The following is a 50424-nucleotide window of genomic DNA, read 5'->3' on the forward strand; positions in this document are numbered from 1 at the left end:
CGACGACCCGACAGGCCACGACTCCCACGGAATCACCACTGCTATCCCCGACCAGCGGAAACGCACCGATCACGCCCGAAAAGACAACAGCTTCTCAGCGCCATCTCAGGGCCTAGGTGTATTGACCCGCAGCATTGTTCACAAGTCGACGACGTGGTTCATCGGCGGCATGTGGTGCAACGGCCTCATCGACCCGACCGAACTCGCCATCGAGATGCACCCCGAGACCGAGCGCGAGCATGCCCGGTACATCCCCGGTGTACCCGCGCCCAGCATGCTGCCCTTGAACACACTCGCCGCTCGCGGCGAAGCGCCAACTGCCGCAGCACGGCTCGGCCGTCATCCTGATCCCACAGAATCTCGGTGCCAACTATCCTCGGTATGTGACAACTAAGATCTGTAGTCACAAGGTTTCAGCGCCGCACCCGCGGCATCCCCAGCCCGATCCACGAGATGATCTCCCGCTGGATCTCGTTGTTGCCACCGCCGAAGGTGAAGATCACCGCTGAGCGGTAGCCGCGTTCCAGCTCGCCGTGGAGCACCGCGCCCGCCGAGCCCTCCTTCAGCGGGCCCGCGGCGCCGACGATCTCCATCAGCCAGGCGTACGCGTCCCGCCGGGCCTCGGAGCCGTACACCTTGACCGCGGAGGCGTCCTGCGGGGTGAGGGTGCCGTCCTGCACGGCACCCACCATCCGCCAGTTGAGGAGCTTCAGCGCGTCCAGGCGGGTGTGGGTGCGGGCGAGCAGGCGGCGCACCCACGGGAGGTCGACGACGCGGCGGCCGTCGGCGAGTTTGGTCTCCATGGCCCAGCGCTGCACGTCGTGCAGGGCGCGGATCGCCATGGTGCCGTGGGCGGCGAGGGTGACGCGTTCGTGGTTGAGCTGGTTGGTGATCAGCCGCCAGCCCTTGTTCTCCTCGCCGACCCGCCGGGAGACCGGGACGCGGACGTTCTCGTAGTAGCTGGCCGTGGTGTCGTGCGAGGCGAGGGTGTTGATGAGGGTGCAGGAGTAGCCGGGGTCGGTCGTCGGCATCAGCAGCATGGTGATGCCCTTGTGCGGCGGGGCGTCCGGGTTCGTGCGCACGGCCAGCCAGACCCAGTCGGCCGTGTCGCCGTTGGTGGTCCAGATCTTCTGGCCGTTGACGACGTACTCGTCGCCCTCCCGCACCGCGCGAGTCTTGAGGGAGGCCAGGTCGGTGCCGGCGTCGGGCTCGCTGTAGCCGATGGCGAAGTCGATCTCGCCGGAGAGGATCCTCGGCAGGAAGCACGCCTTCTGCTCGTCCGTGCCGTACCGCATGATCGTCGGGCCCACGGTGTTCAGGGCCATCAGCGGCAGGGGGACGCCGGCCTGGGCGGCCTCGTCGAAGAAGATGAACTGCTCCATCGCCGTCAGGCCCCGGCCGCCGTACTCCTTCGGCCAGCCCACACCGAGCCAACCGTCCGTGCCGAGCCGCCGGATCGTGTCGCGGTAGAAGCGCTTCTGGGCAGCCCGGTCGGTGAAGCGTGCGTGGGCGTTGTCCGGCACCAGGTCGGCGAAGTAGGCGCGCAGTTCGGTGCGCAGCCGCTGCTGCTCGGGCGTGTGGTCGAGATGCACGGCGCCTCCAGGCTCCCAAGGCCGGTCCTGACGGCGCACACCGTAGAACGTGTTTCAGAAATTGGGAATGGGCATGCGAAAGCCCTCCGCGACGCCTATGGGAGTCAGGCGAGCGTCGCCATGAAGTCCGTGCAGGCCTGCGCGCACTCCCGGCACGCCTTCGCGCTCTCCTCGGCGTCCGGTTGCCGGTCGAATACGTGGGCGCACTCCAGGCACACGGACCGGCACCACTCCAGTTGCACACGGATGGCCGCCTCGTCCAGGTGGTTCTGCTCGGACAGGACTCGGCAGGTCGCGTCGCAGACCTCCGCGCACATGATCCCCTTGCGTCGTACGAGTTCCTGCTCCTCGGTCCCGTCCGGATCCACCAGGCTGGCGCGCAGGGCACACGCCCGTGCGCACTCGGTGCAGGCCTGCGCGCACGCGAAACGGTCCTCCAGGAACCGGAAGAGCTCCTGCTGGGATGTCGTCGATGTCACACCGCTCGGGTAGCCGGAGCCGGACGTGCCAAACCCGGTGCTCCCAAGGCTTTGCGCCGGTTTTCCACAGCCCGGGCCGGGCACTCGGGCAGCGTCCGCCCACCAGGGCGGACCACTACGGACGGAGGTGGACCCGTGCCCGGACGACAGGAGCTGCCGTCGACCCTGGAGCGCTCCGCCAAGGACGCCCAGCGCACCTGGATCAAGGCGCACGACTCGGCGGTGGAGCAGTACGGCGAGGGCGAACGCGCCCACCGGGTGGCCTACGGCGCGCTGAAGCACAAGTACGAGAAGGTCGGCGACCACTGGGAACGCAAGGAAGGCGGCCGCAAGGGCCCCTCGGACCCGCAGTCGGCCCGGCCCCGGGGCCGCGGCGGGCGCAGTGGCGAGGGCGTCGACGAGAGCGCCTCGAAGGAACACCTGTACGACGTCGCGAAGCGCCTGGGCATCGACGGCCGGTCGCGGATGACCAAGGGAGAGCTGCTCGACTCGATCCGCAAGGCCAACCGGTCGAAGACGCGGGCGTCGCGCTAGGCCCTGTTCGTCACGTTCCCGTCGTCCGCCCGAAGGGCTGGCCCCGCGCCCGCCGCGACAGCGGCTGATGTCCGCGTAGGTGCGTGCTCTCGGCGTGCCGGGCGCAGGCCCTCGTACTGGTTGTACGTGGGTCTGTGCCCGGTGCGGCGAGTGGGGATACCTCCCACGCCCTTAAGGCAGTGGGGGAGCGCGCATGGCGTCGCGGGGCAGGCGGGAATTTGACGACAGGCCCCAGCGGTGAGTCGGTTCACCGGCACGGCCAGGGGTACTCGCGTGCCATGAATACCGCATGGATGGACATCGCCGCAGGCCGGGGCGCTCTCGGCGTCGGCCTGATCGTGGCGGGTGTGGTGGTCGTGGCGGTGCTGATCGGCGCCTTCTGGCTGGGCGCCCGGGTCAAGCGCCGGGAGCCGCCACCGCCGTCCCCCGGGGAGCAGCCGCGGCCGCCGGAGGGTGGCCCGGTCCGCGAGGTGCGCGAGAACCGGGAACCCCACGAGGTGCCGCACAGCGATCACCGTCTGACCCCGCACGAGCTGTCCGGCCAGGGCAACGTCCCGACCCGGACCAGCCCGTCGAAGAAGCGGCCCCGCTGGAACGAGGGCGGCAGCGGTTCGTTCGGGAGCGGCGGTCCGGGCGGCCGCTGAACACCTCGCAACGGGGCCATCGCCCAGAGCGAAGAGCGCACAGAGGGAAGTGAGATCCATGGCCGACCCCGGTCGCAACACCCTGCCGCTGCCCGACTACGACCACCTGCCGATCGGCGGCCTGGAGAGCCGCGTACGGTCGCTGAACACGGAGGAGGTCGAGGAGCTGCTGGCGTACGAGCGGACGCACGCCGACCGTGTCCCGGTGACCGAGCTGCTGACGGCACGCCTGGAGCAGCTGGAGGCGGGCGCCGAGCCGACGTCCGGCGACCCGGGCGCCCTGCGCCCCGAACAGGCCGAGGGCCACACCGGCTCCCCGGTGTCCCCCGCGACCTCGCCCGAGCCCTTCAGCCCGCCCCCGCACGGCACCCCCGACCAGCGGGGCAAGCCGAAGGGTGATCGCAGGTAACGGTTTCCCGCACGGGCGCGGGGGCACCCGTGCGCGGTGCTGTGGAGAAGGAGAAGGGCCCGCCCCCGTGACGCGGCGAAGCGCACCGCCGACTGGGCCGGCGGACGGCTCCCGGTCGGCGAGGGCGGGCTGCTGCGCAAGGCCTTTCCCGACCACTGGTCGTTCCTGCTGGGCGAGATCGCCCTCTACGGCTTCGTCGTCCTGCTGCTGACGGGCGTGTGGCTGACCTTGTTCTTCCACCCGTCCATGACGGAGGTCGTCTACGACGGCTCCTACCGGCCGCTGGACGGCATGCGCATGTCGGAGGCCTACCGCTCGACGCTGCACATCAGCTTCGACATACGCGGCGGTCTGCTGATCCGCCAACTCCACCACTGGGCCGCGCTGGTGTTCCTCGCGGCGATCGGCGTGCATCTGCTGCGGGTCTTCTTCACGGGCGCGTTCCGCCGCCCCCGTGAGGTCAACTGGATGATCGGCGTGACGCTGTTCCTGCTGGCGCTCGCCGAGGGCTTCGCCGGCTACTCCCTGCCGGACGACCTGCTCTCGGGCACGGGGCTGAGGATCGCGCAGGGCATCATGCTGTCGATCCCGGTGGTGGGGACGTACATCAGCATGTTCGCGTTCGGCACCGAGTTCCCCGGGCACGACATGATTCCCCGGCTGTACTCCCTGCACATCCTGCTGATCCCCGGCCTGTTGCTCGCCCTCGTGACCCTCCATCTGATCCTGGTCTTCTATCTGAAGCACACGCACTGGGCGGGCCGCGGCCGCACCAACCGCAACGCCGTCGGCAAGCCCATGTTCCCCCAGTTCGTGGCGAGTTCGAGCGGCTTGTTCTTCATCGTCTTCGGTGTGCTGACGCTCCTCGCGGGCGCGGCGCAGATCAACCCGGTCTGGGCGTACGGCCCCTACCGCGCGGACGTGGTGTCGACGGGCTCCCAACCGGACTGGTACGTCGGCTTCCTGGAGGGCTCGCTCAGGCTGGTCCCGCCCTGGGAGACGGCCGTGGCCGGGCACACGGTAATGTGGAACGTGCTGCTGCCCGCCGTGGTGCTTCCCCTCGCGCTCTTCGCTGTGCTGTACGCGTATCCGTTCCTGGAGCGTCGGTTCACCGGGGACGACGAGGAACACCACCTGTGCGACCGGCCGCGCGACAAGCCCGTGCGCACGGGCCTCGGCGTGGCCGCCGTCTGCTTCTACGGCGTGCTGCTCGCGGCGGGCGGCAACGACATCCTCGCGCACACCTTCAAGGTCTCGCTGAACACGCTGACCTGGGTGTTCCGGATCGCCCTGGTGGTGTTGCCGCCGCTCGCGTTCCTGGTGACCAGGGGCGTGTGCCACGCACTCCAGGAGGCCGACCGCGAGCGGCTGGCCGAGGGCGAGGAGACCGGCGAGGTGCGGCAGACGATCGCGGGCGGATACGTCGAGAGCCACGAGCCGCTCGACGAGGAACGGCGGTACATGCTCAAGTCCTACGGCTATGACGTGGACGAACCACCGTCCCGCGAGGGCGAGTTGGAGCTCTGACCGTCGCGTCCCGCGTATTGGAAGACCATGCCGAACACACCGTGCCCGAGGACGCCCAGACCGAGGAGGGCGAGCCACAGGCCGTAGACCACGCCGACAGCGAGGAGGACGGAGCCCAGCGCGGTGGTGATCGGCCAGGGGCTGTGCGGCGAAAAGAAGTCCAACGGGCCTGCGGTGTCGACGACTTCGGCGTCCTTGCGGTCCTGAGCCCGCTTGCCGCGCCGACGGTACTGGACGTGCAGGAAGAAGGCGACGAGCGCGGCCATCAGGAAGGCGAGGGTCAGCACAGCCGTGCCGGCGGGCTCCCGTGAGCGCCAGCCGTAGCCTGCGGCGGTGACTGCGAAGAAGGCCGCCACGCCGGTGAACAGGCGGGCCTCGGTGCGCATCACGTCTCCTTCGGTACGTCCGGGTGGTGCAGGTCGAACGCCGGTGACTCGGAGCGGATCCGGGGCAGTGCCGTGAAGTTGTGGCGCGGGGGCGGGCAGGTGGTGGCCCACTCCAGGGAGCGGCCGTAGCCCCAGGGGTCGTCGGCGTCGACCCGCCGGCCGTAGTGGGTGGTGCGCCACACGTTGCAGAGGAACGGCAGCGTGGACAGGCCGAGCAGGAACGCGCCGATGCTGCTGATCGTGTTGAGGAGCGTGAAGCCGTCCGCGGCCAGGTAGTCGGCGTAGCGGCGGGGCATGCCGATCTCGCCCAGCCAGTGCTGGACGAGGAATGTGCTCTGGAAGCCGACGAAGAGCGTCCAGAAGTGGATCTTCCCGAGGCGTTCGTCGAGCGTCTTGCCGGTGAACTTCGGCCACCAGAAGTAGAAGCCGGCGAACATCGCGAACACGACCGTGCCGAACAGCACATAGTGCAGGTGGGCGACGATGAAGTACGAGTCGGTGAGGTGGAAGTCCAGCGGCGGCGAGGCGATCAGAACGCCGCTCATGCCGCCGAGCAGGAACGTGACGAGGAAGCCGCAGGCCCACAGCATGGGTGTCTCGAAGGACAGCGATCCCTTCACCATGGTGCCGATCCAGTTGAAGAACTTCACCCCGGTCGGCACGGCGATGAGGAAGGACATCAGGGAGAAGAACGGCAGCAGGACGGCACCGGTGGCGAACATGTGGTGGGCCCACACCACCGCGGACAACATCGTGATGGCGATGGTGGCGCCGACGAGACTGACGTATCCGAAGATCGGTTTGCGGCTGAACACCGGGATGATCTCGGAGACGATGCCGAAGAACGGCAGGGCGACGATGTAGACCTCGGGGTGCCCGAAGAACCAGAACAGGTGCTGCCACAGCAGCGGGCCCCCGCTCGCCGCGTCGTAGATGTGCGCGCCGAACTTCCGGTCCGCCTCCAGGGCGAGCAGGGCGGCGGTCAGCACCGGGAACGCGGGCAGCACGAGGATCGAGGTGAACAGCACGTTCCAGGTGAAGATCGGCATCCGGAACATGGTCATGCCGGGGGCGCGCAGACACAGGATCGTGGTGATGAAGTTGACCGCGCCGAGCGTGGTGCTGACGCCGGTCACCACCAGGCCCATCACCCACAGGTCACCCCCCGCGCCGGGACTGCGGACCGCGCTGTTGAGCGGGGCGTAGGCGAACCAGCCGAAGCCGGCCGCTCCCCCGGGCACCAGGAAGCCGGACACCACCATCAGGCCGCCGAACAGGTACAGCCAGTACGACAGCGCGTTGAGTCTCGGGAACGCGACGTCCGGAGCGCCGATCTGCAACGGCATGACCGCGTTGGCGAACCCCGCGAACAGCGGGGTGGCGAACAGCAGCATCATGATCGTGCCGTGGATGGTGAACAGCTGGTTGTACTGGTGGGGACTGAACAACTGCATCCCGGGCCGGGCGAGTTCGGCCCGCATGAGCAGGGCGAGGATGCCGCCGAACAGGAAGAAGCAGAAGGCGGTCGTCATGTAGAGGTTGCCGATGACCTTGTGGTCGGTGGTCGTCGCCCGGCTCAGTAGGGCCCGCCCCAGTCTCTTGCCCGTACGCGGCCGCGGCGACGCCTGACGCGGCCGATGCCTCCTGTTCACCGCCATGCGCGGGCGGGTACCCGGGCGCGAAAGGGTCACCCACCGAGGCGGACGGCCGACTCCAGCAGCACGGCGTGGACGAAGGCCTGCGGGAGATTGCCGCGCAGTTGGCGCTGGGCGACGTCGAACTCCTCGGCGTACAGGCCCGCTCCGCCGCAGGCACCCCGGTTGCGCTCGAACCAGCGGTATGCCTCGACGGTGCGGCCCTGCTGGTGCTCGGCGAGCGCCATCACGAACCCGCACAGCAGGAAGGCGCCCTCGGCGTCCTCCAGCGGGCGGTCGTCGTGGCGGAAGCGGTAGATGAAGTAGTCCTGCGCCAGTTCGCGGCGGCAGCTGGCGAGGGTGGCACGGGTGCGCACGTCACTGGCGGACAGCGCGCCGCGTACGGCGGGCAGCAGCAGGGCGGCGTCCACCGCCGGGTCGTCGGGGGTGCGCTGCCAGTGTCCGTCGGGGTGCACGCTGCTGCGCGCGGTGGCGCCGAGGATCATGTCGGCCAGGCGGGTGCAGGTCACCGCGATCGGGTGGCGGGGCGCCGCGTCGGCCACGGCCCGCAGGCCGGCGACGCAGATGAGCCTGCTGTGGGTCCACAGCCGGGCACTCAACTCCCAGATGCTGGCGTCCGGTTCCCGCCAGCGTTCGCCGATCGCGCGCACGGCGAGGTCGGCCGCCTGCCAGTCGTGGTCGTCGAGCCGGTCGAGGCGTGCGGCGGCGGCGAACAGCAGCAGGGCCTCGCCGAAGCAGTCGAGCTGGAGCTGTTCGCGCACCCGGTTGCCCACGCGGTCGAAGCCGCCCGGGTAGCCGGGCAGTTCGAGGTCGCGCTGGTCGGGGACGGGGCTGCCGTGCACGGTGTAGGCGGGGGCCAGCCGGGGTCCGTCGGCGTGCAGCCGTGCGGCGACGAAGCGGACGGCGGCGTCCAGGAGGTCGTAGGCACCGGCGGCGGCCGCGGCCTGCCCGGCGAAGCCCTGGTCGCGGATCCACACGTACCGGTAGTCGTAGTTGCGGCCTTCCTCAGCGCGCTCGGGCAGGCTGGTGGTGGCGGACGCGACCATGCCCCCGCCGCGCGTGGTCAGCCCGCGCAGCACGGCGTAGGCCCGGCGTGCGTCCCCCGCGGCGACGGTGTCCTCCAGCGCGGGCACCGCCTGCCGCCAGGCGGCCTCGGTGGCGGCCCAGGTCCGTTCGGCCCGCGGGAGGTCGGCGGGCAGCGCGGAGACGGCGCACTCCAGGACCAGATCGTGCCGCTCGCCGGGCTTCAGCGCGATGTCGGTCCGCAGGCCCTGTTCGCCGGCCACGGCGTGCGGGGCGCCCTGCCAGCGGAGGCGGTGATCGCCGGTGCGCAGCTCCCACACACCGTCGTCGCCGCGCCGGACGGAGTCGAGCGGATCGCCGCCGTAACCGCCGTGCGGGTCGAGGACGACGGAGAGCCGGGCGGGCCCGTCCACGGCCCGCAGCTGCCGCAGCAGGACGAGGCGGCCGGGGTCGCCGGGGTAGGCGAGTGCCTCCCGGCACTCCACGATGCCGTCGTCGGTGACCCAGCGGCTGCGCCAGATCATCGTGCCCTCTTCGTAGTAGCCGCCGAAGACGTGCCGGCCTTCCGGGGTGACCGCGTAGACGCCCGCGCCGCCGACGAGGGCGGCGAAGACCGCCGCGTCGTGCCAGGTGGGCGAGCACAGCCAGCCGATCGCCCCGTCAGGCCCGATCAGGGCGCCGCGCTCCCCGTCGGCCAGCAAGGCGTAGTCGCGCAGCGCGTGGGGCGGAAAGGCTGTGCGCATGGCTGCCGACCTCCTGTCCGGCCCACCCGGCGGCGTGCCGGACGCGGTGACGGGCCTCGGGACGTACGAGTACCCAGAGATTGCGGACGATGGGCCCGGGCCAACACACAGCGGCATCTCAACAGACTTTCGCAACGATGACCGCACGCTCCGAACCCGGAGGGCTCGCAGTTGGAGCGTGCGGGTCGCTGGGCCGGCCCCCCGGCCCGATGCCTTACCGAAAGCCGGCGCTGTCGCGACGAGCACGGCTCATGGACAGCAGCGTCGCGACGATGCCCCCGAAGCACAGGGCCACTCCGACGATGCAGATGATCATCACAAGCGCCATCGTGACGATCGTGCCGTCGCCGGTATCGTCGGAGCTGGTGGAATTCAGGTGCTGGTAGATGAGCACGATGGGGATGGCCAGGGCCACGCCGGCGAGCGGCAGCACCCCGAGCATGATCCATGGGCCTTTGCGCGCGCTCTCCGGCGGTACCGCGTCGGGGCGCCGCGCGAGTAGCGTCCGGGCGATGGCCGGGCCATCGGCGGTGTACCCGTCGATCCTGATTCCGGACTCGTCGGTGAACCGAACCACGCAACGGAAGTGCCAGCCGAGGCGCCGGGCCATGCGCACGTACGGTATCTGGGTGTGTTCGTACTCCGGCGCGTCAGGGTTGGCGCGCAGGAAGGCCACCTCGCCCCAGGTCCAGCTCCGCACGCGCCCTGACACACGATGCGCAAGGCCGTTCTCGTACAGCAGGTAGACCTCGTCCCGGCCGCTGCGCCGCGCGCGGGTCAACTGGACCACGGCGATCGGAAGGCCGGCGATCGTGGGAATCACCGCGAGGGCGAGGAACCGCCCCACCACGATGCCGGGGTAGGTGATCAGCAGGACCATGAGGAGTACGCCACCGACGGCGAAGGCCAGCGCCTTGATTCCGGTGCTCACGTACCGCCCGCGGGCCACCGGGTGGGTGCTGAGCAGCCGGCCGAGCCGATCGTCAACTGGTTCCGCGGTGACCACCATGGTCTCCCTTCGCCCTGTGAGCACGATCTGACATGGAAATCCCCCTACCGACACGCGACGCGTCGAGACGGACGCTCGCAGTCTGGCCACTACTCCTGGGGACCGGTCCCGGAAGCTGCGAGGACTCGCGCGACCCGCACACGCCCGTTGGGGTCCGCACACGTGACCCGCGCCCGGTCAGCATCGATACTTCCGAGAGCAGGCGTCCAGAATCACCGATCCGCACGTCAGCCAACGTCTGACGACCCGCCATCAATGTCAGCATTAAGTCAGCATCAGCCCGCCGGAGCCCGCGTCCGACCGCCACGAACCACCACGACCGACAACCGACCAACTCCACTCCGACCTGCAAAAACACAGGTCAGAGGCACATTTGCCAGCCTTACCAGGAGGTACCCATGAAGATGCTGATCAACGTTCCCGAGACCGTCGTCGCGGACGCGCTGCGTGGTCTGGCGGCCGCCCATCCCGAGTTGACCGTCGATGTGGAGAACCGGGTGATCGTACGGCGGGACGCTCCCGTCGCCGGAAAGGTCGGCCTGATCTCCGGTGGCGGCTCGGGGCACGAGCCGCTGCACGGGGGATTCGTGGGGCCCGGGATGCTCTCGGCGGCCTGCCCCGGCGAGGTGTTCACGTCGCCGGTGCCCGACCAGATGGTGCGGGCCGCGGCGGCCGTGGACAGCGGGGCCGGTGTGCTGTTCATCGTGAAGAACTACACGGGTGACGTGCTCAACTTCGACATGGCGGCCGAACTCGCCGAGGACGAGGGCGTCCAGGTCGCCAAGGTGCTGGTCGACGACGACGTGGCGGTCACCGACAGCCTTTACACGGCCGGGCGGCGCGGCACGGGCGCGACGCTGTTCGTGGAGAAGATCGCGGGGGCCGCGGCCGAAGAGGGGCAGTCTCTGGAGCGGGTGGAGGCGGTGGCCCGGCAGGTGAACGAGAACGCGCGCAGCTTCGGCGTCGCGCTCAGCGCGTGCACCACCCCGGCCAAGGGCAGCCCCACCTTCGATCTGCCGGTCGGTGAGCTGGAGTTGGGCATCGGCATCCACGGTGAGCCCGGCCGGGAGCGGCGGGCGATGATGACCTCGCGGGAGATCGCCGACTTCGCGGTCGGCGCGATCCTGGACGACATGACCCCGCGCAATCCCGTCCTCGTCCTCGTCAACGGCATGGGCGGGACACCCCTGTTGGAGCTGTACGGCTTCAACGCCGAGGTGCAGCGGGTGCTCGCCGAGCGCGGTGTCGCCGTCGCCCGCACCCTCGTCGGCAACTACGTCACTTCGCTCGACATGGCCGGCGCCTCGGTCACCCTGTGCCAGATCGACGAGGAGTTGCTGCGCCTGTGGGACGCGCCGGTGAACACGCCGGGGTTGCGTTGGGGAATGTGAACGGGTGGGCAGCGATCACAACGTACCGACCACGCAAGGAGATCCAGTGCTCGACGCCGACTTCTTCCGCCGTTGGATGACGGCGACCGCCGTGTCCGTCGACCGCGAGGCGGAACGGCTCACCGCCCTCGACTCGCCCATCGGGGACGCCGACCACGGCAGCAATCTGCAGCGCGGGTTCACCGCGGTGACCGCGACGTTGGAGAAGGAGGCGCCCGACACGCCCGGCGCGGTCCTCACGCTCGCCGGGCGACAGCTCATCTCGACGGTCGGCGGTGCGTCGGGGCCGCTGTACGGGACGTTGCTGCGCCGCACGGGCAAGGCGCTCGGGGAGGCCGGTGAGGTCGGCGAGGAGCAGTTGGCCGAGGCGCTGCGCGCGGGGGTGGACGCGGTCATGAAGCTCGGCGGTGCCGCGCCCGGCGACAAGACGATGATCGACGCCCTCGTGCCGGCCGTCGAGGCGCTCGGCGACGGTTTCACCGCGGCCCGGGCCGCCGCGGAGGAAGGCGCCCTGGCGACCACGCCGTTGCAGGCCCGCAAGGGCCGGGCGAGCTATCTCGGGGAACGGAGCATCGGGCACCAGGATCCGGGTGCCACGTCGGCGGCGCTCCTGATCGCGGCGCTCGCGGAGGCGGCCGGTGAGTGACGAGAACCTGGTCGGGATCGTGCTGGTGTCGCACAGCGCGGAGGTCGCCGCGTCGGTGGCCGAGCTGGCGAAAGGGCTCGCGGGCGGGGGCACCGAGGTGCCCGTCGCCCCGGCGGGCGGCACCGAGGGCGGCGGGCTCGGTACGAGCGCGGAACTGATCGCCGCCGCGGCCGCCTCCGTGGACCGGGGTGCGGGAGTCGCCGTGCTCACCGACCTCGGCAGCGCGGTGCTGACCGTGAAGGCGCTGCTCGCGGAGGGCGACGAACTCCCCGGCGACACACGCCTGGTGGACGCCCCGTTCGTCGAGGGCGCGGTGGCCGCGGTCGTCACGGCGGCGACGGGAGCCGACCTCACGGCGGTGGAGACGGCGGCCGCGGAGGCGTACACGTACCGGAAGGTGTGACGCGGACCAGGACGGCGGGCGTACGGCATGCCCGTGCCGAACGGCTCACCCGCCCTGGACGAACTCGCGCGCCAGTCGCTCCCCCGTCGTCACGGCGGCCGCATGGTCCTCGATCGGTGTCACCCGGGTGTTCTTGAAGACGATGTAGGTGACGCCTGAGTCCGTGCCGCCGCCGTGCGGGTCGGGGCGGATGCCGAGGCCCTCGGCGGTGGCATAGGACGCCTCGCCGATGAGGTCGGGCGGGCCCACGTCGCCGACGACCGCGTACCGCACGCGGTCCCGGTGGATGACGGCCGCGACCGATCCGCCGCGGATGCCGCTCGCACGGTGGTCCCAGCGGGGGCTCACGCGGGGCACGACGATGTACGGCAGGCGTTCGGCGCTCAAGTGACGGCCGTCGGACTGCTGGTGGGCCGTGGTGTCGGAGAAGAAGGGGTCGGTACGACGGTTGCAGCGGCGGCCGGGCCGTCCGTCGCAGTCGATGTCCATGTCGGCCTTCCAGAACACGGCGTTCCGGGTGCCGCAGACCGGGATCGTCGCGGGCTTGCCGTGGTCGCTGCGGTAGTGCCCGCGGGAGACGGGGGCGCAGTCACGCACTTTCGCCAGCAGGTCGGCGGCCGGGACGTCACCCTCGTGCCGTATCAACGGTCCCCCGTGGGCCGTGGGCGCGGCGGCGGGTGCGGACGGCGTCGTCGTCGGGGCCAGCAGGGCGGCGCCTGCCGCCACCAGCGTCAGGGACTGGACACGCACGATGAGGACCTCTCCTGGAGGACACTGACGAACACTCAGCCCAATCTGACGCCGCATCGATCTCGCGGCCACCGTTGGGGGTCCGGACGGCGCACATCTCCCACCTTCCGACGGGGGCCGGGGGCCTGAGCCCACCAAGGGCTCCGGCCCTCCGGCCGCCCGCGCCGGCGCGGGATCAGCGACGACAGCGGCCCGCGCCCTGACGTGAACTCCCGTGCTTTCGAGGAGAGTTCAGCTCCGTCAGGAGCTTCAGCATACGTAACCCCGGCGAGCGGCCTCCGACGACCGCCCTCTTGATGCGATCACGCCAACAGGGTCATATTGGTCCGGACCATTGCCGCCGTGCCGCCCGGGAGGCAGCGTGCGACGCGTTCCCGTGCCCGCTCCCCTGCGCCGCTGTCTCGCCCTCTGCGGAGTACTCACGCTGATCGCGTCCTGCGGAGGGCGCGGGACCGGCGACGGTGAGAGCGGCCCCCTGCCCGGGCCACCTCTGGGCGTCACCGCCACCGCGGGAAGCGCGACCAGCGTGCATGTGATGTGGAACGCGGTGTCCGGGGGCCGGGACATCCGTGGCTACGAGGTGTATCGCGGCACCACCAAGGTCGAGGAGGTACCGGGTTCGCGGCACATGGTGGACGTCACCGGGCTCAAGCCGTCCACCACGTACGACTTCACCGTGCGGGCGCGCGACACCGAGGGCCGCCCGGGGCCCCGCAGCCGGGAGGTCCGGGCGACGACCCCCGCGGCGGTGGCGGCGGACCGCTCGGCCCCGACACGGCCGGGGAAGCCGCGGGGCCGAGCGGCCGGAAGCCGGGCGGTCCAGCTGTCCTGGGCCGCCTCGAAGGACGACCGGGATGTGGTGTCGTACGACATCCACCAGGGCACCACGAAGATCCACAGTGTGGCCGGGAACCAGACGGCGGCCGTGGTCACGGGGCTGCGTCCGGGCACTCGCTACGTCTTCACCGTCCGGGCCCGCGACGCGGCCGACAACGTCTCGCCCGCCGGCGGCCCCGTCCGCCTCACCACCGCGGGCACCGACGACGGCCGGGACACCGCCCCCACCGGCTTCCGCGCGACGACCCGCCGCGCCGACGGGGCGTACCACCTCGACCTCGCCTGGGTGCCACCGCGCACCGACGGGGTGATCACGGAGTACCAGGTGCACCTCGACGGCCGTCCGGCCACCTCGCTCGTGTTCGGCGGAACCGCGCCGCGCGACCGGGCGACGTACGGCTTCTACCTGGGACGGGATGCCGGGGTCACCCACCGGGTGCGGATCCGGGCGAAGCTGCCGGACGGGACCTGGGGCGGCCTGTCGGTGGAACGGACGGTGACCACGGGCGGGGCCGCGCGGCAGGGAAGGCGCGTTCGATGAGGCGTGTCGCGCATCCGCCGGACGGCGGAATCCGTCACCTGACCGGGTGCGGTCCGCATGCGAGCCGGGCCGTGGACACGTTGGCTGCCCCTGTGGCAGCACGGGCGTTCCCCGATCCTCGGCGGCGCAAGGGATGTACCGCCAACCGTGCCGCCGGAGGGCAGTCCCATGCGCAATCCATCGCAACTTCTCCGCTCCGGCCTGACCGTGGCAGCCGCCGCCGCGCTGCCGATCGTTCCGGCGGCCGGACCGGCCACCGCCCAGCCGGGGATCTCCGTGAGCACCACCGGGTCCACCGTCTCGGTCACCACCAGCGCGTGCGCCAGCGGCAACAACGGCTTCGGCAGGGCCTCCCTGCTCAGCAGCGGCCAGACGAGCTTCGCGCAGGGGCGCCAGGCGGACCTGTCCGGCACCAACGCCAGCCAGTCGGCGCTCTGGTCCAACGTGAGTCCCGGTACGTACACCGTGATCGTGATCTGCAACAGGGACGGGTCGACGGCGGGCAGGCAGTCGGTGATCGTCTCCCCGCCCACCACTCCCTCGATCTCGGCCACGGCCACGGCCTCGCCGACGCGCGGTGTCATGGGCGGGATGGGCGGTACCACGAAGGACTACGGCACGCTCACGCTGGCGGTCGGCGGGGGCCTGGTGGTCACGGGTGTCGCGGCCACGGCCTGGTTCCTGCGCCGCCGCTCGAAGCCCTACCGGCTCTGATCGGCGGGCAGCTCGGCGAACTCCTCCAGCGCGTGCGCGAGCCACTGCGTCCAGAAGGTCTCCAGGTCGATGCCCGCCCGCAGCACGAGGTGCCGCAGCCGGTCCTGCGGACTGTCCTTGTCCGGCGGGAAGTCGCGCTCCTCGATCTCCTCGTACTCGGCCAACTGCCTGCGGTGCAGCTCCAGATGGCGGCGCAGGTCGGCCTCGATGCCCTCGGTCCCGACCACGGCCGCCGCCCGCAGCCGCAGCAGCAGCACGTCCCGCAGCGGCTTGGGGGCCTGGGAGGCAGCGCTCCAGCGGGCGAGTTCGGCACGGCCGGCGGGCAGGACCTCGTAGCTCTTCTTCTGCCCGCGCGCCGACTGCTCGGACGGCAGGGTGCGGATGTAGCCCTCGGCCTCCAGTTTTCCCAGCTCACGATAGATCTGCTGATGCGTCGCCGACCAGAAGTAGCCGATCGACTTGTCGAACCGACGGGTCAGCTCGAGTCCCGACGACGGCTTCTCGAGCAGGGCGGTGAGGATCGCGTGCGGGAGTGACATGAGGTCAATCCTAGGGACGCCTCCACGGCCCTACAGCGCCGCCGCCAGCTCGGTGCCCTGCTTGATGGCGCGCTTGGCGTCCAGTTCGGCGGCGACGTCGGCACCACCGATGAGGTGCGCGCTGCGGCCCGCGGCGACCAGGTCGTCGTACAGGTCCCGGCGCGGTTCCTGTCCCGTACACAGCACGACGGTGTCGACCGGCAGGACCATACTGTCGTCGCCGACGGTGACGTGCAGTCCGGCGTCGTCGATACGGTCGTAGCGCACGCCCGGGACCATGGTGACGCCGCGGTGCTTGAGCTCGGCGCGGTGGATCCAGCCGGTGGTCTTGCCGAGGCCGGCGCCGACCTTGGTGGCCTTGCGCTGGAGCAGGTGGACGGTGCGCGGCGGGGCGGGCCGCTCGGGGGCCGCGAGCCCGCCGGGCGTCTTGTAGTCCATGTCGACGCCCCACTGGCGGAAGTACGTCGCCGGGTCCTCGCTCGCCTTGTCGCCGCCGTCGGTCAGGTACTCGGCGACGTCGAAGCCGATGCCGCCCGCGCCGAGGACGGCGACGCGGTCGCCCACGGGAGTGCCGTCGCGCAGGACGTCGAGGTAGCCGACGACGCTCGGGTGGTCGACTCCGGGGATGTCGGGGGTGCGCGGGGTGACGCCGGTGGCGACGACGACCTCGTCGTACCCGGCGAGGTCGTCCACGGACGCCCAGGTGTTCAGCCGTACGTCCACGCCGTGCGCGTCGAGCTGGTGACGGAAGTAGCGCAGTGTCTCGTCGAACTCCTGCTTGCCGGGCACCTTGCGGGCGACGTTGAGCTGGCCGCCGATCTCGCTCGCGGCGTCGTAGAGGGTCACCTCGTGGCCGCGCTCGGCGGCCGACACCGCACAGGCGAGGCCGGCCGGCCCGGCACCGACGACCGCGACGCGCTTGCGCAGCCGGGTCGGGGACAGCACGAGCTCGGTCTCGTGGCAGGCGCGCGGGTTGACCAGGCAGGAGGTGATCCGGCCGCTGAAGGTGTGGTCGAGGCAGGCCTGGTTGCAGCCGATGCAGGTGTTGATGGCCTCGGGGCGGCCGGCGGCGGCCTTGGCGACGAAGTCGGGGTCGGCGAGCATCGGGCGGGCCACGGACACCATGTCGGCGCAGCCGTCGGCGAGCAACTCCTCGGCCAGTTCGGGGGTGTTGATGCGGTTGGTGGTGACCAGTGGGACGGACACCGCGCCCATCAGCTTCTTCGTCACCCAGGTATAGGCGCCGCGCGGCACGGAGGTGGCGATGGTGGGGATGCGGGCCTCGTGCCAGCCGATGCCGGTGTTGATGATCGTGGCTCCGGCGGCCTCGACGGCCCGGGCGAGCGTGATCACCTCGTCGAGGGTCGAGCCGCCGGGGACGAGGTCCAGCATGGACAGGCGGTAGACGATGATGGAGTCCTCGCCGACGGCCTCGCGCACGCGCCGGACGATCTCCACCGGGAAGCGCATGCGGTTCTCGTACGAGCCGCCCCAGCGGTCGGTGCGGCGGTTGGTCGGCGCGGCGACGAACTCGTTGATCAGGTAGCCCTCGGAGCCCATGATCTCCACGCCGTCGTAGCCGGCCTGCCGGGCCAGGCGGGCAGCGCGGGCGTAGTCCTCGATCGTCCGCTCCACGTCGGCTTCGGTGAGCTCGCGGGGCGGGAAGGGGCTGATCGGTGCCTGGATCGGGCTCGGCGCGACCAGGTCCCGGTGATAGGCGTACCGGCCGAAGTGGAGGATCTGCATCGCGATGCGGCCGCCCTCGCGGTGCACGGCCTGTGTGACGACCCGGTGCTGCTCGGCCTCCGCCTCGGTGGTGAGCTTCGCGCCGCCCTCGTACGGCCGTCCCTCCTCGTTGGGTGCGATGCCACCGGTGACGATCAGGCCCACTCCCCCGCGCGCCCGGGCCGCGTAGAACTCCGCCATGCGCTCGAATCCCCGCTCCGCCTCCTCCAGGCCGACGTGCATCGAGCCCATGAGGACGCGGTTGGGCAGCGTGGTGAAGCCCAGGTCGAGCGGGGTCAGCAAGTGCGGGTAACGGCTCATCGGGCCCTCCGTGCGCGGTGGTGTCGTGCCCTCTTGTTGTAGAGGACCGCGCCCACCTTATGCAACTAGTTGCATAAACGAGGAAGGGTGATGCCCGCCACGTCAGCCGACGGGTCCCTCATCGGGCCGTCGGTGGCTGCGGCCCCTTGGCCGAACCGTCGGTTGTTCCGGTGGGCCGGGGCGGGGAGTCTCGTCCGCGCTGAGGCTGCCCAGCAGGGAAAGCGCCTGTTCGGACGGGCTGCCGGGGGCGGCCTGGTAGACGACCAGTTGCCGGCCCGGGGCGCTGTTGACGGTCAGCGACTCGTAGTCCAGGGTCAGTTCGCCGACCAGCGGATGCCGGAAGCGCTTGGTCTCGTGGGTCTTCTGCCGGATGTCGTGGCGGGCCCAGAGGCTGCGGAACTCCTCGCTCTTCAGCGACAGTTCACCCACCGTCTCGATCAGCCGCGGGTCGTCGTGGTCGGTTCCGGCGGCCGCGCGCAGCCCCGCGACCGTGTTGACCGCCACACGCTCCCAGTCCGGATAGAACTCCCGTGCGTCCGGGTCGAGGAAGACCAGCCGCGGCAGGTCCCCGCTGTGGGTGTGACCGGCGAACAGCGCGCGGCCCAGGGCGTTGTGGGCCAGTACGGTCAGGCAGTGATCCAGGATCACCGCCGGGGTGCGGTGCCAGCCCTCCATCATCCGCAGCAGGACCGGGCTGGCCCGCTCCGTCCGCGTACGGGCACGGGAGCGACCGGCGACGGGGCGCGCCAGCCGGTGCAGATGGTCGACCGCGTCGTCCTCCAGGCCCAGTGCCCGGGCCAGCGCGTCGACCACCTGTGCCGACGGGTGCCGTTCCCGGCCCTGCTCCAGGCGCACGTAGTAGTCGGTGCTGACCCCTGCCAGCATCGCGACCTCTTCCCGGCGCAGACCCGCCACCCGGCGTCGGCTCCCGGTCGGCAGGCCCGAGTCCTCCGGCCGTACGAGGGCCCGGCGGGCGCGCAGGAACCGGCCGAGCCGGTTGTCGCTGTCCATGTCCTCGACCCTAGGTCCGGCCGTCGGCCCACGGGAGTGCACAGGGTGGCCGCGTTACTCCTACGATCCGTTCTCCTCGGGGCGATGCGGCCTGGTCCCACACCCGGGCCGCCCCCACGGTTGACGGCATGACACACATTCAGAACCCCCTTCACCACCCCCTCACCGGCCGAGTGGCGGTCGTCACCGGCGCCTCCAGCGGGATCGGCGCGGCCACGGCGCGCCGACTGGCGGACGGCGGAGCGAGCGTCGCTCTGCTGGGCCGCCGCGAGGAGCGTCTCAAGACGCTGGCCGACGAGCTGCGCCGTACGGCCGCCGGAACCGTCCTGCCCGTCACTGTGGACCTGACCGATGCCGAGGCCGTTCCGGAGGCCGCCCGTGCCGTCGCCGGGGCGCTCGGCGCGGTCGACCTGGTGGTGGCGAACGCCGGCGTCATGCTCGGCGCCCCCTTCGAGCGCGCCGACACCGGCGAATGGGACCGCATGATCGACATCAACCTGCGCGGCCTGCTGCACACCTCCCGCGCCTTCACCGACGACCTGCTCGCCGCGGGCGCTCGCGGCGGCCCGGCGGACCTCGTCCACGTCGGCTCCGTGGGCGGACACGCCCTGTTCCCCAACTGGTCGGTGTACTGCGCCACCAAGGCGGCGATCGCCCACCTGACCCGTAATCTGCGCGCCGAACTCGGCCCGCGCGGTGTCCGCGTGAAGAACGTCGAGCCGGGAGTCACCGGCACCGAGCTGGGCACGGACATGCGGGACGCCGGCATGCGGGAATCGCTGGCCCGCCTGCGCGCCGAGGTGCGTCCCCTGGCCGCCGCGGACATCGCCGAGGCCGTGGCCTTCGCCGTCTCGGTGCCGCCGCACGTCAATGTCGCCGAGATGGTGGTGGTGCCGGTGCGGCAGGGCTGATCCGCGGGGCGCCGCCGGGCCGTCGTATGGTCCAGAGCGGCCCGGTTGTCGTCGACCCCGTGGGAGAGATGTGAGCGGCACCCCTGAGCAGACGGCCTCCGTCGTACGGCTCGCGCAGGAGCTGATCCGGCGCCCGAGCCGGGCCGGAATCGACGACTACGGCCCGGTACTCGCCGTCCTGGAGGACTGGCTCGCCGCCCATGACCTCCCGTATCGCCGCCTGTACGACTGCCCGGGCGCCCTGGTCGCCCTGCTGGTGGAGGTCACCGGCGGCCGGCCGGGCCCCTGGTGGGCACTGGACGCCTGCGTGGACACCGCTCCGTACGGCGACGAGGCGGCTTGGTCGTTCGCCCCGGCCTGCGGCGACGTCGTCGACGGGCGGCTGCTGGGGCCTGTCCGGCGGATCAGGTCGCAGGAAATCGGCGGCGCCATTCAAAACGCAGGTGAGCGGGGCTTGGTGCGTCCAGCTGCAAGGCGGAGGAGGGAGTCGACGCGATGGGGGCTCCCCCGCGAGCGCATTCGAGCGTGGGGGAGTCGGCGACCGACGACAACGCGGCAGACGGGCGTGCCAGACCCCGCGTCCGCGGCATGATCCGCCGGACAGGCCCTAATGACCTGAGTCAGAGATTCTTCGTTAGATCGAGGCCGCGAGGCAGGTGCCCAGCGCCCCTCAAAGCCGCGTCGGAACTAGGAAGACGGGCTGCCAGCGAGTCGCGGGGCGTCCACGAAACTACCCAAAGATCTCTGACTCAGGACACTGGGGAGGGGCGCCGCCGACTCCAAGCTCGCCGCGGCGATGTTCTGCCACATCGCAGCCGACCTGCACGTCCGCGGTGACGCCCTGCGCGGCGGGCTCGCCGTGCTGCTCGACGTCGACGGGCACGCCGGCGGCTTCGGCGGCGCCCGCGCCTACCTCGCCGACCCGGCCGCGCACCGCCCGGCCGGGGTGGTGATCAGCTACCCGGGTCTGGACGAGGTCGTGGCCGGCGGGCGGGGGCTGTGGCGGGCGACGATCGCCGTACACGGGGCCTCGGGTCACTCGGGATCGAGCCGGCCGACGGTGGGGGCGGTTTCCCGCGCGATCCGTCTCATGGGACTCCTCGACGCGGCCGAACTCCCCGGCCCGGCGGGCGAGTTCCCGCTGTCGCCGAAGCTGTCGGTGACCTCCTGCCACGGCGGTCAGGGCTTCTCGATGGTCCCCGACCTGTGCGAGCTGGGCGTCGACCTCCGCACCGCCCCGGCCTTCGACGCCCGGGCCGCCGAGGGCCTGGTCCGTGCCGTCGTGGCGGAGCTGGACGCCCGATGGCCGGCCCCGCGGCCGACCGCGATCACCCCGGTGGCCGCCTGGCCGCCGTTCCGTCTGGCCCGGGACGAGCAGCCCGCCGCCGCGCTCCTCGACGCCGCCGCCCGGAAGGGCCTGCCGGTGCGGGCGAAGACGGCGGGGCCGTCGAACATCGGCAGCCTTCTGGCAAGCGAGGGCATCCCGGCCACCGCGGGTTTCGGCGTGCGGTGCGAGGGACTGCACGGCCTGGACGAACGCGCCCGGCTCGCTGACCTGCCCGGCGTCCAGGCCGTCTACCGGCGTGCGGTGCTCAGCCTCCTCGGCGCGGAGGGATAGTGCTCACCGGCTCTCCAGCCGCACGTGCAGCTCCTTCTCCTGGTCTCCGGAGGCCGAGGACAGGTCGTGCACGGAGAACAGGGAGTCCAGGGTGGTGCGGAAACGGTCGATCGCCCAGTACCCGCCCTGCGCGTCGGCGATGACGGAGGAGGAGAGCCGGGCGGGGCGGGCGCCCTCGTGCGGGTCGGCGACGTCGAACGTGCCGAGCCATACCGTCGGGCGGGTTTCGGAGAGCTCCTCGGGTATGTCGTCGGCGCACCGGTCGGACGAGTAGCAGGCACACAAGGTGTCGAACACGATCCGGGCGTCGTCCTTGCTGCATCCGCTGATCTCAACGGAGACGGATTCCGGGTGCGGTCGCTCACCGTCCATCGTGATCGCTCCTCTCGTGGCCGCGACGCGGTACCACGGCCCGCTCCGCGAAACCGCCCCGCATCCCCAGAAAACCACCACATGCCGTGGAGCACTACCTGCGGAGGTGCCCGTTCTGTTCCGCGAACGGGTTACGCCGGTGGAGGATCGAGTACGCCGAGGGGTGGCCACGGTCCGCCGTCAAGGCACGGCCGGCCGCGATGGGGGTCGAACAACTCGGCGGCGATGCCGGTGAGGACCAGGCCCGTGGCGATGAGGAGGCCGGCGGCCAGGGCCACGCCGGTCGTCGGCGCGGTCACGGCGACGGCCAGCGTCCACCAGGCGCCGGTGCGCCGGTACTCGCGAGGGCGAGCGGGTCGGCCGGTGCTCAGCGCACGGGCGAACCGGGGATCGTCGTGCTCGAGCCACGCTTCGAGATCGGCCAGACGTTCGTCGTCGGACTGGGGCATGGTTCCTCCGTGTCTCGCTGACAAGCCGGTCGAAGCGGGCCGGGCGCCGCCCACCGCTCGGGCAGGCGCGCCGGCTCACTCAACGCGCTGTCCCGTCCTTCGTGCGGCCTCCTGCCTGCCCACCGCGGCCCTCTCGGCCGAACTCCGGCAATCCTGTTTCCGTGACCGCGACGAGAGCGGGGACCAGCGGTGCTACCGCTCGGCCGCCTCCGACGGCAGGGTGCCGGAGGCCGAAGTCGACACGACGCCGTCGTCCGTCCCGTACGAATGGGAGGCATCGGTCGTTTCCTGTCCCAAGCCGCCGCGCCGGGGCACCGCGCCCCGGGACAGCCGGGCGGGTGTGAAGCGCAGGGCGCGGACGAGCGGGTGGGCGCGTCCGGCGGCGACGGGACCGAGGACGGCCAGCACGAGGACGTAGCCCGCGATGAACGGGGCCAGGCGTGCGTCGAGCCCCGCGCTGGTGGCCATGGCGGCGAGGATCAACGCGAACTCGCCGCGGGCCACGAGCGTTGTGGCGATGTCCGCGGCGGGCTCGGCGCCGTAGTGGTACAGGCGGGCGACGAGCAGGCCCTCGACCACGTTCATCACCAGGGTCAGCGCTGCCGCGGCGGCGACCGGTGCGGCGACGGACGCGACGACTCCCGGGTCGATGGCGAGCCCGAAGGCGAAGAAGAAGATCGCGGCGAAGGCGTCGCGCAGCGGATGCACCAGCTCGCGGATGCGCGGCCCGGACGGCGTGCCGGCCAGGATCAGGCCCGCCATGAAGGCCCCGATGGCGTCGGCGACCCCGAGCACCTTCAAGACCCCGGCGACGAGGACCGCGGCGCCGGGGAAGCTGATGACCAGCAGTTCGTCGTCGCGGACCTGGATGAGTCGGCCGACCCACCGGGTGCCGTACCGGGCCGCGGCGGCCAGCACCAGCAGGAAGGCGAGCGCCTTGCCCGCCTGGAAAGGCACTTCTCCCATGCCCTGGGCACCGCTCCACCGAGCGCCGGACGGGGTTCACCCCACGGGGGTGGATACGGGTCCTCCTTCGTCCGGGGTCGTGCCGGGTGCCGTGGATCGTCGGGCGTCCCCGGGGGGCGCGAGAGCTCGGCCTTCCCGCCCACCGGTCGCCCCCACCGCCTCGGCGGACCTCAACTCCGCGTGAAGCGGTACGTCTTGCTGTCCGTCAGGACGCAGAATCCCGGCGATACGACGATCACGCGCAGGGTGCCGCTACGGCGGTCGTAGTCGATGCCCTCCGCCTCGAACGTGCCGGAGCAGGAGCTGCGCAGCGGGAGTTGCCGGAGGGCGGTGACGTGGCCGGTGACGTCGGAGGTGCCGTTCGGTTCGGCGGAGAGGTCGATCTGGAGGAGCGGCTTGGTGATGCCGAAGAGCGTGCCCGCCGGGTCGTCGGAGGAGCACAGCAGCCGGGTGGGCCCGGCGAAGTCGCAGCCCTGCACGTCGCGTACGGCGTGGTCCAGGCGGACGGTGGCCGCCTGCGGGAGGTTCGCCGACGGCGAGGTGCTCGGGTTGACGCCCGGGGTCGGGAAGACCAGCAGCCGGCTCATGGTGCCGTACTCGCCTGCCAGCATCCACTGTCCGCCGGGTGAGACGGCGACCCAGGAGTTGTTCAGCGCCTCGCCGGAGCTCAGCGTGTGGACGTACTCCGACCAGCTCCCGCTCGGCGACTGCACCCGGAACATCTTCGTGGTGCCGGAGTCCCGCTGGTAGGGCTCGATGTAGTGGCCGTCGTACGAGGCGTCGGGGTCGCCCACATGGTTCCAGCCGCGGCCGTTCAGGCCGGCGGGGATGGTGCCGATCCCCGTGTACCGGTTGGCCGCCCCGGCGGGGACCTCGACCGAGGTGAGGCCCTGGCTCTCGGTCAGCGGGTCGGCGCGGTCGGAGCCCACCTCGGTCCAGGTGTCGGCGGCGGACGCGGGCGGGGCCGCGGACAGCAGGGCGGCGGTGAGGGAGACGAGGGCGGTGAGGACCGTACGGCGACGCTGCCGGGCGCGCAGGGGCATGGAGGCGACTCCTCGGTGGGGGGTGGGCGTGGTCGGCGCACAGTCTGACCCGTCGAGATGGTCATGTACAGACCAATAGAGGGAACGGTTGCCGTCGGCTCGGCTACGGTCTCGGTGTGGCTTCACCGGACGGCCGCCGCCGTATTGAGGGATGGTGGTAAAAGCCGACGGCGGCATCGCGGCGACGGTTGAACGCGGTAGAACAAGGGGAGTCGGCACGGGGGAACGGCGTGCCGCGAGAATGGGCGAAGGCGGTGCGTGGCATGAGAGCAGCCGGGACTCCCGGGCCGGCGGGCGAGGAGCCGGTGCGCGGGCCGGTGCGGCCCAGCGGGCTGCTCGATGTGCTCGGCGTGGCCTCGGTGGTCCTGGACACCGAGGGACGCGTCGTGCTGTGGAGCCCGCAGGCGGAGGAGCTCTTCGGCTACACGGCGCGGGAGGCGCTGGGGCAGTACGCCGCCCGGATCATGGTCCACGAGCAGCACCTCGATCTCGTGGTCAAGCTGTTCGCCGACGTCATGGACACCGGCCAGGGCTGGGCCGGGGCCTTTCCCATCCGGCGCAAGGACGGCAGCACCCGGCTCGTGGAGTTCCGCAACATGCGGCTGCTGGACGACCAGGGCGACGTCTACGCCCTGGGCCTCGCCGCGGACCAGTCGACCGTACGGCGGCTGGAGCGGGACGTGGCGCTGTCGACCCGGATGGTCGACCAGTCCCCGATCGGGCTGGCGGTGCTGGACACCGATCTGCGGTACGTCTCGGTCAACCCGGCGCTGGAGCGGCTCAACGGCATACCGGCCGAGGACCACATCGGGCGTACGGTCCGCGAGGTCCTGCCGCATCTCGACGCCGACGCCCTCGAGTCGGCGGCCCGTCAGGTGCTGGAAACCGGCCGGGCGCTCGTCGATCAGCGGACCATCGGCCGTACACCGGCCGATCCGGAGGAGGAACACGCCTGGTCGCTCTCGCTCTACCGGCTGGAGGACGCGCTCGGCACCGCGCTGGGCGTGGCCGTCTCGGTGGAGGACGTCACCGAGCAGCACCTGGCGGCCGTCGAGGCGGAAGCCGCGCGGCGGCGCCTGGCCCTGGTCGCCGACGCCTCCGCCCGCATCGGCACCACCTTGGACCTGGACCGCACGGCCCGCGAGCTGGCCGAGGTCGCCGTGCCCGACCTCGCCGACGTCGCGGGTGTGGACCTGCTGGAAGCGGTGGTGCAGGGCAGGCCCAGCACCCTCGGCCCCGCCGAGCCCGCCCTGATCCGCGCGCTGGCCGTCGAGGCGGACCGCGCCCCGGACGCCCTGAGCGCGGCCGACCCGCCCGGGCAGGTCACCCGGTACGCCTCCGACCGCCTGGTCACCGAGTGCGTCCGCACGGGCCGCCCCGTCCTGGTGGCGCGGGTCGAGGGCAAGGACCTGTCCCGCATCGCGCGTTCCGAGGAGGCGGCCGAGCTGCTGGCCCGGGCGGGCGTGCACTCCTATCTGGCCGTACCGCTGATCGCGCGCGGCGAGGTGCTCGGCGCCCTGGACCTCAAACGCGCCCGCAATCCGCTGCCGTTCGGCGAGGACGACCTGCTGCTGGCGCGCGAGCTGGCGTCCCGCGCGGCCGTGCAGATCGACAACGCCCGCTGGTACCAGAACGCCCGCGACGTCGCCCTCACCCTGCAGCGCAGCCTGCTGCCCAGCCATCCGCCCGTGACCGGCGGACTGGAGGTCGCCTCCCGCTACCAGCCCGCGGGCGCGACCGCCGAGGTCGGCGGCGACTGGTTCGACGTGATCCCGCTTGAGGGCGGCAAGACCGCGCTCGTCGTGGGTGACGTGATGGGCAGCGGCATCACCGCCGCCGCGACCATGGGCCGGCTGCGCACCGCGACGACCACCCTCGCCTCCCTCGACCTCGACCCCGCCAGGCTCCTGGAACACCTCGACAAGATCACCGAGGGCCTGGATCACTCCATCGCCACCTGTGTGTACGCCGTCCACGACCCGGCACTGCGACAGTGCAGGATCGCGAACGCCGGGCACCTGCCGCCGGCCCGGCTGCGCGCCGGCCGTCCCCCGGAGCTGCTCGACCTGCCCACCGGTGTGCCACTGGGCGTGGGCGGCGTCGCCTTCTCCACCACCGCCGTCGATCTCGCCCCCGGCGACCGGCTGGTGTTCTACACCGACGGCCTCGTCGAGACCCGGCAGCATCCTCTCGACGAACGCCTCAACGCCCTCCTGACCCTCCTCGACGGCCCCGACCGCCCCCTGGAGGACGTCTGCGACCTCCTGCTGCGCACCCTGCACCAGCCGGACAACTCCGACGACGTGGCGCTGCTGATCGCCCGGGTGCAGACGCCGGACGAGAACCGGGCCTAGGGCCCGTGTGACGTCAGTGACGGGCGCGCGATTCTCACAGGAACCGATTACCTGTTCCTTACCGGCCGCGTCCCACAATCACAGCAGGACTTGGCAGCGCGTACGCCGGGTGCCGTGGCCGAGGGGAGCGAGTCGTGACGCACGATCCGGAGCAGGAGCACACCACCGGCGGCGAGCCGCCCGACCGGCCCGCCGAGACGGGCGAGGACCGGGAGGTGCTCGCGGGTCCCGGCGGAGCGGAACCGGAGCGTACGACGGGCGCGGTCCTGCACGGACTGTGGCAGCGGCGGTCCGCCCGGGCCCGCACGGTCATCGCGGCGACCGCGGTCGCCGTCCTGGCCCTCGGCGGCACGGTCGCCTACGCCGCCACCTCGGGGAATTCGGGCACCTCTGGTGACGAGGCTCTGCCCGCGGCGTCCGGCTCCGCGTCACCGTCACCGGACGGCCCCCGCGACCGGCACGGCCGCGGGCCGTGGTTCCTCGGCGGTGACGCGGTGCACGGCGAGTCGACCGTGAAGGACCGCGAGACCGGCGACTGGGTCGTCCGGGTCTGGCAGCGGGGCACCGTGGAGAAGGTGGACGGCGACCAGGTCACGGTCAAGAGCGAGGACGGGGCCACGTGGGAGTGGACCGTGGCCTCGGACACGAAGGTCCTCCCCGACGGCGGCTCGGGCGCCGACGCCCTCAAGGAGGGAGACACGGCCCACCTGGTCGGTAGCCGCTCCGACGACGGCACCAGGACCGCCACGCGTGTCCTCTCGGGCGCCTGGGAGGACAGGAAGGGCTCCGGCGACTGGCGCGGCAAGTTCCCCGGCCATCCCGGTCACGGCTTCCGGGACGGGCAGAAGCCGAGCCCTTCGGGCAGTGGCGCGGCGGCCTGACCTCGGGTTCCGTCAGGCAGAGGTGCCCACTGAGCCCCGGTCGTCCTGCCGGGCCCTCTCGTGCCGTGGGAGCAGCAGCGGGGTCGCGAGCATCAGCAGGCCGGCCAGGGCGATCGCGGTGCGGGTTCCGGTGAGCACGGCCAGCAGTCCCCACAGGGCGGTCAGGGCCGCGGTGGTGAGTTTGCCGGTGACCGACCACGCGGACAGGGTGACACGATCGCCGACTCCCGGACACTGGCGACCTTCGTCGGCGAACGGACCCGCCTCGTCCGGCCCGCCGACGAGGACCTGCGGCGCATCCCCGTGCAGGACCCGACACCGGTGTACCCGCACTCACTCATCCGGCGGGACGACAACCCGCATCCCGCGCCGACCGCGCTCCGGGCGCATCTCGGGTCCGCCCGACCCGCCCCCGGGTCGTGGAAGCCGCAGTGGGCCCGGTGGTTCTCCGCCTGGGCCGGCCGGCTCGGACAGGGCGGCCTGGCGCAGATGTCCGGCAAACGCGGCGGCGGACGCGGGCCGTTCCTGCCGGATGGGACCCGGGCACGATCCGTCCGCCGTGACCGACACCCGGGCCGCGGTGCGTGGGGTCGACGGGCTGCACGTCGTGGACGCGTCCACCATGCCGGGCATTCCGCGGGCGAACACCAACCTGCCCACGCTGATGCTCGCCGAGCGGTTCGCCGCGGCATGGTCCGCGCCATGAGAGACGACGGCGTCCCAAGGTCAGGGCCTGGTGCCGATCACGACGTTGGCGTACATCTCCTCGGACACCGCCAGCCGGGTCTCCAGGCCGCTGCGGGTGAAGGCGTCGACGGCCGTCGGCGCCTGGCGTTCGCTCGTCTCGACCAGCAAGCAGCCGCCGGGTGCGAGCCATCGGGATGCCCCGGCCGCGACCCGGCGCAGGACGTCCAGGCCGTCCGTGCCTCCGTCGAGCGCGACCAGCGGCTCGTGGTCGCGTGCCTCGGCGGGCAGGAGCCCGACTTCGCCGCTGGGGACGTACGGCACGTTCGCCGCGAGGACGTCGACACGGCCGCGCAGCTCACCGGGGAGGGCCTCGAACAGGTCGCCCTCGTGGACGTGACCGCCGACGGCGGCGACGTTGCGGCGGGCGCAACGCACTGCGGCCGGGTCGATATCGGCGGCGTGCAACTCGATCCGGCCGAACGCGGCGGCCAGCGCGGCGCCGACGGCGCCCGAGCCGCAGCACAGGTCCACCACGACGGACGCGTCGGGGACGTGGGCGAGGGCCTGCTCGACGAGGAACTCGGTACGGCGGCGGGGCACGAACACGCCGGGTTCCACGGCGATGCGCAGTCCGCGGAACTCGGCCCAGCCCAGGACGAGTTCGAGGGGCTGACCGGCGACCCTGCGGTCCACCAAGTGGGCCAGCTCGTCCGGGGTGCGGGCGGCGCCAAGGATCAACTCCGCCTCGTCCTCGGCGAAGACACAGCCGGAGGCACGGAGAGCGGCTACTACGGAATCACGAGAAGAGGACGACGACTGCGGGGAAAGTGGAGGCATGAAAGCCGAGAGCCTTTCGGAAGCCGAAGGGCGCTCCCGCGGTCACCTACAGCGGTGATCCGCGCCGATTCGAGGAGAGAGCACCCGACCTGACAGAGCGGTAATGGGTCTCACCTCCTCGGTACTTCACGGCTGGGACCGCCCGCAGCCAGAAGGCCACACAGTACCCCAGCGAGGGAGGCCCGCGTGTCACCGCTCGCCGTCCTACGACACCGGCACGGCGGTACGTCCGTCCGGGAGGCGTCGCGGCGCCCGTGCCGTTCCGAACACCGTCGTACGGCGCAGCCGGAAACCCAGGGACTCGTAGAGCCGGATGGCGGTGGTGTTGCCGGCGCCGGCGTGCAGGAAGGGCGTCTCGCCGCGCGCCCGGATGCCGTGGCAGACGGCGAGGATCAGCCGGGTCGCCAGGCCCTCGCCGCGGACGCCGGGGTCGGTGCAGACCGCGCTGATCTCCGTCCAGCCCGGCGGGCGCAGCCGCTCCCCCGCCATGGCGACGAGGGCACCGTGCCGCCGTATGCCGAGGTAGGTGCCGAGTTCGATGGTGCGGGGCAGGAAGGGGCCGGGCCGGGTGCGGGCGACCAGGTCGAGCATCTCGGGCACGTCGGCGGGGCCGAGGCGGACCGCCTCCGGGTCCGGGGCGGGGGTCACACCGTCGTCCACCATCTGCACGCCCTCGATCCTTTCCGTGACCTCCCAGCCGTCGGGGACGCGCCCCCGGAAGCCGAGCAGCGGGACCTCGGTGCCGGGGCCCGCGAGCGCCGCGACGTCCGCCCAGTCGTCGGCGTCGGGCTCGTCGGGCAGGGCCAGCCACGGCGTGACGTCGACGGGATAGCGCAGCACCCGGCCGCGCCGCTCGGCGAAGTGGGCGTGCGGGCCGGTGAGGGCGGCCAGGGCGGGGTTGTCGAGGACATGGGCCGCGTCGGTGGTCTGCGAGGTCCCGGTGGCCTGCGGTGCGTCGGTGGTCATCGGGCGACCTCGATCACGACCTTGCCGCGGGCGTGGCCGTCCTCGACCGTGCGCAGGGCCTCGCCCGCCCGGTCGAGCGGGAACGTCCGGGTGACGTGCGGGTCGAGCGCGCCGTTCACCACGAGGTCGGCGACCGCCTCCAGGACCGCGGCTGTGCGCGCCCTGGCCACGCGCGCTCCGCCCAGCCGCCGCACCTCCTCGGGCGGGGCACCGGCGGTGATCAGCTTCGTCCGGTCGGTGAGCAGCCGAGCCGCCTCGGCCAGTACCTCGCCGCCGACGAGGTCGTAGACCCCGTCGACGCCGTCCGGCGCCGCCGCCCGCACCCGCTCGGCCCAACCCGGGCCGGACGGCACGTGCAGGGCCCCGAGCGACTCGACGAAGTCCTTCTTTCCCTTGCTCGCGACGCCGACGACGCCCAGTCCGAAGGCCCGGGCGATCTGCGCGGCCGCCGCGCCGACCCCGCCGCCCGCGCCGGTGACCAGCAGGATCGCCCCGGAAGGCAGGTCGAGCTGGCGTATCCCGTCGTAGGCGGTCGCGGCGGCTATGGGCAAGGTCGCGGCGTCGGTGAAGTCCAACGCGGCGGGCTTGTGCGCGGTCACCGCGGCAGGCAGCAGGGCGTACTCGGCGTAGCCCCCGGCCACCGTGTTGCCGAAGACCTCGTCCCCAGTGGCGAATCCCCCGACGCCGTCGCCGGTCGCCTCGACGATCCCGGCGACCTCGTTGCCGAAGACGGCCGGGAACAAGCGCTCGCCGCTCTCGCCGGGCCGACGGTGGCCCGTGCGCTGCTTCCAGTCGACGGGGTTGACGCCCGCGGCACGCACCGCGACCAGGATCTGACCGGAGCCCGGGACCGGCCGGTCCACCTCGACGAGGGCCTCGGTCTCCGGTCCGCCGTACCGCGTGAAGACGTACGCCTTGGGCACTGCTCCCACTCTCCTTCGCTGCGCCGGGACACCGGTTGTAGTGCCACCGGGTGTGGCAACAATCGGCAAGGAAGATCGGCGGTCCGCTATTCCCCGGACGCCGGAGAGTTCATATGGCCTTCAAGTTCTTACGGCCTTCACGAGGGCGGGCCCGCGCGCCGGGCATGCCTGAGATACACGTACGGTTGACCGCGTAAGCAATCACCACCGTCGTCACGCTGGAACCGTATGAACGTCACCCGAGGCTTCACCGGACGCGCCCGCATCGACAATCCGAGGCTGCCGCCCGGTCAGTACGATGCGGGCGACGACTGGCCCGTCCTGTCCGCGGAGGTCACTCCCGAACTGGCGCCCGCCGACTGGACCTTCCGCATCGACGGCCTGGTGGAGCAGCCGCACACCTGGGACTGGGACTCGGCGCACGGGCTTCCGGCGTCGGCGTACGAGGGCGACATCCACTGTGTGACCAGCTGGTCGAAGTTCGGGGTGCGGTTCGGGGGCGTGTCGCTGGACGCGTTCCTCCATGTAGTGCGGCCACATGGGTCCGCCACCCATGCCGTCGCCTACTCGCACACCGGCTACACGACGAACCTGCCGCTCGCCGACCTCACCGGCGGACGGGCCTGGATCGCCTGGGAGTTCGACGGGAAGCCGCTGGCCGCCGAGCACGGCGGTCCGGCGCGGCTGCTGGTGCCGCACCTGTACTTCTGGAAGAGCGCCAAGTGGATCGCGGGCCTGCGGCTCCTCGACCACGACGAGCCGGGCTTCTGGGAGCAGAACGGCTATCACGCCCGCGGCAACCCCTGGGAGGAGCAGCGGTATTCCGGTGACTGAGACCTTCACTCCCGAGGCCTTCACTCCCCCGACGCGGTTCTCCGTGCCCGGGCGGATCGCCGTGAGCGACCGGGCCGCCGCGGTGTGGCAGACGGCCACGCTCACCGAGATCCGCCGCGAGACCCCGCACGCGTCCACGTTCCGGTTCGCGGTGCCCGCGTGGGCGGGTCACCTGCCCGGTCAGCACCTGATGCTGCGGCTGATCGCCGCGGACGGCTATGTGGCGCAGCGCCACTATTCGATCGCGTCCGCGCCCGACGACTCGGGGCACATCGAACTGACCCTGGACCACGTCGAGGGCGGTGAGGTCTCGGGCTGGTTCCACACGGTGGCCAGGCCCGGTGACGAGGTCGAGGTGCGCGGCCCGTTGAGCGGCTTCTTCGCCTGGCCCGGGGACCGGCCCGCGCTGCTGATCGGCGCCGGTTCCGGGGTCGTACCGCTGATGTCGATGGTACGGCACCACCGGGTGCGCGGCCTGCCCGTGCCGCTGCGGATGCTGGTGTCGGCCCGCAGCCCGCGGGAGCTCATCTACGCGCGGGAGGTGGGAGCGGAGACGACCGCCGTGTTCACGCGGAGCGCGCCGGAGGGTGTGCCCGTGGGACGTCTGGCGTCCGCACATGTGGCGCCGCTCCTGGCCGAGCAGCCGCCTGGTGGGTGGGAGGCCTATGTGTGCGGCTCCAACGCCTTCGCCGAGCACGCCTCGCGGCTGCTCGTCGAGGCCGGTCAGCCCGTGGACCGTATCCGGATCGAACGCTTCGGCTGACGGGCGGAACACCTCCTGGCCGGTTCCGCGGCCTCCGGCGACCGTCCGTACCCGCCCGGCGTTTCGGCGGGACCCGGCTGGGCACTCCTGTCCGGCGGTCCGATGTGGAGATCGTTGGTGAACGCGGCCAGTGGGGGTACCCGTGGGGGCGCTCGCAGACGTGCGCGGTGCGGAGGTCGACATGCGAACCCGGGTGCGCGGCTGGCGCTGGCGGCGCAATCCGCTCAGGCGCCGGTCGGACGTCCTAGAGGCATGGATGGTCCTGGCCGTCGGTCTGCTGCTGTTCGTGGGCGCTCCCCTGGCGGGAGCGGTCGCTGGCTGGTGGGCCCATGGCGAGGCGCGGGCGGTCGCGGCGGAGCAGCGTGCCGATCGCCATCGCGTCCGTGCCGAGGTCCTCGGCCGGACCCCCGACTCGCTGTCCTCGGTGCGGGGCGGCCGGGAGCACGCCTACCTGGCGACCGTGCGCTGGACGGATCCCGACCGCGGTCCGCGGACGGGCACGGCACGCGTCCCGGCGGGCACGCACCGGGGTGAAGTGGTCGACGTATGGTTCGACGGCAAGGGCCGGAGTGTGCTCCCGCCGCCGGACGAGAGCGCGGTCTGGCAGCACACGCTCACCATCGGCTTGTGTGGCACCGGAGGAGCGGTCGCGGGGGTGCTCCTCGTCCGCTCCGTCGTGCGCGGTGCGCTCAACCACCGCCGAATGGCCGCGTGGGAACGGGAGTGGGCCCTGACCGAGCCGCAGTGGACCCGCCGCCGGGCATGACCGCCCCCGGAAAGATCGTTCACGCCCCATGCTGCATCCGCCGCGCGATCCTCCCGTGCGTCCGCAGCGCGTCCGCCAGCCCGGCCGGGACCGGCTCGCCCCGGTCGACGAGGATGCGGCCGGCGACCACCGTCGTCCACGCGCGGGCGGGCCCGCAGCGCAGCCACGCCTCCACCGGATCGGTCCACGCACCGGCGAGCGCGACCTCGTGCAGGTCCCAGACGACGAGGTCGGCGCACGCCCCGGGCCGCAGATGCCCCAGCTCGTCCGCGCGGCCCAGACAGCGGGCCGAGCCGCGCGTCGCGAGATCGAGGGCGTCCCGTGCGGTCATCGCGCCGGGCCCGCCCCGGTAGCGCCCGAGCAGCAGCGCCCCGCGCGTCTCCATCCACAGCGAGGCATGGTCCGTGGAGGCGGAGCCGTCGCAGCCGATACCGACGGGCATGCCCAGCTCGCGCATCTCCCGCACGCGGGCGGTCCCTCCGCCGATCAGCATGTTGGAGCTCGGACAGTGCGCCACGCCGACGCCCGCGGCCGCGAGGCGTCGCAGCTCGTCGTCGTTGGGGTAGATGCAGTGGGCGACCCAGGCGCGGTCGCTCAACCAGCCCGTCTCCTCGAAGTACTCCACGGGCCGGCAGCCGTAGGTCTCCCTGCAGTAGGTGTCCTCGTCGCGGTCCTCGGCGAGGTGGGTGTGCAGCCGTACGTCGTACCGCTCGGCGAGTTCGGCGGTGGCCGTCATCAGGTCCTTCGTCACCGAGAACGGCGAGCAGGGGGCGAGCGCTACCCGTACCAGCGCGCCGGGTTCCGGGTCGTGGTGCGCCTTGATGACGCGCTCGCTGTCGGCGAGGACCTCCTCGTCGGTCTGCGTGACGCTCCGCGGTGGCAGCCCGCCGTCCTCGACGGAGCGGGTCATGGAGCCGCGGGTGGCGTGGAAGCGGAAGCCGATGTCGCGTGCGGCGCGGATCTCGGCGTCGACCAGGCGCGGGCGGGGGTGGACGTAGAGGTGGTCGGAGGAGGTGGTGCAGCCGCCCATCAGCAGCTCGGCCATGCCGACGTACGCCGACACGTAGACGGCCTCCTGGTCGAGTGCGGCCCACAGCGGGTACAGGGTGGTCAGCCAGTCGAAGAGCGAGCCGTTCACGGCGGGGGCGTACGAGCGGGTGAGGTTCTGGTAGATGTGGTGGTGCGTGTTGACCAGGCCCGGGGTGACCAGCCGCCCGACGGCGGAGACCGTCGTACGGGCCTCGGGTTCGCTTCCGGCCGGACCGACCGCGGTGACCCGACCTCCTGCGACGGCCACCCAGCCGCCGGGGATCTCCCGCTCCCCGTCCACGACGAGCAGTTCGGCGTCCCTGACCAGCAGTTCGACCGCGTTGACCGGCACCTCGGCGGCAGACGTCATGTCGTCATCGTAGGCGCGTACCTAGGCAAAGACCTGGCGAGTCGTCCGACCACCCACGTACGGTGTGATCATCCGCACGCCCCCTTCACAAAGGCGGTTCCAGATGGCCCTGTTCGACCTTCCCCTCGACGAGCTCCGTGAGTACCGCAGCGCGTCGACCGAGCCCGAGGACTTCGACGCGTTCTGGTCGAAGACGCTTCAGGAGGCCCGCGAGCACGATCTCGACGCGCGCTTCGAACTCGTCGACACGGGCCTGTCCACGGTGAAGGTGTACGACGTGACGTTCGCCGGGTTCGGTGGCCACCCGGTGAAGGGCTGGTTCACGATCCCCTCCGAGGTCTCCGCGCCGGTTCCGGTGGTCGTGGAGTTCATCGGGTACGGCGGCGGGCGCGGGCTGCCGCACGAGCATCTGCTGTGGGCGTCGTCGGGCCGGGCGCACTTCGTGATGGACACGCGTGGCCAGGGCAGCGGCTGGGGCGGCGGTGGCGGGACCGCGGACCCGGTGGGCGGTGTGCCGGCCTACCCGGGTTTCATGACCCGGGGTATCGACGCCCCGGAGAACTACTACTACCGCCGGGTGTTCACGGACGGCGTGCGTGCCGTGGAGGCGGCCCGTTCGCACCCGCTGGCCGACCCCGCGCGCACGGTCGCCCTCGGTGGCAGCCAGGGCGGCGGCATCTCGATCGCGGTGGGCGGGCTGGTCCCGGACCTGGCGGCGGTCGCGCCGGACGTGCCGTTCTTGTGCGACTACCCGCGCGCGGTGACGCTGACGGACCGTCACCCCTACCGTGAGATCGGCCTCTACCTCAAGACGCACCGCGGCCGCGGCGAGGACGCGCTGCGTACGCTCTCCTACTTCGACGGCGTGCACTTCGCGGCCCGGGGCCGTGCCCCCGCCCTGTTCTCGGCGGCCCTGGAGGACCAGACCTGCCCGCCGTCCACCGTCTTCGCGGCGTTCAACGCCTGGGCGCACGACGAGAAGGCCATCGAGGTGTACGACTTCAACGACCACGAGGGCGGCGGCCCCTACCAGGAGGCGGCCAAGCTGCGCTGGCTGCGGTCCTACGCCTGAGGGACCGGGCATGGAGACGGGGATGGCCGCGGAGCGGTTCGTCCGGGTCTGGGAGCGGGGCTGGGCCGCGCATGACGTCCAGGCGCTGCTGGAGTTGTACGCCGAGGACTGTGTCCACCGCTCCATGCCGTTCCGTGAGCCGCACCGCGGCCGGACCGAGCTGGCCGAGTATCTGCGCTGGTCGTTCGCCGAGGAGCGGGTGACGGACGTGCGGTTCTCGGCTCCTGTCGTCGGCCCGGACGGGGTCGCGGTGGCCGAGTTCCGGGTGCTGGCCGAGGAGGGCGGCTCGGCGTCCACGCTCGCCGGCTGTGTCTTCGTGCGGTTCGACGACGCCGGCCTGGCCGTCGAGACCCGCGACTACTGGCACGTGGTCGAGGGGCACCGGGAGCCGACGGGATCCCTGTTCTTCCGCTGAGCCGCTTTGCATCTGCCCTTCCGCACTGTCCGACCAGTCGGTATGTTCATCGGGCCCGGGTCGCGATGTCACGGCCCGGGGTTCCCGGCGGACGACGGAGGGTCCATGTCCCAGCACGTGCCAGCGGTCCGCGGCCACTGCGACGAGCGCTTCGCGGCGGTACGGACGGCTTTCGAGGAGAACTTCCGGGATCGCGGCGAACTGGGCGCCGCGGTCACCGTCACGGTCGACGGCGAGACCGTGGCGGACCTGTGGGGCGGCTGGGCCGACCCGGCGCGCACCCGCCCCTGGGAGCGCGACACGCTGGTCAACGTGTGGTCGACGTCGAAGGGCCCGGTGGCACTGTGCGCGCACATCCTGGCGGACCGGGGGCTGCTCGACCTCGACGCCCCGGTGGCCGTGTACTGGCCGGAGTTCGCCGCGGCGGGCAAGGAGAAGGTCCTCGTACGGCATCTGCTGTCCCACCGGTCCGGGCTGTCGGGCCTGCGGGAGCCGCACACCCTCGCCCAGCTCTGTGACTGGGAGTTGACGACGAAGCGGCTGGCGGAGACAGAACCCTGGTGGGAGCCGGGGACGCGGTCCGGGTATCACGCGCTGACGTACGGCTTCCTGGTCGGGGAGGTCGTGCGGCGAGTCTCGGGACTGCTGCCGGGGGCGTTCCTGGAGCGGGAGGTGACCGGGCCGCTCGGGATCGACTTCCGCATCGGTCTGCCGGAGAAGGAGGCCGGTCGGGCGGCCGAACTGGTGCATCCGCCGGCCGCGTCGAGCAGCGAACAGGCGGCGATCTTCAGCCAGTTGGCGCCCGCGGCGCTGGCCGCCGTGGGCAATCCCCCGGTGGGCGCGACGGAGGCCAACTCGCCCGAGTGGCGGGCCGCGGAGATCCCGGCCGCGAACGGCCACGGCACCGCACGGGCCGTGGCCGAGCTCTACGGCATTTTCGCGGGGCAGGGCTCCTACGACGGCCACCGCGTCCTCTCCCCCGAGGCGGCCGAGCGGGTGCGCGAGGGGCAGGGCAGTTGCCGCGACCTGGTGCTGGGTGCCGGTCTCGAGAGCGAGACGGAAGCCGGGCTCGGTCTGTGGCTCAGCGGCCCGAACAACTCCTACGGGCCCAATCCGCGCGCTTTCGGACACGACGGCTTCGGCGGCTCGTGCGGTCTGGCCGATCCGGAGGCGGGGGTGTCGCTGGGCTACGTGATGAACCGCATGGGGCCCCACATCGCCGACGACCCGCGGAAAATGGCACTCATAGACGCCTTGTACAGCACGCTGTGACGAGTTCACGCTGACCGCGGCGGGCCGACCGCGCACGGGTGCCGGAAGCACAGCCGGACCACGGGCCCCGAGTGATCGAGCGGTTCTCGGAGACCGACTTCACCGAGGGCCTGCGGCGCATCGACGTGCCGACGCTGGTGGCGCACGGCGGTGACGACCGGATCGTGCCGATCGCGGCTTCCGCCGAGAAGACGGCCCAGCTCGTCAAGGACGCGACGCTGAAGGTGTACCCGGGTGCGCCGCACGGTCTGGTGGGTGACTTCGAGAAGGCCTTCAACGCCGGCCTTCTCGACTTCGTCCAGAGCTGACGCCGGGCTCGGCTACGGCAGCCGGCGGGCCACGACCATCCGGACCCGCGGGCTGCCGTCCCGCCGCCGCCCGAACTCGGGCAGGGCGTGCAACTCCACCTCGAATCCGGCCCGTTCCAGCTCCCGCCGTACGTCCGGGAGCCGGAAGGCCCGGTAGTACATGACGAACGGCGGACGCCACACGGCGTTGCGCACCCGCATCACCGCGTCGAAGCCCAGCAGCATCCAGTAGGCGCGGGACGCGGGGGGCGGCGGGGCGACGATGGGGAAGGCGAAGCGTCCGCCCGGCCGCAGCACGGAGTGGACCTGGGCGAACAGGCCCGGCAGTTCGCGCGGCAGGAAGTGACCGAACGCCCCGAAGCTCACGACGAGGTCGAACGCGGGGGCGAAGGGGAGCGCGCGGGCGTCCGCGCGCACCCAGGAGACACGCGGCCCCGCGGACGGCACGCGCTCCCGCGCCACGGCGAGCATGCCGGCGCTGAAGTCGACCCCGGTGACGCCGCGCCGGCACACCCGGGTCAGCACATCGACCCCGGCACCGGTGCCGCAGCACAGGTCGAGCCCCCGGTCGAAGGTCCCGAGCCGGCCCAGCGCCGCGCCGACGGCGTCGAGCACCGAGTCGGGTGTGCGGAACGGGGTGTGGTCGAACTTCGGGGCGAGCAGGTCGTAGCCGCGTTCGACGGACGACAGTGCCTGGACGGCGAGTTCGCGGAGACTGGGACCCTCGGGGCTGAACATCGGGATCAGCCTAGAGGAGCACGCTGTGTGAGGACCGTGAGAACGCGCTCGCACCAGCACAGGTTCTCCGTCTCCAAGGCGATGCCGCCCATGAGCGTGAGGTACGGGCCGATGCGGTCGGCGTCCCGCAGGTACTCCTCCTCGGTCCGTCCGTCGAGGAGGCGTTCGCGCACGCGCTCGTAGCGTGCGAGCTTCCCGCTCGCCCAGGCCATGCGTTCCTCCACCAGCGCGCGGGTCGCTTCCGGGTCGGCGCCGTCCATGGCCTGGATCTTGATCATGAGTTCGTCGCGCAGGGCGGTGGGCCGCCGGGTCGGTGCGACGGCGAAGGCACCCAGCTCGCGGTGGCCGGCCTCGGTGAGCGTGAACATCCGCTTGTTGGGCCGGCGCTCCTGCCGCACCACCCGGGCATGGACCAGCCCGTCCTGGGCGAGACGCTCCAACTCCCGGTAGAGCTGCTGCGGCGTGGCCGGCCAGAAGTTCGCGAGCGACACGTCGAAGACCTTGGACAGCTCATAGCCCGAGGCCTCGCCCTCCAGCAGGGCGGCCAGATCGGCGTACTTCAGGGACATGTGGACACGCTAGCAGGAGGTGACTAATCCACTTCGCAACTACTCAACTAATCTACTATGGAGGATTCGATGCGCGCATTCCGCGAGTCGGTCGAGGCGCACATCCTCCACGCGGCCGAGGCGTTGCTGGCCGAGGACGTGGTCTGCACGAGTCCGGTCGTGTTCAAGCCGTACGCCGGAAGGGCCATCACCGGCGCGATCCCGCGCGGTGCGGCACGGGTCTTCGAGGACCTCCGCTACGTCCGTGAGCTGAGCGGCCCGGACGGCCGCGACCACGCGCTGGTCTTCACCGTCCGCGTGGGCGACTGCGAGGTCGACGGCTGCGACTTCCTCCACCTCGACGAGGACGGCCTGATCGACCGCTTCATGGTGACGGTCCGTCCGCTGTCGGGGGCGCAGGCTCTGGCGGCGGCGATGGGCGCGCAGTTCGAGCGGATCACCAAGGAGGCGGAGGCGCGGCTCGGCTGAGGGGGCGTTGACCGCTCCCCCCGTCATACGGACTGTCGGGGCAGGGGCTGCTCGGTCCAGATGATCTTTCCGTTCGGGGTGTAGCGGGTCCCCCAGCGGTCGGTGAGCTGGGCGACCAGGAAGAGTCCGCGTCCGCCCTCGTCCTCGGTGCGGGCGCGGCGCAGCCGGGGAGAGGTGCTGCTGCCGTCGGAGACCTCGCAGATCAGGGCGCGGTCGCGGAGGAGGCGCAGCTGGAGCGGGCCGGCGGCGTGTCGGATGGCGTTGGTGACCAGTTCGCTGGCGACGAGTTCGGTGGTGAAGGCCAGCTCGTCCAGGCCCCAGGCGGCCAGCTGCTCGGTGACCGCCGCGCGGGAGCGGGAGACCACCGCCGGGTCGCTGGGCAGCTCCCACTGGGCGACCCGTTCGGGCCCAAGGGCGTGCGTACGGGCGACGAGCAGGGCCACGTCGTCGCTCGGCCGGGTCGGCAGCAGCTCGTCCAGGACGGCCTCGCAGGTGTCCTCCGGTGCCCGGTCGGGGTGGGCCAGCACGGTACGCAGTTGGTCGAGGCCGGTGTCGAGGTCCCGGTGCCGGTCCTCGATCAGTCCGTCGGTGTAGAGCACGATCTGGCTGCCCTCCGCCAGCTCCAGCTCGACGGTCTCGAAAGGCATCCCGCCGAGCCCGAGCGGCAGCGCCGAGGGCAGGTCGACGAACTCCACGGTTCCGTCGGGGCCGACGATCGCGGGGAGGGGGTGCCCGGCGCGGGTGAGGGTGCAGCGCCGGGACACCGGATCGTAGACGGCGTACAGGCAGGTGGCGCCGACGATGCCGGAGTCCGCCTGGGTGTTCTCCACCGCCCAGCCCTCGCCCCGGTCGAGCCGGCCGACCAGGTCGTCGAGGTGGGCGAGCAGGTCGTCGGGGGGCAGATCCAGGGAGCAGAAGTTGTGCACGGCGGTGCGCAGCCGGCCCATGGTCGCCGCGGCGTGCAGCCCGTGGCCGACGACGTCACCGACGACCAGCGCCACCCGGGCGCCGGACAGCGGGATGACGTCGAACCAGTCGCCGCCCACACCGGCCTGCGCGGGCAGATAGCGGAAGGCGACGTCGACGGCGCTCTGTTCGGGCCGGCCCCGGGGCAGCAGGCTGCGCTGGAGGGCGAGGGCGGTGTTGTGCTCACGGCTCCAGCGGCGGGCGTTGTCGATGCAGATGGCGGCGCGGCCGGCCAGTTCCTGGGCGAGGGAGAGGTCGTCGTCCTCGAAGGGGGCGGGCTTCTCGGAGCGGTAGAAGCTGACCACGCCGAGGGTCGCGCCGCGCGCCCGCAGCGGCACCGTGATCAGGGAGTGGATGCCGGCCGCGAGCACCCGTTCCAGCCGGGGCGGATCCTGGGCGAGCCAGCCGCCTGCCTCGACGAGTACGGGTTCGAGGACGGACTGCCTGCTCTCCAGGCTGCGGGCCTGCGGGGTGGACGGGACGTAGTCGACCGCGTCGCCGACGCGGTACAGATGGGACTCCTCGTGCACGGCGCCCAGCGCGACCCGGCGCAGCACGGTGTCCGCTCCGAGCGGACCGGGCTCCTCGCCGTGCAGCACGGCGTCGGGGAGGTCCACGGCGGTGAAGTCGGCGAACCAGGGGACGGTCACCTCCGCCAGTTCCTCGGCCGTGCGGGTGACGTCCAGGGTGGTGCCTATGCGGACGCTCGCCTCGTGCAACAGCTCCAGCCGCCTGCGGGCCAGTACGGCGAGCCGGCCGACCCCCGGCTCGCCGACGAGGAGCAGTCGGCCGTCGGCGCCGTCGACGTCCCCGTCGGCCTCCGCGTCGGTGGGCGAGGGCGCGTGCGGGACGGTCGCGGGCGGCACGGCCACCGATGTCGGCGGAGCCGGCAGGGCCGACAGGAGTTCCGCCGCTGACGAGGCCACCGGATGCGGCTCGGAGGGCGCACGTGCGGGCGCCGCCGCGGGAGCCGCCGCCAGCTCGGTGGGCACGCTCACAGGCGCGAGCCCCGGCACGGTCGGGACGTCCACCGCCGTCGACGCGGCGCGCGCCCCCGGCACGGTCAGCCCGCCCACGGCGCTCGATCCGGCCTGGCGCATCCGTGGGCCGCCGAGGATCCGGGCCTCGACGACCACACCCGTCTCACCCGCCGCGCCCATGACCGGGCGGCGCAGCAGGGTGGCGATCCGGCCGCCGGACAGGACGACCTCGTCGAGGGTGCACTGCGGCGAGGCGAGGAGTTCCTCGGCCTTCTCCCGCAGCACGGCCAGGTCGATCCGGCCGAGGTCCGAGCCCTCGCGACCGTCCCCGTGGCCGGCTGCCGTCAGCCGCGGCTGCTTGAGCCATCCGCCGGCGGTGCGGTCGGCCCGTCGGTACGCGGCGAGCAGGGCCTTCTCCCGCTGTGTGGCCTGTTCCAGCAACCGCGCCTCGATGCCGCGGGCGGCCTCGCGGACCAGCCGCACCATGGCGGGGTCGCCGTCGTCGCGCAGGCAGGTCAGGTCGAGGATGGCCTCGATACGGCCGCTGAGGGGGTCGCGGACGGGCGTGCCCGCGCAGGCGAAGGGCTGGAGGCAGTCGGCGAAGTGCTCGCGGCCGACGACGTAGACGGGGCTGCGCTCGGCCAGCGCGGTGCCGACTCCGTTGGTGCCGACGACCCGTTCGGAGGCGTCGAAGCCGGGGGCGAAGTTCACCTCGTCGAGACGGTCACGCAGCCGCCGGTCACCGCCGAGTCGCTGGACCATACGGCCTTGCGCGTCGCACAGCGCGATGGTCATGCCGACCTGGGTGAGCGACGCGGTCAGGTCCTTCAGGACGGGGTCGGCGGCGCGCAGGAATCGGTCCTCCAGCGTCAGGTCCGAGGCGTAGGGGACCAGCAGCTGGTGCGGCTGAAGCCCCGCGGACCTGCATCGCTTCCAGGAGTCGAGCACCGAGTCGCGGACCGCGGAGTCAACGAGCGCGCCCGCCAGAAAACGTTCGTGGGCATCGACGAGACCGCCGATGTCGTCCCAGGCGACGGACAAAGGGATCACTTCCCTCACCCGGAGACGGCCGGGTCCCGCGCCGCTGTTCGACGCGCCGCCCGGCGGAATACTCCAAGCGACTTAACCCTAGACCTTTTGTGACTCTCATCACAACATTGATCATCAGCCCGGCCGCAGTGCCGCCGGCCAGACGTCTGGGGCGGGCGGCGCCGGTACGGAATGCCGGCGTCGCGGATCTTTCTGTTGGCCTGCTGGTAGTCCCCGCCCGTCCACGGTTGGATGGTGGCATGACCACCGACGAGCACACGCGGCTCATGCGGGCCAACCAGGAGAACTGGGACGCCCGCACACCCGTTCACCTCGCCAGCCGGTTCTACGGTCTCGACCAGGACCTCGACCCCGAGCGCTGGTTCGCCGCGTTCGAGTGGGAGGACCTCGGCGAGCTCGCCGACCGCGACGTGCTCCACCTGCAATGTCACCTGGGCACCGAGACGATCGCCTTCGCGCGGCGCGGCGCCCGGGTAGTCGGCCTGGACTTCTCCGAGGCGTCCGTGGCGGCGGCGACCGGCATCGCCGCGAAGGCCGGCGTCGACGTCGACTACGTACGGGCGAACGTGTACGACGCCGTGGAGGCTCTGGAGGGGCGGCGGTTCGACGTCGTCTACACCGGCAAGGGCGCCCTGTGCTACCTGCCCGACCTGACGCGCTGGGCACGTGTGGTGGCCCAACTCCTGCGTCCGGGCGGCCGGTTGTACATCGTCGAGTTCCATCCTCTGCTCAACTCGCTGGGCCCGAAGCCCGGTCCGGGCGAGGGGCCCGAGCTGTTGCTGCGCCACGACTATCTGGGCGGCGACGGCCCCGTGCACCGGGACGCGACCCACACCTACACCGACGGCCCGGCCGTCGAGGGCGCCACGGACAGCTACGAGTGGATGCACGGAATAGGAGAGGTCATCGAGGCGTTGACCGGGGCGGGACTGACCGTCCGACGGCTGCGCGAGAGCGACGAGCTGCCCTGGCAGCGCTGGCCGCGGATGGTCCGCACCCCGTCCGGCTGGTGGCGGCTGCCCGAGCCGCGCGTCCCCCTCCTGTACGGCCTGCTCGCCGAACGCTGAGTCGCAACTCACAGACGCGACCGCGTACCGCGTGGTAAATTGCGGCTAGCACTTGTGTACGCCCCCGTTTCGGGCGCCGGTGCAAGTTCCCCTTCAGTCAGCCGAAACGCCCGCCGTTTCCCGGCCGACACGTCGGCTTCCCCGCACCACCTCGTAGAGGGCCGGTTCTCTGCCGTACCCGAGGTGCTGTTCCCGCCGTCGCGAGGCGCACTGTCCGCCTCCCCTCACGGCTTCCTCCCTTCTCTTCGCATGTCTCATGCTCTTCCGTCCGTGAAAGGACCGACCACCATGACCACCACCCTCGAACGCCCTCCTGTCCAGCAGCAGCTCCCGGCCCGGGTCGCCACCGGCGTCCTCGACATCGACACGAACGGGAAGGGACACCTGCGGCCCCTGGACCTCCTGCCCTCACCCGCCGACCTCCAGGTCCCGCCCGCGCTGATCCGCCGCTACGGCCTGCGCAAGGGAGACCTCATCGACGGAGTACGCGGCACCCAGCGCGCCCTGACCGAAGTCGCCCGGGTCAACGGGCGCACGCCCGACGACGACCGTAGCCGTCGTCACTTCCACGACCTCACACCGCTGCATCCGCGCGAGCGGCTCCGTCTCGAACACCCGGCGGCCGGGTTGGCCGGGCGCGTGATCGACCTGATCGCGCCCGTCGGCAAGGGCCAGCGCGGGCTCATCGTGGCCCCGCCCAAGACGGGCAAGACCGTCCTCCTCCAGCAGATCGCCGCCGCCGTCGCCGGCAACCACCCCGAGGCCCGGTTGATGGTCGTCCTGCTGGACGAGCGCCCCGAGGAGGTCACCGACATGCGGCGCTCCGTGCGCGGCGAGGTGTACGCCTCGACCTTCGACCGGAGCCCGAAGCAGCACATCGCCCTCGCCGACCTCGTCATCGAGCGGGCCAAGCGGTTCGTCGAGGCGGGCGAGGACGTCGTCATCCTCCTCGACTCCCTCACCCGGCTGTGCCGGGCCCACAACAACGCGGCCGCCGCCGGTGGCCGCACCCTCAGCGGCGGCGTCGACGCGACCGCGCTGATCGGACCCAAGCGGTTCTTCGGCGCCGCCCGGCTGGCCGAGGAGGGCGGCTCGCTCACGGTCCTCGCCACCGCTCTGGTGGAGACCGGCTCCCGCGCCGACGACTTCTTCTTCGAGGAGCTGAAGAGCACCGGAAACATGGAGCTTCGCCTGAACCGCGAGCCGGCCTCCCGCCGCGTCTTCCCGGCCGTCGACATCACCCCGTCCGGCACCCGCCGCGAGGAACTCCTGCTCCCCGCAGCCGAGTTGACCGCCACACGCGGCCTGCGCCGCGCCCTGCAGACCCGGGACGGCCAGACCAACCTGGAAACCCTGCTGGAGCGCATGCGCGAGACCCCGGACAACGCGACCTTCCTGCGCCGCATCCAGCCGACGCTGCCCACGAGCTGACGGCCCACGCCGGGCTGCCGGTCCAGGGCCGGACCGACGAGCCGCGAGGACCGACGGGCCGCGACGGAACGACGCACCGCGACGGGCTGACGGGCTGACGCGCCGCGAGGGACTGAGGCCGCGCCCGAATCGCGCGTCCGACGTGTGGCATCCGGGTGCTCGCTCGTACCGCACGGCCCGGGCAGCGGGGTCCAGGGCCCGTCCATTCCTACGTTTGCGGTATGACGATCACATTTACTTCCCGGGCTGCCGTGTCGACCTGCGCGATCTGTGTCGCGGGCCTGCTGGCGCTCGCCCCCGCCGGCGCGGTGGCCCGTACCGGGGCGGACCCCGACAAGCCCGATGGGCCGCGGGTGGCCGTGCCGCATCCCTCCTTGCTGTTCCGCCCCGGCACGCGGGTCCGGCCGCGGCCCGGGGCGCCCAAGGTGCCGGACGTCTCCGCGCTGTCGTGGCTGGTGGCCGACGCGCGCACCGGCGAGGTGCTCGCCGCGCACGACGCGCACCGCAGGCTGCCGCCCGCCAGCACCCTGAAGACCCTGTTCGCCCTCGCCCTACTGCCGGCTCTCCCGGGCGGCGTCCGGCACACGGTCCGCGGGCACGAGCTGGCCGGCATCGGACCCGGGAGCAGCCTGGTCGGGGTCGCCAAGGGCCGTACCTACCGGGTCGCCGACCTGTGGCACGGGGTCTTCCTCAGCTCCGGCAACGACGCCGTGCACGTCCTGGCCGAGCTGAACGGGGGCCGGCGCGCCACGGCCGCACGGATGCAGGCCAAGGCCCGGTCGCTGGGCGCCTTCGACACGCGCGTGCTGTCGCCGGACGGGTACGACACGCCGGGCCAGGTGTCCTCGGCGTACGACCTGGCCGTCTTCGGCCGGGCGGGGCTGCGCGATCCGGACTTCGCGCGGTACTGCGGCCTGCTACGGGCCCGGTTCCCGGGCGGCGGCGGATGGTCGTACCTGATCCACAACACCAATCGGCTGCTGACCGGTGCCGGCGGGGTGAAGCCGTATCCGGGGCTGATCGGCATCAAGAACGGCTACACCAGCAAGGCGGGCCACACCCTTGTAGCCGCCGCCCGCCGGGGCGGGCGCACGCTCGTCGTGACCGTGCTGAACCCTCAGGAGGGCGGCGGCTTCGCCGTGTACGAGGAGGCTCGCGCGCTGCTCGACTGGGGGTTCGACACAGGCGGCCGGGTCGAGCCGGTCGGGTCGCTCGACGCATTGCGGGTCAGGCCGAAGGCGCGGCCGGCCGCGGCGCCCAAGGCCGTGGCCCGTACGCCGGACGAGGGCTCCGGCTGGTCGGGGACAGGGGCGATCGCGGGCGCCGCCGGGCTGGGCGCGGGTGCTGTGGTGCTGGCGCTGCGGGCCAGGGTCGGCCGGGCGCGCCGGCGTTGACCGATCGGCAGCCACAGCAGCAGACCGAGCGTGATCCAGGTGTAGGTGTTGCTGCCGAGGAATCCGTCGACGCCGGACGCGTCGTCGAACCAGAGCCACACCACGCTGGTGCACAGCACCGCGTACAGAGCGGCGGCGAGGCGCGGGTGCCCGGCGCGGACCAGCACCGCGAAGGACGGCAGCAGCCAGACCAGGTGGTGCACCCAGGTGATCGGGCTGACCAGGCAGGCGGTGAGGCCGGTGAGGGCGAACGCCGTCGTCCACTCCCCCGCGGCCACGGCCCGGCGGGCCCGGGTCGCCCACACGCCCAGGACCAGCAGCACCGCCACCGCCCAGACCGCGCGGTCCGGTTCGCCGAGCCGGGCCAGGATGCCCTGGAGCGACTGGTTGGAGACGTAGTCCAGGCGGCCCACCCGGGTCGTGTCCCACATCGCCTCCGTCCAGTAGAAGCGCGAGGCGTCCGGGGCCACGGCGGCCGCGAGCGCCGTCGCCACGACGGCGACAGCCGTGGCGACCGCGGCCGCGCGCCGGCGCCGGGCGAGCAGCAGCAAGCCGATGAAGAGGGCGGGCGTGAGTTTCACCGCTGCGGCCAGACCGATCCCGATGCCCGCCCAGCGCCCCCGGCCGGTGGCCAGCAGCCAGGCGTCGGCGAGCACCAGGGCCAGCAGCAGCACGTTCACCTGGCCGAAACTGAACGTGTCGCGCAGTGGTTCGAACAGGGCGAGGGCGCAGGCGCCGAGGACGCAGCCGTACCAGCCGTAGCGTCGCCAGGCCGGCCCGGCGAGGATGCGCAGCACCACGGCCAGGGCCGCCAGATTGAGCAGCAGGGCGGCGGCGATCGCCGTGTGCAGGCCGAGGAGTGCCATCGGCAGCATGGCGACAGCCGCGAACGGCGGATACGTGAAGCCGTACGTCGTCCCGGGCACCCGGTAGTCGTAGAGCCGTCCGCCGTGGTGGACCCAGCTGTCCACGGCGCCGTAGTAGACGCGCAGGTCGAACCAGCCGCGCAGCAGGGGCACGGTCGCGGTGAAGGCGGTCACGGCCGTGGCGAGGGCGAGCACCAGCAGCAGGCGGCCGCGGTCGGTGCGGGGCAGCCTCATGCCGTATGCCCCGGTGCCGGGGCCAGCTCCGCCTGGCGGGCCTGCCACAGGACGATTACCGCGAGCACGCCGCCGGAGACGGCCAGGACCAGTTGCCCGGCGTCCGCCGGACCGCCGCTGGGCAGGACGGCGAGCGCGAGGACGCCCGTCACCGCCGCCACCCGATGGCGTACGGAGGTGCTGGGCGCCGCCGCGGCTATGAGGAACAGTCCCCACAGGGCGTACCAGGGGCGGATGGCCGGGCCGAGGGCGGCCACCGCCGCCAGGCTCAGGCCGAGCGCGTACACCGGCCGCACGCGCAGCCGCAGCCATATGAACAGGACGGCGGCCACGGCGATCGCGGACCCGAGGACATGCCAGGCCGGGACGGCCAGGGGCGCGAGGTCGCTGCCGAGCCGTTCCAGCAGGTCCTGGGTGGCGCGGCCGAGGAGGCTGGTGAGCGCCCAGTTCTGCGGGGAGACGGGCGTGTTGAGGGCGCCTATCCAGCCGTATCCCGTCCCGGCGAGGGTCGTCGCGGCGACCGTGGTGGCCCCGGCCGCGACGCCGGTCGTCAGCACGGCCTTCGCGGGACCGCGGCCCGCGCGGACCTGGAGGACGACGACGGCGGCGAGACCGAGCACGGCGGGCACCTTGACCAGGGCGGCCAGCGTGACGAGTACGGCGCCCAGGGCCGGCCACCGGCCGAGCGCCGCGACCAGGCCGATGCCGAGCAGGCCGAGCATGACGGCATCGTTGTGGGCGCCCGCGACCAGATGGAGCAGAACCAGCGGGTTGAGGGCGCCGAGCCAGAGCGCGGCGGACGGATCGGCGCCGCTGTGCCGGGCGAGGCGGGGCAGCGCGGCCGCCATCAGCCCGACGCCGAGCAGCGCGACCAGCCGCATCCCGAAGAGGCCGGCGGGGAGTTCACCCCGGGTCAGCCCGGACAGCACGGAGGCCACGCCGAGGAAGACCGGCCCGTACGGGGCGCCCGTGTGCTGCCACAGCGGGGAGACCTCGTCGGCGAGCGGGCCGCCGAGCCGCGCGGGGCCGTGGGCGTAGACGTCCATGTGCGCATCCACCATGGCGCCCTGCGCGAGGTAGCTGTAGACGTCCCGGCTGAACAGCGGGGGCGCGAGCAGCAACGGGGCGGCCCAGATCGCGAGGACGGCCATCAGGGCGCGCGGACTCGGCGGTTCGGCGCCGCGGACCAGCCGTCCCAGGAGCAGCCAGGCCGCGATCAGCAGAACGAGCCCGAAGTACACACCGACCAGGCCGAGGGCGGCGTGGACGGAGGACGGGGCGAGGAGCTCCCGGACGGGCAGGGCTCCGGCGGTCTCACCTCCTGCCGCGAGAAAGGCGGTTCCGGCCAGACCGAGCACCTGGCAGCGGCGGAGATCGACGGAAAAAGCCATGGCCAACACTCGGGAAGCGTGTCAACGCCGGGTGGCCGGAAAGCGACAGATGCCCTGCCGGGCGGGAGCGGCGATGTGACAGGCACGTGGTTGATGAGGGTCGTTCGTCGGCTGCGGGAGCGTCGTGGTTGCTCGCGCAGTTCCCCGCGCCCCTGAGGGACATGGCCGCGTCCAGCGTTGACAAGTGCCCTCAGAACACTGACACGCCCGTCAGGGTCGCGAAGCGGTCCAGCGCCGCCACGCCCGCCACCGAGTTGCCGCGCTCGTCCAATCCGGGACTCCACACACACAGCGTGCACCGCCCCGGTACCACCGCGATGATGCCGCCGCCGACTCCGCTCTTGCCGGGCAGGCCCACGCGGTAGGCGAAGTCGCCTGCCGCGTCGTACGTTCCGCAGGTCAGCATCACCGCGTTGACCTGCTTGGCCTGGCTGCGGGTGAGCAGTCGGGTGCCGTCGGCGCGGACGCCGTGCCGGGCCAGGAAGGTGGTGGCGAGGGCCAGGTCGGCGCAGGAGGCGGTGACGGAGCACTGGCGGAAGTACTGGTCGAGCAGGACCGGGATCGGGTTGCCGATGTTGCCGTACGACGCCATGAAGTGGGCGAGGGCGGCGTTGCGGTCGCCATGCGCGGCCTCGGAGGCGGCGACCTCCTTGTCGAAGTCCAGGGTCGGGTTGCCGCTCTCCGAGCGGAGGAAGGCCAGCAGTTCACCGGCCGCGTCTCCGGTACGGGTCTGGAGGCGGTCGGTGACGACGAGTGCGCCCGCGTTGATGAACGGGTTGCGCGGGATGCCGTTCTCGTACTCCAGCTGCACCAGGGAGTTGAAGGGGTTGCCGGAGGGCTCGCGGCCCACGTACTCCCAGAGTTCGTCGCCCTCGCGGGCCAGGTCGAGCGCGAGGGTGAAGACCTTGGTGAGGGACTGCGTGGAGAACGGCTCCCGCCAGTCCCCCACGCCGTACACCGTGCCGTCCAACTCCGCGACGGCCATGCCGAAGCGGCGCGGGTCGCGGGCCGCCAGCGTGGGGATGTAGTCGGCGGGGCGGCCCCGGCTCGGCGTCCGCTCGATCTCTTCGGCGATGCGTTCCAGGACCGGCTGGAAAGGCATGGACGATGTCATGATCACTATTCTCCCTCCGGGCTGCTCCGGGTGCGGATCCGCCGGTCAGGCGAGGGCGTGGCCGCTACCGGCGACGACCTCGGGCCGCAGCAGGTCGGCCAGCGTCTCGGCGGGCAACAAGCCTTTCTCCAGGACGAGTTCGGCCACGCCTCGGCCCGTGACGAGGGCTTCCTTGGCGATGTCGGTGGCGGCCGTGTACCCGATGTGCGGGTTGAGGGCGGTCACCAGGCCGATGGAGTTCTCGACCGTCGCGCGCAGCACCTCGGTGTTGGCGGTGATGCCGGAAACGCAGCGCTCGGCGAGGGTGAGGCAGGCGGCGCGCAGGTGGGTGATGGACTCCGACAGTGAGTGCAGGATGATCGGCTCGAAGGCGTTGAGCTGGAGCTGTCCGGCCTCGGCGGCCATGGTGATGGTGACGTCGTTGCCGATCACCTCGAAGGC

The 50424-nt window shown here is 72.2% G+C and carries 47 protein-coding genes and 6 pseudogenes; 28 read left to right on the forward strand and 25 right to left on the reverse strand.

The genetic code is table 11. The annotated features are described in order from the left end of the window. Positions 1 to 394: pseudogene (locus tag ABT063_RS43995) on the forward strand (hypothetical protein); the annotation flags it as partial. Positions 395 to 413: 19 nt separating this feature from the next. Here the strand turns inward: ABT063_RS43995 and ABT063_RS44000 are convergent. Both ABT063_RS44000 and ABT063_RS44005 read right to left on the reverse strand, forming a co-directional pair. Then, positions 414 to 1592 (reverse strand): acyl-CoA dehydrogenase family protein, encoded by a 1179-nt coding sequence (locus ABT063_RS44000; RefSeq protein WP_351066598.1) that lies wholly within the window; start codon positions 1590 to 1592, stop codon positions 414 to 416. 104 nt (positions 1593 to 1696) lie between these two features. Continuing rightward, the gene (locus ABT063_RS44005; RefSeq protein WP_351066600.1) at positions 1697 to 2071 is read right to left on the reverse strand and encodes a four-helix bundle copper-binding protein; all 375 of its coding nucleotides are present in this window, start codon (positions 2069 to 2071) and stop codon (positions 1697 to 1699) included. A 135-nt stretch (positions 2072 to 2206) separates the two neighbouring features. Between ABT063_RS44005 and ABT063_RS44010 the strand changes: the two genes are divergently transcribed. From ABT063_RS44010 to qcrB, 4 genes are all read left to right on the forward strand, one after another. Continuing rightward, a complete protein-coding gene (locus ABT063_RS44010; RefSeq protein ID WP_351066602.1) occupies positions 2207 to 2605 on the forward strand; it encodes a ChaB family protein in 399 nt (132 codons plus the stop codon). Between the two features lie 278 nt (positions 2606 to 2883). Continuing rightward, positions 2884 to 3249, forward strand: a complete 366-nt coding sequence (locus ABT063_RS44015) for a DUF6479 family protein (protein ID WP_351066603.1) — start codon at positions 2884 to 2886, stop codon at positions 3247 to 3249. Between the two features lie 58 nt (positions 3250 to 3307). Next, entirely contained in the window at positions 3308 to 3658 is a 351-nt protein-coding gene (locus ABT063_RS44020) for a DUF8129 domain-containing protein (RefSeq protein ID WP_351066605.1), read from the forward strand. A gap of 36 nt (positions 3659 to 3694) precedes the next feature. After that, positions 3695 to 5185 (forward strand): cytochrome bc1 complex cytochrome b subunit, encoded by a 1491-nt coding sequence (qcrB, locus tag ABT063_RS44025; RefSeq protein WP_351066606.1) that lies wholly within the window; start codon positions 3695 to 3697, stop codon positions 5183 to 5185. Here the strand turns inward: qcrB and ctaF are convergent. From ctaF to ABT063_RS44045, 4 genes are all read right to left on the reverse strand, one after another. Continuing rightward, positions 5137 to 5571, reverse strand: a complete 435-nt coding sequence (ctaF, locus tag ABT063_RS44030; RefSeq protein ID WP_351066608.1) for an aa3-type cytochrome oxidase subunit IV — start codon at positions 5569 to 5571, stop codon at positions 5137 to 5139. The genes qcrB and ctaF overlap by 49 nt on opposite strands. Then, complete coding sequence (gene ctaD / locus ABT063_RS44035) at positions 5571 to 7229, reverse strand: aa3-type cytochrome oxidase subunit I (protein ID WP_351066610.1); 1659 nt, start codon at positions 7227 to 7229, stop codon at positions 5571 to 5573. Before ctaD ends, ctaF begins: the two co-directional genes overlap by 1 nt. A gap of 29 nt (positions 7230 to 7258) precedes the next feature. Then, positions 7259 to 8992, reverse strand: a complete 1734-nt coding sequence (locus ABT063_RS44040; RefSeq protein ID WP_351066611.1) for a glycoside hydrolase family 15 protein — start codon at positions 8990 to 8992, stop codon at positions 7259 to 7261. 214 nt (positions 8993 to 9206) lie between these two features. After that, positions 9207 to 9998 carry a hypothetical protein gene (locus ABT063_RS44045; protein ID WP_351066613.1) on the reverse strand — a complete coding sequence of 264 codons (792 nt, stop codon included), beginning with the start codon at positions 9996 to 9998 and terminating at the stop codon, positions 9207 to 9209. A gap of 401 nt (positions 9999 to 10399) precedes the next feature. Here ABT063_RS44045 and dhaK point away from each other — a divergent pair, with 401 nt between their 5' ends. The 3 genes from dhaK to ABT063_RS44060 are packed head-to-tail and all read left to right on the forward strand — an operon-like array spanning position 10400 to position 12441. After that, positions 10400 to 11392, forward strand: coding sequence for a dihydroxyacetone kinase subunit DhaK (gene dhaK / locus ABT063_RS44050; protein ID WP_351066614.1), 993 nt, complete (start codon positions 10400 to 10402; stop codon positions 11390 to 11392). Between the two features lie 46 nt (positions 11393 to 11438). Then, positions 11439 to 12038 carry a dihydroxyacetone kinase subunit DhaL gene (dhaL, locus tag ABT063_RS44055; RefSeq protein WP_351066616.1) on the forward strand — a complete coding sequence of 200 codons (600 nt, stop codon included), beginning with the start codon at positions 11439 to 11441 and terminating at the stop codon, positions 12036 to 12038. Continuing rightward, positions 12031 to 12441, forward strand: a complete 411-nt coding sequence (locus ABT063_RS44060; RefSeq protein ID WP_351066617.1) for a PTS-dependent dihydroxyacetone kinase phosphotransferase subunit DhaM — start codon at positions 12031 to 12033, stop codon at positions 12439 to 12441. The genes dhaL and ABT063_RS44060 overlap by 8 nt, the downstream gene beginning before the upstream one ends. Positions 12442 to 12486: 45 nt before the next feature. On the opposite strand, the gene ABT063_RS44065 is transcribed toward ABT063_RS44060, so the two are convergent. After that, on the reverse strand, positions 12487 to 13191 hold the full coding sequence (locus tag ABT063_RS44065; protein ID WP_351066619.1) for a glycoside hydrolase family 75 protein: 705 nt from the start codon (positions 13189 to 13191) through the stop codon (positions 12487 to 12489). A 361-nt stretch (positions 13192 to 13552) separates the two neighbouring features. Here ABT063_RS44065 and ABT063_RS44070 point away from each other — a divergent pair, with 361 nt between their 5' ends. Next, entirely contained in the window at positions 13553 to 14569 is a 1017-nt protein-coding gene (locus tag ABT063_RS44070) for a fibronectin type III domain-containing protein (RefSeq protein ID WP_351066620.1), read from the forward strand. 168 nt (positions 14570 to 14737) lie between these two features. After that, positions 14738 to 15283, forward strand: coding sequence for a hypothetical protein (locus ABT063_RS44075; protein ID WP_351066622.1), 546 nt, complete (start codon positions 14738 to 14740; stop codon positions 15281 to 15283). On the opposite strand, the gene ABT063_RS44080 is transcribed toward ABT063_RS44075, so the two are convergent. From ABT063_RS44080 to ABT063_RS44090, 3 genes are all read right to left on the reverse strand, one after another. Next, the gene (locus ABT063_RS44080) at positions 15271 to 15822 is read right to left on the reverse strand and encodes a PadR family transcriptional regulator (protein WP_351066624.1); all 552 of its coding nucleotides are present in this window, start codon (positions 15820 to 15822) and stop codon (positions 15271 to 15273) included. The two genes, ABT063_RS44075 and ABT063_RS44080, sit on opposite strands and share 13 nt — an antisense overlap. A gap of 30 nt (positions 15823 to 15852) precedes the next feature. Next, on the reverse strand, positions 15853 to 17868 hold the full coding sequence (locus ABT063_RS44085; RefSeq protein WP_351066625.1) for an FAD-dependent oxidoreductase: 2016 nt from the start codon (positions 17866 to 17868) through the stop codon (positions 15853 to 15855). 102 nt (positions 17869 to 17970) lie between these two features. Continuing rightward, complete coding sequence (locus tag ABT063_RS44090) at positions 17971 to 18879, reverse strand: helix-turn-helix transcriptional regulator (protein WP_351066627.1); 909 nt, start codon at positions 18877 to 18879, stop codon at positions 17971 to 17973. Positions 18880 to 19007: 128 nt separating this feature from the next. Here ABT063_RS44090 and ABT063_RS44095 point away from each other — a divergent pair, with 128 nt between their 5' ends. The 3 genes from ABT063_RS44095 (at position 19008) to ABT063_RS44105 (ending at position 21408) form a co-directional block, all read left to right on the forward strand. Then, entirely contained in the window at positions 19008 to 19790 is a 783-nt protein-coding gene (locus ABT063_RS44095) for an SDR family oxidoreductase (RefSeq protein ID WP_351066629.1), read from the forward strand. Between the two features lie 70 nt (positions 19791 to 19860). Beyond that, the gene (locus ABT063_RS44100) at positions 19861 to 20382 is read left to right on the forward strand and encodes a hypothetical protein (RefSeq protein ID WP_351066630.1); all 522 of its coding nucleotides are present in this window, start codon (positions 19861 to 19863) and stop codon (positions 20380 to 20382) included. Between the two features lie 204 nt (positions 20383 to 20586). Beyond that, entirely contained in the window at positions 20587 to 21408 is an 822-nt protein-coding gene (locus ABT063_RS44105; protein ID WP_502991008.1) for a M20/M25/M40 family metallo-hydrolase, read from the forward strand. A gap of 3 nt (positions 21409 to 21411) precedes the next feature. On the opposite strand, the gene ABT063_RS44110 is transcribed toward ABT063_RS44105, so the two are convergent. The 4 genes and pseudogenes from ABT063_RS44110 to ABT063_RS44125 form a co-directional block, all read right to left on the reverse strand. Beyond that, positions 21412 to 21780, reverse strand: a complete 369-nt coding sequence (locus tag ABT063_RS44110) for a hypothetical protein (protein ID WP_351066631.1) — start codon at positions 21778 to 21780, stop codon at positions 21412 to 21414. A gap of 131 nt (positions 21781 to 21911) precedes the next feature. Further along, the gene (locus ABT063_RS44115; RefSeq protein ID WP_351066633.1) at positions 21912 to 22229 is read right to left on the reverse strand and encodes a DUF3040 domain-containing protein; all 318 of its coding nucleotides are present in this window, start codon (positions 22227 to 22229) and stop codon (positions 21912 to 21914) included. A gap of 192 nt (positions 22230 to 22421) precedes the next feature. Beyond that, a pseudogene (locus ABT063_RS44120) lies at positions 22422 to 23207 on the reverse strand (cation:proton antiporter); the annotation flags it as partial. Between the two features lie 158 nt (positions 23208 to 23365). After that, complete coding sequence (locus ABT063_RS44125; protein ID WP_351066635.1) at positions 23366 to 24238, reverse strand: hypothetical protein; 873 nt, start codon at positions 24236 to 24238, stop codon at positions 23366 to 23368. Between the two features lie 263 nt (positions 24239 to 24501). Between ABT063_RS44125 and ABT063_RS44130 the strand changes: the two genes are divergently transcribed. The 4 genes and pseudogenes from ABT063_RS44130 (at position 24502) to ABT063_RS44145 (ending at position 28179) form a co-directional block, all read left to right on the forward strand. Continuing rightward, the gene (locus ABT063_RS44130) at positions 24502 to 26592 is read left to right on the forward strand and encodes a SpoIIE family protein phosphatase (RefSeq protein WP_351066636.1); all 2091 of its coding nucleotides are present in this window, start codon (positions 24502 to 24504) and stop codon (positions 26590 to 26592) included. Positions 26593 to 26726: 134 nt separating this feature from the next. Continuing rightward, positions 26727 to 27473 (forward strand): DUF5666 domain-containing protein, encoded by a 747-nt coding sequence (locus tag ABT063_RS44135; RefSeq protein ID WP_351066638.1) that lies wholly within the window; start codon positions 26727 to 26729, stop codon positions 27471 to 27473. A 210-nt stretch (positions 27474 to 27683) separates the two neighbouring features. After that, positions 27684 to 27911: pseudogene (locus ABT063_RS44140) on the forward strand (LysR family transcriptional regulator); the annotation flags it as partial. 94 nt (positions 27912 to 28005) lie between these two features. After that, complete coding sequence (locus tag ABT063_RS44145) at positions 28006 to 28179, forward strand: GMC oxidoreductase (protein ID WP_351066639.1); 174 nt, start codon at positions 28006 to 28008, stop codon at positions 28177 to 28179. 20 nt (positions 28180 to 28199) lie between these two features. Here the strand turns inward: ABT063_RS44145 and ABT063_RS44150 are convergent, their stop codons facing one another. The 3 genes from ABT063_RS44150 to ABT063_RS44160 form a co-directional block, all read right to left on the reverse strand. Continuing rightward, on the reverse strand, positions 28200 to 28997 hold the full coding sequence (locus ABT063_RS44150; protein WP_351066641.1) for a putative protein N(5)-glutamine methyltransferase: 798 nt from the start codon (positions 28995 to 28997) through the stop codon (positions 28200 to 28202). A 204-nt stretch (positions 28998 to 29201) separates the two neighbouring features. Further along, positions 29202 to 29963, reverse strand: a complete 762-nt coding sequence (locus ABT063_RS44155) for a GNAT family N-acetyltransferase (protein WP_351066642.1) — start codon at positions 29961 to 29963, stop codon at positions 29202 to 29204. Beyond that, positions 29960 to 30886: an NADP-dependent oxidoreductase gene (locus ABT063_RS44160; protein ID WP_351066643.1), complete on the reverse strand. Its 927-nt coding sequence runs from the start codon at positions 30884 to 30886 to the stop codon at positions 29960 to 29962. The genes ABT063_RS44155 and ABT063_RS44160 overlap by 4 nt, the downstream gene beginning before the upstream one ends. 228 nt (positions 30887 to 31114) lie before the next feature. Between ABT063_RS44160 and ABT063_RS44165 the strand changes: the two genes are divergently transcribed. From ABT063_RS44165 to ABT063_RS44175, 3 genes are all read left to right on the forward strand, one after another. After that, the gene (locus tag ABT063_RS44165) at positions 31115 to 31720 is read left to right on the forward strand and encodes a sulfite oxidase-like oxidoreductase (protein WP_351066645.1); all 606 of its coding nucleotides are present in this window, start codon (positions 31115 to 31117) and stop codon (positions 31718 to 31720) included. Further along, a complete protein-coding gene (locus tag ABT063_RS44170) occupies positions 31713 to 32483 on the forward strand; it encodes a ferredoxin reductase (protein ID WP_351066647.1) in 771 nt (256 codons plus the stop codon). The genes ABT063_RS44165 and ABT063_RS44170 overlap by 8 nt, the downstream gene beginning before the upstream one ends. 181 nt (positions 32484 to 32664) lie before the next feature. Continuing rightward, entirely contained in the window at positions 32665 to 33249 is a 585-nt protein-coding gene (locus ABT063_RS44175) for an Rv1733c family protein (protein WP_351066671.1), read from the forward strand. Between the two features lie 19 nt (positions 33250 to 33268). On the opposite strand, the gene ABT063_RS44180 is transcribed toward ABT063_RS44175, so the two are convergent. Continuing rightward, positions 33269 to 34648, reverse strand: a complete 1380-nt coding sequence (locus ABT063_RS44180; RefSeq protein WP_351066648.1) for an 8-oxoguanine deaminase — start codon at positions 34646 to 34648, stop codon at positions 33269 to 33271. Positions 34649 to 34751: 103 nt separating this feature from the next. Between ABT063_RS44180 and ABT063_RS44185 the strand changes: the two genes are divergently transcribed. The 4 genes and pseudogenes from ABT063_RS44185 to ABT063_RS44200 form a co-directional block, all read left to right on the forward strand. Then, positions 34752 to 35720: an acetylxylan esterase gene (locus ABT063_RS44185; protein ID WP_351066650.1), complete on the forward strand. Its 969-nt coding sequence runs from the start codon at positions 34752 to 34754 to the stop codon at positions 35718 to 35720. 10 nt (positions 35721 to 35730) lie between these two features. Then, complete coding sequence (locus tag ABT063_RS44190; protein ID WP_351066651.1) at positions 35731 to 36135, forward strand: nuclear transport factor 2 family protein; 405 nt, start codon at positions 35731 to 35733, stop codon at positions 36133 to 36135. 105 nt (positions 36136 to 36240) lie between these two features. Further along, the gene (locus ABT063_RS44195) at positions 36241 to 37407 is read left to right on the forward strand and encodes a serine hydrolase domain-containing protein (RefSeq protein ID WP_351066653.1); all 1167 of its coding nucleotides are present in this window, start codon (positions 36241 to 36243) and stop codon (positions 37405 to 37407) included. A 74-nt stretch (positions 37408 to 37481) separates the two neighbouring features. Further along, a pseudogene (locus ABT063_RS44200) lies at positions 37482 to 37715 on the forward strand (alpha/beta fold hydrolase); the annotation flags it as partial. 12 nt (positions 37716 to 37727) lie between these two features. Here the strand turns inward: ABT063_RS44200 and ABT063_RS44205 are convergent. Beyond that, the gene (locus tag ABT063_RS44205) at positions 37728 to 38453 is read right to left on the reverse strand and encodes a class I SAM-dependent methyltransferase (RefSeq protein ID WP_351066655.1); all 726 of its coding nucleotides are present in this window, start codon (positions 38451 to 38453) and stop codon (positions 37728 to 37730) included. A gap of 5 nt (positions 38454 to 38458) precedes the next feature. Further along, a complete protein-coding gene (locus ABT063_RS44210; RefSeq protein WP_351066656.1) occupies positions 38459 to 39022 on the reverse strand; it encodes a PadR family transcriptional regulator in 564 nt (187 codons plus the stop codon). Between the two features lie 69 nt (positions 39023 to 39091). Between ABT063_RS44210 and ABT063_RS44215 the strand changes: the two genes are divergently transcribed. Further along, entirely contained in the window at positions 39092 to 39490 is a 399-nt protein-coding gene (locus ABT063_RS44215) for a nuclear transport factor 2 family protein (RefSeq protein ID WP_351066657.1), read from the forward strand. 23 nt (positions 39491 to 39513) lie between these two features. Here ABT063_RS44215 and ABT063_RS44220 read toward each other — a convergent pair whose 3' ends face one another. Continuing rightward, positions 39514 to 42486, reverse strand: a complete 2973-nt coding sequence (locus tag ABT063_RS44220; RefSeq protein WP_351066659.1) for a SpoIIE family protein phosphatase — start codon at positions 42484 to 42486, stop codon at positions 39514 to 39516. Positions 42487 to 42725: 239 nt separating this feature from the next. Here ABT063_RS44220 and ABT063_RS44225 point away from each other — a divergent pair, with 239 nt between their 5' ends. The 3 genes and pseudogenes from ABT063_RS44225 to ABT063_RS44235 form a co-directional block, all read left to right on the forward strand. Continuing rightward, positions 42726 to 43553: a class I SAM-dependent methyltransferase gene (locus ABT063_RS44225; protein ID WP_351066661.1), complete on the forward strand. Its 828-nt coding sequence runs from the start codon at positions 42726 to 42728 to the stop codon at positions 43551 to 43553. Positions 43554 to 43841: 288 nt separating this feature from the next. Next, positions 43842 to 44984, forward strand: a complete 1143-nt coding sequence (rho, locus tag ABT063_RS44230; protein WP_351066663.1) for a transcription termination factor Rho — start codon at positions 43842 to 43844, stop codon at positions 44982 to 44984. Positions 44985 to 45205: 221 nt separating this feature from the next. Further along, a pseudogene (locus tag ABT063_RS44235) lies at positions 45206 to 46042 on the forward strand (D-alanyl-D-alanine carboxypeptidase family protein); the annotation flags it as partial. 59 nt (positions 46043 to 46101) lie between these two features. On the opposite strand, the gene ABT063_RS44240 reads toward ABT063_RS44235, so the two are convergent. From ABT063_RS44240 to aspA, 4 genes and pseudogenes are all read right to left on the reverse strand, one after another. Further along, a complete protein-coding gene (locus ABT063_RS44240; RefSeq protein ID WP_351066665.1) occupies positions 46102 to 47478 on the reverse strand; it encodes a glycosyltransferase 87 family protein in 1377 nt (458 codons plus the stop codon). Continuing rightward, a complete protein-coding gene (gene mptB, locus ABT063_RS44245) occupies positions 47475 to 48869 on the reverse strand; it encodes a polyprenol phosphomannose-dependent alpha 1,6 mannosyltransferase MptB (protein ID WP_351066666.1) in 1395 nt (464 codons plus the stop codon). Before mptB ends, ABT063_RS44240 begins: the two co-directional genes overlap by 4 nt. A gap of 190 nt (positions 48870 to 49059) precedes the next feature. After that, on the reverse strand, positions 49060 to 49971 hold the full coding sequence (locus ABT063_RS44250; RefSeq protein WP_351066668.1) for a glutaminase: 912 nt from the start codon (positions 49969 to 49971) through the stop codon (positions 49060 to 49062). 57 nt (positions 49972 to 50028) lie between these two features. Beyond that, a pseudogene (gene aspA / locus ABT063_RS44255) lies at positions 50029 to 50424 on the reverse strand (aspartate ammonia-lyase); the annotation flags it as partial.

The organism is Streptomyces sp. NPDC002838, from assembly GCF_040295365.1.
Taxonomy (GTDB): Bacteria; Actinomycetota; Actinomycetes; order Streptomycetales; family Streptomycetaceae; genus Streptomyces.

Bases quoted from the DNA above. Each gene is read 5' to 3' on its own strand.
- ABT063_RS44015 (WP_351066603.1), top strand. From the start codon at position 2,884: ATGAATACCGCATGGATGGACATCGCCGCAGGCCGGGGCGCTCTCGGC.
- ABT063_RS44020 (WP_351066605.1), top strand. From the start codon at position 3,308: ATGGCCGACCCCGGTCGCAACACCCTGCCGCTGCCCGACTACGACCAC.
- ctaF (WP_351066608.1), bottom strand. From the start codon at position 5,571: ATGCGCACCGAGGCCCGCCTGTTCACCGGCGTGGCGGCCTTCTTCGCA.
- ctaD (WP_351066610.1), bottom strand. From the start codon at position 7,229: ATGGCGGTGAACAGGAGGCATCGGCCGCGTCAGGCGTCGCCGCGGCCG.
- ABT063_RS44040 (WP_351066611.1), bottom strand. From the start codon at position 8,992: ATGCGCACAGCCTTTCCGCCCCACGCGCTGCGCGACTACGCCTTGCTG.
- dhaK (WP_351066614.1), top strand. From the start codon at position 10,400: ATGAAGATGCTGATCAACGTTCCCGAGACCGTCGTCGCGGACGCGCTG.
- ABT063_RS44075 (WP_351066622.1), top strand. From the start codon at position 14,738: ATGCGCAATCCATCGCAACTTCTCCGCTCCGGCCTGACCGTGGCAGCC.
- ABT063_RS44080 (WP_351066624.1), bottom strand. From the start codon at position 15,822: ATGTCACTCCCGCACGCGATCCTCACCGCCCTGCTCGAGAAGCCGTCG.
- ABT063_RS44085 (WP_351066625.1), bottom strand. From the start codon at position 17,868: ATGAGCCGTTACCCGCACTTGCTGACCCCGCTCGACCTGGGCTTCACC.
- ABT063_RS44090 (WP_351066627.1), bottom strand. From the start codon at position 18,879: ATGGACAGCGACAACCGGCTCGGCCGGTTCCTGCGCGCCCGCCGGGCC.
- ABT063_RS44095 (WP_351066629.1), top strand. From the start codon at position 19,008: ATGACACACATTCAGAACCCCCTTCACCACCCCCTCACCGGCCGAGTG.
- ABT063_RS44105 (WP_502991008.1), top strand. From the start codon at position 20,587: ATGTTCTGCCACATCGCAGCCGACCTGCACGTCCGCGGTGACGCCCTG.
- ABT063_RS44110 (WP_351066631.1), bottom strand. From the start codon at position 21,780: ATGGACGGTGAGCGACCGCACCCGGAATCCGTCTCCGTTGAGATCAGC.
- ABT063_RS44115 (WP_351066633.1), bottom strand. From the start codon at position 22,229: ATGCCCCAGTCCGACGACGAACGTCTGGCCGATCTCGAAGCGTGGCTC.
- ABT063_RS44125 (WP_351066635.1), bottom strand. From the start codon at position 24,238: ATGCCCCTGCGCGCCCGGCAGCGTCGCCGTACGGTCCTCACCGCCCTC.
- ABT063_RS44130 (WP_351066636.1), top strand. From the start codon at position 24,502: ATGAGAGCAGCCGGGACTCCCGGGCCGGCGGGCGAGGAGCCGGTGCGC.
- ABT063_RS44145 (WP_351066639.1), top strand. From the start codon at position 28,006: ATGGGACCCGGGCACGATCCGTCCGCCGTGACCGACACCCGGGCCGCG.
- ABT063_RS44150 (WP_351066641.1), bottom strand. From the start codon at position 28,997: ATGCCTCCACTTTCCCCGCAGTCGTCGTCCTCTTCTCGTGATTCCGTA.
- ABT063_RS44155 (WP_351066642.1), bottom strand. From the start codon at position 29,963: ATGACCACCGACGCACCGCAGGCCACCGGGACCTCGCAGACCACCGAC.
- ABT063_RS44165 (WP_351066645.1), top strand. From the start codon at position 31,115: ATGAACGTCACCCGAGGCTTCACCGGACGCGCCCGCATCGACAATCCG.
- ABT063_RS44175 (WP_351066671.1), top strand. From the start codon at position 32,665: ATGCGAACCCGGGTGCGCGGCTGGCGCTGGCGGCGCAATCCGCTCAGG.
- ABT063_RS44180 (WP_351066648.1), bottom strand. From the start codon at position 34,648: ATGACGTCTGCCGCCGAGGTGCCGGTCAACGCGGTCGAACTGCTGGTC.
- ABT063_RS44185 (WP_351066650.1), top strand. From the start codon at position 34,752: ATGGCCCTGTTCGACCTTCCCCTCGACGAGCTCCGTGAGTACCGCAGC.
- ABT063_RS44190 (WP_351066651.1), top strand. From the start codon at position 35,731: ATGGAGACGGGGATGGCCGCGGAGCGGTTCGTCCGGGTCTGGGAGCGG.
- ABT063_RS44195 (WP_351066653.1), top strand. From the start codon at position 36,241: ATGTCCCAGCACGTGCCAGCGGTCCGCGGCCACTGCGACGAGCGCTTC.
- ABT063_RS44205 (WP_351066655.1), bottom strand. From the start codon at position 38,453: ATGTTCAGCCCCGAGGGTCCCAGTCTCCGCGAACTCGCCGTCCAGGCA.
- ABT063_RS44210 (WP_351066656.1), bottom strand. From the start codon at position 39,022: ATGTCCCTGAAGTACGCCGATCTGGCCGCCCTGCTGGAGGGCGAGGCC.
- ABT063_RS44215 (WP_351066657.1), top strand. From the start codon at position 39,092: ATGCGCGCATTCCGCGAGTCGGTCGAGGCGCACATCCTCCACGCGGCC.
- ABT063_RS44225 (WP_351066661.1), top strand. From the start codon at position 42,726: ATGACCACCGACGAGCACACGCGGCTCATGCGGGCCAACCAGGAGAAC.
- rho (WP_351066663.1), top strand. From the start codon at position 43,842: ATGACCACCACCCTCGAACGCCCTCCTGTCCAGCAGCAGCTCCCGGCC.
- ABT063_RS44240 (WP_351066665.1), bottom strand. From the start codon at position 47,478: ATGAGGCTGCCCCGCACCGACCGCGGCCGCCTGCTGCTGGTGCTCGCC.
- mptB (WP_351066666.1), bottom strand. From the start codon at position 48,869: ATGGCTTTTTCCGTCGATCTCCGCCGCTGCCAGGTGCTCGGTCTGGCC.
- ABT063_RS44250 (WP_351066668.1), bottom strand. From the start codon at position 49,971: ATGCCTTTCCAGCCGGTCCTGGAACGCATCGCCGAAGAGATCGAGCGG.